This is a genomic window from Sphingobium fuliginis (assembly GCF_004152845.1).
Lineage (GTDB): Bacteria > Pseudomonadota > Alphaproteobacteria > Sphingomonadales > Sphingomonadaceae > Sphingobium > Sphingobium fuliginis.
Genome location: NZ_SEON01000009.1, coordinates 1 through 57,367, shown reverse-complemented (window position 1 = coordinate 57,367; position 57,367 = coordinate 1). Strand labels below are relative to the sequence as shown.

General features: G+C 62.7%; 52 protein-coding genes and 1 tRNA gene (1 of these 53 cut by a window edge). 32 read left to right on the top strand and 21 right to left on the bottom strand.

Features of this window, described 5'->3' with window-relative positions:
• Window positions 1-112 carry the 5' portion of a LacI family DNA-binding transcriptional regulator gene (locus EWH10_RS18640; RefSeq protein WP_083199180.1) on the bottom strand. Its footprint begins 1,001 nt before the window's first position, so 112 of the gene's 1,113 nt are visible here — the first part of the coding sequence; it begins with the start codon at window positions 110-112; its stop codon lies beyond the left edge, outside the window.
• A gap of 120 nt (window positions 113-232) precedes the next feature.
• Here EWH10_RS18640 and EWH10_RS18635 point away from each other — a divergent pair, with 120 nt between their 5' ends.
• From EWH10_RS18635 to EWH10_RS18605, 7 genes are all read left to right on the top strand, one after another.
• Entirely contained in the window at window positions 233-1,141 is a 909-nt protein-coding gene (locus EWH10_RS18635; protein WP_065847367.1) for an alpha/beta hydrolase, read from the top strand.
• A gap of 212 nt (window positions 1,142-1,353) precedes the next feature.
• A complete protein-coding gene (locus EWH10_RS18630) occupies window positions 1,354-3,498 on the top strand; it encodes a TonB-dependent receptor (RefSeq protein WP_165363382.1) in 2,145 nt (714 codons plus the stop codon).
• Window positions 3,499-3,506: 8 nt separating this feature from the next.
• Window positions 3,507-4,772: an MFS transporter gene (locus EWH10_RS18625; RefSeq protein ID WP_083199182.1), complete on the top strand. Its 1,266-nt coding sequence runs from the start codon at window positions 3,507-3,509 to the stop codon at window positions 4,770-4,772.
• Between the two features lie 202 nt (window positions 4,773-4,974).
• Window positions 4,975-5,745 carry a LuxR family transcriptional regulator gene (locus EWH10_RS18620; RefSeq protein ID WP_083199183.1) on the top strand — a complete coding sequence of 257 codons (771 nt, stop codon included), beginning with the start codon at window positions 4,975-4,977 and terminating at the stop codon, window positions 5,743-5,745.
• A gap of 69 nt (window positions 5,746-5,814) precedes the next feature.
• Window positions 5,815-6,420 (top strand): acyl-homoserine-lactone synthase, encoded by a 606-nt coding sequence (locus EWH10_RS18615; RefSeq protein WP_065847373.1) that lies wholly within the window; start codon window positions 5,815-5,817, stop codon window positions 6,418-6,420.
• Entirely contained in the window at window positions 6,417-7,283 is an 867-nt protein-coding gene (locus EWH10_RS18610; RefSeq protein WP_065847375.1) for a phytanoyl-CoA dioxygenase family protein, read from the top strand. Before EWH10_RS18615 ends, EWH10_RS18610 begins: the two co-directional genes overlap by 4 nt.
• 25 nt (window positions 7,284-7,308) lie before the next feature.
• Window positions 7,309-8,082 carry a DUF2285 domain-containing protein gene (locus tag EWH10_RS18605; RefSeq protein WP_083199185.1) on the top strand — a complete coding sequence of 258 codons (774 nt, stop codon included), beginning with the start codon at window positions 7,309-7,311 and terminating at the stop codon, window positions 8,080-8,082.
• Between the two features lie 29 nt (window positions 8,083-8,111).
• On the opposite strand, the gene EWH10_RS18600 is transcribed toward EWH10_RS18605, so the two are convergent.
• Entirely contained in the window at window positions 8,112-8,354 is a 243-nt protein-coding gene (locus EWH10_RS18600; RefSeq protein WP_065847379.1) for a helix-turn-helix transcriptional regulator, read from the bottom strand.
• Window positions 8,355-9,076: 722 nt separating this feature from the next.
• On the opposite strand from EWH10_RS18600, the gene EWH10_RS18590 reads away from it, so the two are divergent.
• Window positions 9,077-10,048, top strand: a complete 972-nt coding sequence (locus EWH10_RS18590; RefSeq protein WP_130030162.1) for an ArdC family protein — start codon at window positions 9,077-9,079, stop codon at window positions 10,046-10,048.
• On the top strand, window positions 10,045-10,434 hold the full coding sequence (locus tag EWH10_RS18585) for a DUF2958 domain-containing protein (protein ID WP_065846837.1): 390 nt from the start codon (window positions 10,045-10,047) through the stop codon (window positions 10,432-10,434). Before EWH10_RS18590 ends, EWH10_RS18585 begins: the two co-directional genes overlap by 4 nt.
• A gap of 179 nt (window positions 10,435-10,613) precedes the next feature.
• On the opposite strand, the gene EWH10_RS18580 is transcribed toward EWH10_RS18585, so the two are convergent.
• Window positions 10,614-10,823 (bottom strand): hypothetical protein, encoded by a 210-nt coding sequence (locus tag EWH10_RS18580; RefSeq protein WP_065846838.1) that lies wholly within the window; start codon window positions 10,821-10,823, stop codon window positions 10,614-10,616.
• A gap of 385 nt (window positions 10,824-11,208) precedes the next feature.
• Between EWH10_RS18580 and EWH10_RS18575 the strand changes: the two genes are divergently transcribed.
• From EWH10_RS18575 to rlxS, 6 genes are all read left to right on the top strand, one after another.
• A complete protein-coding gene (locus tag EWH10_RS18575; protein ID WP_065846840.1) occupies window positions 11,209-11,508 on the top strand; it encodes a DUF736 domain-containing protein in 300 nt (99 codons plus the stop codon).
• Between the two features lie 99 nt (window positions 11,509-11,607).
• The gene (locus EWH10_RS18570; RefSeq protein ID WP_422917701.1) at window positions 11,608-11,892 is read left to right on the top strand and encodes a helix-turn-helix domain-containing protein; all 285 of its coding nucleotides are present in this window, start codon (window positions 11,608-11,610) and stop codon (window positions 11,890-11,892) included.
• The gene (locus EWH10_RS18565) at window positions 11,889-12,470 is read left to right on the top strand and encodes a S26 family signal peptidase (protein WP_065846844.1); all 582 of its coding nucleotides are present in this window, start codon (window positions 11,889-11,891) and stop codon (window positions 12,468-12,470) included. The genes EWH10_RS18570 and EWH10_RS18565 overlap by 4 nt, the downstream gene beginning before the upstream one ends.
• Window positions 12,458-13,069, top strand: coding sequence for a lytic transglycosylase domain-containing protein (locus EWH10_RS18560; RefSeq protein WP_065846846.1), 612 nt, complete (start codon window positions 12,458-12,460; stop codon window positions 13,067-13,069). The genes EWH10_RS18565 and EWH10_RS18560 overlap by 13 nt, the downstream gene beginning before the upstream one ends.
• Window positions 13,070-13,289: 220 nt before the next feature.
• Window positions 13,290-13,661, top strand: coding sequence for a hypothetical protein (locus EWH10_RS18555; RefSeq protein WP_242495901.1), 372 nt, complete (start codon window positions 13,290-13,292; stop codon window positions 13,659-13,661).
• Window positions 13,662-13,858: 197 nt separating this feature from the next.
• A complete protein-coding gene (rlxS, locus tag EWH10_RS18550) occupies window positions 13,859-15,889 on the top strand; it encodes a relaxase/mobilization nuclease RlxS (RefSeq protein ID WP_170825625.1) in 2,031 nt (676 codons plus the stop codon).
• Between the two features lie 73 nt (window positions 15,890-15,962).
• Here rlxS and EWH10_RS22055 read toward each other — a convergent pair whose 3' ends face one another.
• Together EWH10_RS22055 and EWH10_RS18540 are read right to left on the bottom strand one after the other, a co-directional pair.
• On the bottom strand, window positions 15,963-17,612 hold the full coding sequence (locus EWH10_RS22055; protein ID WP_139111466.1) for a class I SAM-dependent methyltransferase: 1,650 nt from the start codon (window positions 17,610-17,612) through the stop codon (window positions 15,963-15,965).
• 68 nt (window positions 17,613-17,680) lie between these two features.
• Window positions 17,681-18,064 (bottom strand): hypothetical protein, encoded by a 384-nt coding sequence (locus tag EWH10_RS18540; RefSeq protein WP_065846850.1) that lies wholly within the window; start codon window positions 18,062-18,064, stop codon window positions 17,681-17,683.
• Window positions 18,065-18,214: 150 nt separating this feature from the next.
• Between EWH10_RS18540 and EWH10_RS18535 the strand changes: the two genes are divergently transcribed.
• The 10 genes from EWH10_RS18535 to EWH10_RS18490 all read left to right on the top strand — a co-directional run bounded on the left by EWH10_RS18535 (window position 18,215) and on the right by EWH10_RS18490 (window position 29,632).
• Entirely contained in the window at window positions 18,215-18,415 is a 201-nt protein-coding gene (locus EWH10_RS18535) for a DUF5818 domain-containing protein (protein ID WP_065846852.1), read from the top strand.
• A complete protein-coding gene (locus tag EWH10_RS22270; protein ID WP_065846855.1) occupies window positions 18,412-18,600 on the top strand; it encodes a DUF6961 family protein in 189 nt (62 codons plus the stop codon). Before EWH10_RS18535 ends, EWH10_RS22270 begins: the two co-directional genes overlap by 4 nt.
• Window positions 18,601-19,042: 442 nt before the next feature.
• Entirely contained in the window at window positions 19,043-19,432 is a 390-nt protein-coding gene (locus EWH10_RS22265; protein ID WP_083199142.1) for an excalibur calcium-binding domain-containing protein, read from the top strand.
• Window positions 19,414-20,028, top strand: coding sequence for a hypothetical protein (locus EWH10_RS18520; protein ID WP_139111467.1), 615 nt, complete (start codon window positions 19,414-19,416; stop codon window positions 20,026-20,028). The genes EWH10_RS22265 and EWH10_RS18520 overlap by 19 nt, the downstream gene beginning before the upstream one ends.
• A 437-nt stretch (window positions 20,029-20,465) precedes the next feature.
• Complete coding sequence (locus EWH10_RS18515) at window positions 20,466-21,848, top strand: hypothetical protein (RefSeq protein WP_065846858.1); 1,383 nt, start codon at window positions 20,466-20,468, stop codon at window positions 21,846-21,848.
• Window positions 21,841-22,686, top strand: a complete 846-nt coding sequence (locus EWH10_RS18510) for a hypothetical protein (RefSeq protein ID WP_065846860.1) — start codon at window positions 21,841-21,843, stop codon at window positions 22,684-22,686. Before EWH10_RS18515 ends, EWH10_RS18510 begins: the two co-directional genes overlap by 8 nt.
• Before the next feature lie 2 nt (window positions 22,687-22,688).
• A complete protein-coding gene (locus tag EWH10_RS18505; protein ID WP_065846862.1) occupies window positions 22,689-24,005 on the top strand; it encodes a hypothetical protein in 1,317 nt (438 codons plus the stop codon).
• Window positions 24,002-24,922, top strand: a complete 921-nt coding sequence (locus tag EWH10_RS18500) for an OmpA family protein (RefSeq protein ID WP_065846864.1) — start codon at window positions 24,002-24,004, stop codon at window positions 24,920-24,922. Before EWH10_RS18505 ends, EWH10_RS18500 begins: the two co-directional genes overlap by 4 nt.
• Window positions 24,923-25,211: 289 nt before the next feature.
• Window positions 25,212-25,754, top strand: coding sequence for a thermonuclease family protein (locus EWH10_RS18495; RefSeq protein WP_229742729.1), 543 nt, complete (start codon window positions 25,212-25,214; stop codon window positions 25,752-25,754).
• Window positions 25,755-26,053: 299 nt separating this feature from the next.
• Window positions 26,054-29,632 (top strand): hypothetical protein, encoded by a 3,579-nt coding sequence (locus EWH10_RS18490; RefSeq protein WP_065846866.1) that lies wholly within the window; start codon window positions 26,054-26,056, stop codon window positions 29,630-29,632.
• Window positions 29,633-29,841: 209 nt separating this feature from the next.
• On the opposite strand, the gene EWH10_RS18485 is transcribed toward EWH10_RS18490, so the two are convergent.
• From EWH10_RS18485 to EWH10_RS18445, 9 genes are all read right to left on the bottom strand, one after another.
• Window positions 29,842-30,366 carry a ubiquitination-like system serine protease family protein gene (locus tag EWH10_RS18485; RefSeq protein ID WP_130030160.1) on the bottom strand — a complete coding sequence of 175 codons (525 nt, stop codon included), beginning with the start codon at window positions 30,364-30,366 and terminating at the stop codon, window positions 29,842-29,844.
• The gene (locus EWH10_RS18480) at window positions 30,363-31,709 is read right to left on the bottom strand and encodes a HesA/MoeB/ThiF family protein (protein WP_065846870.1); all 1,347 of its coding nucleotides are present in this window, start codon (window positions 31,707-31,709) and stop codon (window positions 30,363-30,365) included. The genes EWH10_RS18485 and EWH10_RS18480 overlap by 4 nt, the downstream gene beginning before the upstream one ends.
• A complete protein-coding gene (locus EWH10_RS18475) occupies window positions 31,706-32,089 on the bottom strand; it encodes an E2/UBC family protein (protein WP_065846872.1) in 384 nt (127 codons plus the stop codon). Before EWH10_RS18475 ends, EWH10_RS18480 begins: the two co-directional genes overlap by 4 nt.
• Complete coding sequence (locus EWH10_RS18470; RefSeq protein WP_065846874.1) at window positions 32,089-32,832, bottom strand: multiubiquitin domain-containing protein; 744 nt, start codon at window positions 32,830-32,832, stop codon at window positions 32,089-32,091. Before EWH10_RS18470 ends, EWH10_RS18475 begins: the two co-directional genes overlap by 1 nt.
• 87 nt (window positions 32,833-32,919) lie before the next feature.
• Window positions 32,920-36,324 carry an ATP-dependent helicase gene (locus tag EWH10_RS18465; RefSeq protein ID WP_065846876.1) on the bottom strand — a complete coding sequence of 1,135 codons (3,405 nt, stop codon included), beginning with the start codon at window positions 36,322-36,324 and terminating at the stop codon, window positions 32,920-32,922.
• A gap of 3 nt (window positions 36,325-36,327) precedes the next feature.
• Window positions 36,328-36,915 carry a hypothetical protein gene (locus EWH10_RS18460; protein WP_065846878.1) on the bottom strand — a complete coding sequence of 196 codons (588 nt, stop codon included), beginning with the start codon at window positions 36,913-36,915 and terminating at the stop codon, window positions 36,328-36,330.
• Window positions 36,908-37,618 (bottom strand): RNA polymerase sigma factor, encoded by a 711-nt coding sequence (locus EWH10_RS18455; protein ID WP_083199144.1) that lies wholly within the window; start codon window positions 37,616-37,618, stop codon window positions 36,908-36,910. The genes EWH10_RS18460 and EWH10_RS18455 overlap by 8 nt, the downstream gene beginning before the upstream one ends.
• A gap of 925 nt (window positions 37,619-38,543) precedes the next feature.
• Window positions 38,544-38,618: transfer RNA gene (locus tag EWH10_RS18450), tRNA-Thr, on the bottom strand.
• 260 nt (window positions 38,619-38,878) lie between these two features.
• Window positions 38,879-40,660, bottom strand: coding sequence for an aminopeptidase P family protein (locus EWH10_RS18445; RefSeq protein ID WP_044661227.1), 1,782 nt, complete (start codon window positions 40,658-40,660; stop codon window positions 38,879-38,881).
• A 93-nt stretch (window positions 40,661-40,753) separates the two neighbouring features.
• On the opposite strand from EWH10_RS18445, the gene EWH10_RS18440 reads away from it, so the two are divergent.
• Both EWH10_RS18440 and EWH10_RS18435 read left to right on the top strand, forming a co-directional pair.
• The gene (locus EWH10_RS18440; protein WP_044661228.1) at window positions 40,754-42,829 is read left to right on the top strand and encodes a S9 family peptidase; all 2,076 of its coding nucleotides are present in this window, start codon (window positions 40,754-40,756) and stop codon (window positions 42,827-42,829) included.
• A gap of 106 nt (window positions 42,830-42,935) precedes the next feature.
• Window positions 42,936-43,334, top strand: a complete 399-nt coding sequence (locus EWH10_RS18435; RefSeq protein ID WP_044661229.1) for an acyl-CoA thioesterase — start codon at window positions 42,936-42,938, stop codon at window positions 43,332-43,334.
• A gap of 85 nt (window positions 43,335-43,419) precedes the next feature.
• Here EWH10_RS18435 and EWH10_RS18430 read toward each other — a convergent pair whose 3' ends face one another.
• The 6 genes from EWH10_RS18430 to EWH10_RS18405 form a co-directional block, all read right to left on the bottom strand.
• The gene (locus EWH10_RS18430) at window positions 43,420-44,403 is read right to left on the bottom strand and encodes a TerC family protein (RefSeq protein ID WP_044661230.1); all 984 of its coding nucleotides are present in this window, start codon (window positions 44,401-44,403) and stop codon (window positions 43,420-43,422) included.
• Between the two features lie 392 nt (window positions 44,404-44,795).
• The gene (locus EWH10_RS18425) at window positions 44,796-46,667 is read right to left on the bottom strand and encodes an ABCB family ABC transporter ATP-binding protein/permease (protein WP_044661231.1); all 1,872 of its coding nucleotides are present in this window, start codon (window positions 46,665-46,667) and stop codon (window positions 44,796-44,798) included.
• Between the two features lie 74 nt (window positions 46,668-46,741).
• On the bottom strand, window positions 46,742-47,581 hold the full coding sequence (dapD, locus tag EWH10_RS18420) for a 2,3,4,5-tetrahydropyridine-2,6-dicarboxylate N-succinyltransferase (protein ID WP_044661232.1): 840 nt from the start codon (window positions 47,579-47,581) through the stop codon (window positions 46,742-46,744).
• Window positions 47,578-48,249: a pyrimidine 5'-nucleotidase gene (locus tag EWH10_RS18415; protein WP_025551838.1), complete on the bottom strand. Its 672-nt coding sequence runs from the start codon at window positions 48,247-48,249 to the stop codon at window positions 47,578-47,580. The genes dapD and EWH10_RS18415 overlap by 4 nt, the downstream gene beginning before the upstream one ends.
• Before the next feature lie 103 nt (window positions 48,250-48,352).
• The gene (locus tag EWH10_RS18410) at window positions 48,353-49,231 is read right to left on the bottom strand and encodes an LOG family protein (RefSeq protein WP_044661233.1); all 879 of its coding nucleotides are present in this window, start codon (window positions 49,229-49,231) and stop codon (window positions 48,353-48,355) included.
• Window positions 49,232-49,350: 119 nt separating this feature from the next.
• Entirely contained in the window at window positions 49,351-50,046 is a 696-nt protein-coding gene (locus EWH10_RS18405) for an extensin family protein (RefSeq protein ID WP_044661234.1), read from the bottom strand.
• A 161-nt stretch (window positions 50,047-50,207) separates the two neighbouring features.
• On the opposite strand from EWH10_RS18405, the gene EWH10_RS18400 reads away from it, so the two are divergent.
• The 3 genes from EWH10_RS18400 (at window position 50,208) to EWH10_RS18390 (ending at window position 54,319) form a co-directional block, all read left to right on the top strand.
• Window positions 50,208-51,380 (top strand): phosphoserine transaminase, encoded by a 1,173-nt coding sequence (locus EWH10_RS18400; RefSeq protein ID WP_065846884.1) that lies wholly within the window; start codon window positions 50,208-50,210, stop codon window positions 51,378-51,380.
• 130 nt (window positions 51,381-51,510) lie between these two features.
• Window positions 51,511-53,091: a phosphoglycerate dehydrogenase gene (gene serA, locus EWH10_RS18395; protein WP_025551844.1), complete on the top strand. Its 1,581-nt coding sequence runs from the start codon at window positions 51,511-51,513 to the stop codon at window positions 53,089-53,091.
• A 97-nt stretch (window positions 53,092-53,188) separates the two neighbouring features.
• On the top strand, window positions 53,189-54,319 hold the full coding sequence (locus EWH10_RS18390; RefSeq protein ID WP_044661236.1) for an ATP phosphoribosyltransferase regulatory subunit: 1,131 nt from the start codon (window positions 53,189-53,191) through the stop codon (window positions 54,317-54,319).
• On the opposite strand, the gene EWH10_RS18385 is transcribed toward EWH10_RS18390, so the two are convergent.
• Window positions 54,313-55,116, bottom strand: a complete 804-nt coding sequence (locus EWH10_RS18385) for an alpha/beta hydrolase (protein ID WP_229742739.1) — start codon at window positions 55,114-55,116, stop codon at window positions 54,313-54,315. The two genes, EWH10_RS18390 and EWH10_RS18385, sit on opposite strands and share 7 nt — an antisense overlap.
• 327 nt (window positions 55,117-55,443) lie before the next feature.
• On the opposite strand from EWH10_RS18385, the gene EWH10_RS18380 reads away from it, so the two are divergent.
• Both EWH10_RS18380 and EWH10_RS18375 read left to right on the top strand, forming a co-directional pair.
• The gene (locus EWH10_RS18380; RefSeq protein WP_044661237.1) at window positions 55,444-56,733 is read left to right on the top strand and encodes an adenylosuccinate synthase; all 1,290 of its coding nucleotides are present in this window, start codon (window positions 55,444-55,446) and stop codon (window positions 56,731-56,733) included.
• Between the two features lie 236 nt (window positions 56,734-56,969).
• Window positions 56,970-57,152, top strand: coding sequence for a hypothetical protein (locus EWH10_RS18375; RefSeq protein ID WP_007685461.1), 183 nt, complete (start codon window positions 56,970-56,972; stop codon window positions 57,150-57,152).
• The last annotated feature ends 215 nt before the right edge of the window (window positions 57,153-57,367 follow it).

The window sequence follows — 57,367 nt, the reverse complement described above, 5'->3', positions numbered from 1 at the left end:
TGGTGACGCCGCCAGCGCGCTTACGCCGTGCTCTACCCGTCGTGGTTGCTTCGGAAATCTCGACCTCCAGGCATCTGATCTGCAAGCAGGCTTCACCCTGCCTCTTGGACATGGCTCGATAACAGCGGCACCCGACAGTGTCGATGCAACAAAAACATTAGCGCTAATGTGATTTTGCTGGCAAGGCTTTTGCTGCACTGTTAGATGGTGCGAATCACCAAGGAGATGATGCGTGCCGCTTGACCCACAGTTCGAGGCTTTTGTCCTCCAGGCTCCGTTGACCGAGATCCCGTTGGAGGAATCCCGGCAGTTGATGCGCGAAGCCTCGGCTTCCATGCCCAAAGCGCAAGTTGCTCATGTGGAGGATCGCGTGATCGCGGGTCCGGCAGGAGAGATGCCTGTTCGAATCTATTATCCGGAGAATGCCAAGGGTGCCCCACTCCTCATTTTTATCCATGGGGGAGGATGGACCTTCGGCGATCTAGAGACCCACGACCATGTCTGCCGGAGCCTCGCCGAAGCGGTGGGCGCGGTCGTAGCCGGCTTTGAATATCGCCTCGCGCCTGAGCATAAATATCCGGCCGCGGCCGATGATAGCCAGGCTGCCGTCGAGTGGTTGCTGGACAATTGCGAGGCACTTGGATGCGATCCGCGTCGGGTTATCATTAGCGGGGATAGTGCTGGCGGCAATCTCGCGGCTCTCGTCTCCCAGCGTATACGTGGCCGTGAAGGTACGGCTATTGCGTTCCAGATCCTGATCTACCCGGCCACAGACTTTTCGCGCGAGCGCGATTCCTTCCGGCGCCATGCGGATGCCCCGGGCCTCACCACTGCTGATGTCGCCTGGGCCATGGGCAACTATCTGCGCGACGAGGCCGATGCGGTCGACCCGCAGGCGGCGCCCCATCTTTGCCGTGACCTCTCAGGCCTGCCGCCAGCGTTCGTCCTTACCGCCGAAATTGATCCCCTTTGCGATGATGGGGAGGATTATGCGCGTCGGTTGCTCGAGGCGGGGGTGCCGGTAATGGCGCGACGCTATCTTGGCGCCCCGCATGGGTTCCTGTCCGCTTCCGCCGAACTTCCGGCTGTCCGAGAGGCTTTCGGGGACATCGCGCGAGCGGTTCGCTGGGCGCTCGACTGAGCGCCCGCGGAAGATCGAAAAAACAAGTCAGCTTTAATAAAATTAGCGCTAATATGAGTAGGGGAGATATGATGGGTAGTCTTCGATTTTGGCTTTTGGGGGGAACGGCCGTGGTGCTCTGCGGTTCGATCCCAACCTTCGCCCAGGAAACGGGCGTCGCCACGGGCGGATTGTCCGATATCGTTGTCACCGCGCGAAAGCGCAGTGAAAGCATGCAGAAGGTGCCGGTGGCCGTGAGTGTTGCCAGCGCTGATGCACTGGAGCAGCATCAGATTTTCGAGGCAGCCCAGCTGCCGCAGCTGGCCCCAAGCCTCCAGGTGCAGACCGTCAATAGCCAGGTCGGTGCCAAGAATTTCTCGATCCGCGGTGTCGGTACGGCCGTCTATGGCCCCCAGGTGGAATCGAGCGTCGCCGTCGTCATCGATGATGTCGTGATGAGCCGCCCGTCGATGGGCGTCGTGCAGTTCTTCGACCTCGATCGCGTCGAAGTCCTTCGCGGTCCGCAGGGCATGTTGTTCGGCAAGAATGCGTCTGCAGGCCTTATCAACATCGTCACCGCCAAGCCGAAGATCGGCAAGACGGAATTTCTTGCGCATGCCACCTGGGGCAAGACCAACTCCGTCACTTCCGGGAACGAGGCGACGCTCGAAATGGCGGGCAACGTGCCAGTGTCGTCCAATTCAGCATTGCGCGTCAGCGGGTTCGTCACCCGGCAGGACGGCTTTGCGAAGAATGTCTACCAGTCCGAGAACCTCGGCCTCACCGAATATGGCGCCCGGGCCAAATATCTGGTCGAGGGCGATGTCCTGCAACTCTATGTTGCGGCCGACATCGCGCATGAGGAAGGTCCTGGCGGCAGCGTCCTGATCCGTCGCTTCGCGGCGCCCGGCGGGGTCATCGACACGGCCAGCCGCGCCGACGGCGTCATCCCCTCAAAGGATAATGGCTTGGTTTCGGGCAATGCCCGCACGACCAACAGCTTTGACTTGGGCGGAATCCAGGCAACGCTGGGCTATGACCTGGGCGATGGCTATTCGCTTTCGAATATCACTGCCTATCGCAGCTACAAGGACAGCCTCCAGTTCGACACGGACTCGACCTCGCTTTCGCTGTTCGACCAGAACCAGGGTGGACGGGATTATTGGCAGTTCTCCAATGAACTGCGCCTGACCTCGCCCGGCACCGGTCCCTTCACCTTCCAGGCCGGCCTTTATTATCTCTATGTGAATGCGCGCGAGTTCCTGACCCAGGGGGGCAATCTCGAAACGCTGCTTCCGGCGCCGCCCGCGGGGATGAGCAATCTTGGCGTCGTCCTCGATTTCCAGGCTCGCTCGAAATCGGCCGCGGCCTTTGCCGAAGGCCAGTGGGCGATCACGGACAAGGTCAAGCTCATGGCGGGTGGACGCTTCACCCATGATGAGCTGCGCTTTTACAGTTCGCGGACGAACCCCAATGCCTTCGCCCCGCTTGCCGACCTTGGCGTCGACAATGTGGCAGTGAAGAATGACGACTTCTCCTACCGCCTCGGTCTGCAATATGAGGTCAACAACCAGACCCTGGCCTACGCCACCTATTCTCGCGGTTATAAGGGCCCGACCTTCGACCAGGTAGCCGTCACACCGGTCGACGAGGAAATCGCGAAAAGCTACGAGATCGGCATCAAGTCGACCTTGCTGGACAATCGGCTGCGGCTGAACCTGGCGCTGTTCCGGACCGATTTCTCCGGATACCAGGCGCAGGTTCTGGCAGGCAGCACCCTGGCCTACCGGACCGTCAACGCAGGCGACCTGCGCACCCGGGGCGTCGAACTCGAATTCAGCGCCCTGCCGATTGATGGCCTGACCTTCAATGGCGGTCTTACCTACAATCGGGCGGAATATCGCAACTTCGGGTCGGTTCCCTGTTACCCGGGCCAGCCGACCGGTACGTCGGGCACCAATGTCTGCTTGCCCAACGGGTCCACGAACGTCAGCGGTAACCAGTTGGTCGTTGCGCCCAAGCTGACTGGGACACTCGCGGGACGGTACGAGGCCGCGGTTTCGTCAGATGCCACCATCTACGTCCAGGCGGACGGCTATTATCGTAGCGCATTCCGCTACACGGCGGACCTCGATCCGCAGATGCGTATCGGAGGTTCGGTGATTGTCGGGGCGTCCATCGGCGCCAAGCTGTTCGGTGACAGCGTCGATGCCAGCCTCTTCGTCAGAAACCTGTTCGACAAGCGGATCCCCACCTGGATCACCGCCGATCCAGTCGCCGGTGCCTATGGCGACGCGGCAGGGGGCGGTGACTATTGGCACCAGTTCGGGACCACGTCCTTCCGCACCGTCGGCATCTCGCTGAACTATCGGATGTGAGGCGAAAGATGGGCGAGACAGAAGCAGAAGCCACCATGAGCCTACAACCGCAAACCAGGGAAGCCGGCCCTTTGCAGGGCATCGCCCTGCTCCTGTCGGGGACGCTTCCCGCCATGGGCGTGGTGCTTGTCTCGCCCAACCTGTCGCTGCTCAATGCAGCCTTCGCCGATGTGCCGGGCGGAGCCTATCTCGTGTCGATCGCCATGACGGCGCCTGCCTTGTGCATCGCGCTGTTCTCCCCTTTTGCCGGGTTAATCGTGGATCGCTTCGGCCGCCGGCGTGCCTTGCTGGGAGCACTGCTGCTCTACGGTCTATTCGGCATGGCGCCGCTCGTCCTGGACGGCTTGCCCGCGATCATCGCATCGCGGGCAGGCGTCGGCCTCGTCGAATCCGTCATCATGACGGCCGCTTTCGCCTTGTTCGGCGATTATTTCGAGGGTGAACGCCGCAATCGCTGGCTTGCCTATAATGGCGCCTTCAGCGCCTTCGCCGCGACCCTTCTCTACCTGGCAGGGGGCGCGCTCGGTCAATATGGTTGGCGTGCGCCCTTCGCCGCCTATGGGTTCAGCTTCTTCATCGCTGTTTTCGTGGCGCTGGCAGCTTGGGAACCTGCGGCGCGATCGGCGAGGGACAGCGCCTTAGCAAAGGCCATGCCGAAGATATTGCGCTCAAGGCAGTTCATCGCTGTTTGCGCGCTGGGTTTCCTGTCCTCCATCCTCTTCTTCATCATTCCACTCCAGATGTCGGTCTTCCTCTCGGCACGTGGCGAAGCCTCCACCGTCATGATCGGTGCAATCATTGCTGTGGCCAGCATCGGCAATCCCATCGGTTCCTATCTATTCCGCTTCCTCTCCAGTCGGACGCTGCCGCAGTTATTGGCGCGATCTTATATTGTCGGCGGCGCCGGACTCGTCGGGATGGCCATCTCGCCATCTGTGCTCGCAGTCGGGCTCTGTGCCTTCGTCAATCAACTTGGGTGTGGCTTGCTGACGCCCGCCCTTCAGGCGGCCGCCATGCGAGACCTTCCCCCGCACGCGCGGGGCCGAGGCGGCGGCTTGCTCATTACCTTCATGTTCCTCGGCCAGTTTGTCTGTCCGCTGGTCATCATGACGCTCACCAACATCACGAGCGGTATCGATCTGACCTTCCTGGCCCTGGGGCTGTTCTCGGTCGGGTCCGCCATCCTGGCCGCCCTGCTTCCACGGCTTTCAAACCGGCCGGCTCAGTTGGAGGACCAAGCCCCCTCAGAACCTGCCGTGGTTCCGTTTATCTGACCGAACTGGAGGGGCTGGAAACGCCGCGTGAGCCGCGTTTCCAGCCCTGACCTTTCTCAATCCCCCGCTTCGGTCCGGCTGCAAGGCCGGCCAGACATTGGCTCCATCAGGAATGATGAAATGCCTTCCACCTTTGTCGGGACACATGCTCGCCTGATGCGCTGTCTACAGGCCCGAATGGAGGACGCCCTCTGGGCTCGCCTTGATCGGTGACGCGGGCCAACTGGCAACCTTGGCCGATGATTTGCTTCGCGCGCTGCGGAAGGTCGCGTCGCGCGAGGAACTTGCGGCATTGATGACATGCTTGGCGGGCGAAATCGGCTTTCGGCACTTTGCCCTCATCCATCATGACCCTCTTGCCGGCGAGCGTCCCGACCGGGTCGATATCAGGGACTATCCCGCGGCCATTGTTGACCGCTTGTTCGATCAAGGCCAGCTTCGGCGCGATCCCGTCATTCGGGGCTGCCTCTTTTCTGATGGGGCCTTCCTCTGGTCCGATCTCGACAAGATCATCACCTTCACCCGGCAAGATCGCCATTCCCTCGAATTCGGCGCTGGGCATGGCCTGAACGAGGGAATAACTGTGCCTCATATCCTGCTCGGAGAGTGCATTGGTTCCTGCACATTTGCCGGCGTATCCAATCCAGAACTTGCCTCGCGCTACCTGGGATTCGCCCAGATCACAGGCATCTTTGCCTTCCAGGCGGCACGCCGGATGCTGCTGGCCAGCCCCTTGATCGGACCGGCGCCAAGGCTCCATCCCAGGCCCAGGGATTGTGTCGTGCTCGCTGGCAGGGGCTTTTCGAACAAAGAAATTGCCCGGGAGCTGGGCCTGACGCCACGCACTGTCGACGGCTATCTGACCGAAGCCCGCCGGCTGTTCGACGCCCATGACCGCGCCGAACTGGTGGTAAGTGCCGTATTGGCTGGAGAGATCGGATTGGACGAACTCAAGCCTCGTCAAACCGAGTAAATGCTCGTTCTATCTGCGCTGCAGTCCCGCTGCTTTCCTTGGTCCTGAACCAAGGCAGCGGAGACGACCATGATCCACCTTGTCGAAGATCACCTCTCAGCGGGGCACCAGCAACTGCTTCGGTCCATGTTTGCAGACCGAAAGCGCCTTTTCGTGGATTGCCTCGGCTGGGACGTCCCAGTGATAAATCGAAAGTGCGAGATCGACCAGTTCGATACCGTCGGCACGACCTATATCATATCGGCAAATGAGAACGGCGAGCATGAGGCCTCGATTCGGCTGATTCCCTCTACCCGCCCGCATATGCTCGCCGAGCTGTTCTCGCATTTTTGTCCCGGCGGCGTGCCGGTTGGGCCGACCATCTGGGAAACAACGCGGCTCTGCCTGCCGCAGCGCCATGGGGCGGAGCGCCGCCGGCAGCTCCGCAACATCCTCATCTCCGCCATGGTGGATTTCGCCTTGGCGCGTGGCATCACCTGTCTCACCGGCATTATCCCCGAACCCTTCCGCAAAGAAGTGTTGGCGATGGGCTGGTCTGCCGAGCCACTGGGTCCCGCCATGCATGTTCATGGTAGCCTGGTCGGCGCCTTCGCGGCCCATATTCGTCCTGATACGCCTGCGCGACTGCGCTGGACCGGCATCTATGTCGATACCCAATCCCAGGTGCAGCTATGAGCGCCCGCATCGATCGGACAAGCGGCACGCTTGCCCGCGAGGGCTATTGCGTCATCCGGCAGGCGGTCGCGCCCGAATTGATCGACGGGATCAATCGCAGCCTCGATTCGACCTTCGCTGCGACGCCCATGTGCCAAGGGGATTTCTACGGGCGACGGACAAAGCGATTTGGAGCCTTGATCGCCCGCGAGCCGCTTGTTGCCGATCTGGTCATGCATGCGCGCATAAGGGCCATTGTCGAGACAATGCTTTTGCCATGGTGCGACCGGATCGCCCTCAATCTCACGCAGGCGATCGAGATCCATCCCGGCGCCTTGGCGCAGGTCCCGCACCGTGACCAGGACATGTGGGCGGGTCCCAAGGGAATGCTGGAATATCTGGTCAACGTCATGTGGCCGCTTGACGCCTTCACCCGGGCGAATGGTGGCACCCGGCTTTGGCCCGGGAGCCATGTCGAACCAGACCTTGTCGAAATGGACGAGGCTGATGCGTACGTGCCTGACCTCTGGCCAGGCGACACGCTGCTTTTCCTTGGCTCGACCGTCCATGGCGGGGGTGGCAACCATAGTGTAGCGCCCCGCCGCGGGATCGTCATCAGCTATTGTCTTGGATGGCTCAAACCCTTCGAGTTGCAGTGGCTCGTCTATCCGCCGGCAGTCGCGCGCCATTTCTCGCCCGATCTCGCAGCGCTGGTCGGTTACGCCCAGCATCGACCCAATCTCGGCAATGTCGAAGGACAGTGCCCCTCGATCCTGTTGCGCGGCGATGTGCCCGACCATCTTCCGGCGGTTGATGCGCTCCGCCCAGACCAAGAAGCGGCGGTCGCGGCTTTTGTCAGGGGGCAGCTAGGCGAACAGCGCTAAGGCGTAACATCGCTGGTGAAGCGCGATGTCCGGGATCGCGACATGTGCCTGGCCTTCCGCCGTCTCTCCTTGCCGCCTGTCTGCCGCCGGTCCTGCCGATCTTGCCTGGGAATGGCTTCGGCGGGATCCGGTTTACCGGCAGCTTTCGCCATGCCGGCAAACGCCTGGGCATCAAGTGATCGTGGCTGCAGCGTCGGATGCGAGCATCGCGCGCTGGGGCTGCCTAAACCTGCCGGACGCCGCTCTTCCCTGGAGCGATACATCCATCTTGTGGAGTGCGGACTGTGATCCATCGGTCCTGAAGGTCATGGCCTTGCCATTGTCGGGATCACGAAGTCCGCCCTTCGACCTTGCCCATTGCGGCGCAAGCGCGCGGATCGTGTGCAGGACAGGCGTCGAGCATGTTCTGCTACGCGATGGCGCTGAAACCCTTAGAATTGATGTCGTTAGCGGGTCGCTTCTCAATGGGCCGGTATCGCTGGTCCATGATTTTGAGGATGGCAGTGGGCTGGAGCCGATGGTCGCCGCGCTGCGGCGCTTCTTTCATTTATGGCGGAACGGCCAGTTGCCGGCACGTCCTGTGCCGGCCAGCCACGGCATGGAAAGACAGGCCCTTGCCCTCCATGTCCATGATGCGCTCGCCGAAGGGGCGAGCATCCGGGATGTCGGGATCTCGATCTTTGGACATGAACGTGTTCGGGACGACTGGGTTGGTGGATCGCTCAAGTCGCAATGTCGACGGCTGATCGCCCTGGCTCGCGACATGGCCGCTGGAGGCTATCTCAAGTTGTTGCGTTGACGAGGTCGCTTGGCTGACCGCCTGCAGCCCTATGCTCGGTCACCGCTTAGCGCTTCAGGTGGCAGATCTTTCATCAGCAAGACGTAGGTTTCGACGCCGAGCTCCTTTGCAATCTCATCGAGCCGATCAATGGTCACGCTGTATTTCTGTCGTTCGAGCGCGCTGATGTAGGTCCGATCAACCTTTGCTGCATCTGCCAGCGCCTCCTGTGACAAACCTCTCGCAGCGCGAAGAACACGCAAATTATGGGCAAGGGTTTTCCGGCTCGACATGAGCCATGTTGAGCCCGGTTGCAGCTAATTGCGCCATGGCGTATGGTCTTCAAATTGATGAGTAAACATCACATTTGGAGTTTTTTGTGCTGCGAAATGTAGCGCCGAGTGGCCAGGTTGTCGCCTATGATAGGCAGAACCTCGCAGTTTATGCAGCCTTGCTTGACGCCGATGCGGCCGGCATCGGATGGGTCGAGGGCGCACGCTCTATACTTGGTCTCGACGACAAGGTTGATAGCATGACCGCGCAAGGGTGCTGGGAAAGCCATCTTGCTCGTGCCCGTTGGATTACGGGGGAAGGGCTAAGTTCTGCCCTTCGGGCTTTTGATCAATCGCCGCAGTCAGCATCTCCCCACGACATCAGCTAAGCGGCGCCTCGCGGAATCGCCGCGACCGCGCTCTACGGCTCACTCCATTCGCCGCCGAGCCCCCTTGGGTCTCGGCCTGACGGTCACGATCACTGACGCTTAGCCATGGTCGCCGCGCTTGGCGCGGCGGTGTTGTTCGTGGCCTCTCCCGTTTCGGCGGGTGTAGGCGGCGCTCCCGGCTAGGCCCGTCGCGACCTGGGGCAACCCCGGCGCTTCGCTTGAGGTGCTCCACTTGCGTTTCGCCCTGACGGTGCCCCCGGCCGCTGGAGCCGGGCCTCTTGGTCGCTCGTGCCGCCCACCCCCGCCTTTGCGGGGAGGCCTTGTGCTTTTTTGGGGTGGCGCAGGAGACAGACCATGTGTGAACCTCTCAGCCGTCGCGCCCGTGAAAAGGGGGCTCGCGAAGATCGTCAGGAAGGCAGTCGGACCAGCCTCTACGACGAGGTGACCGCCCGCATCATCACCGAGTTGGAGGCGGGGCGCCTCCCTTGGGTCCAGCCTTGGGGGAAGGATGGCGCAACCAACCCCTGCCTACCGCGCAATGCGCTGACGGCGCGGCCCTATTCTGGCGTCAACGTGCTGATCCTTTGGGGCGCGGTGATCGAGCATGGCTGGCCCTCGCAAAGCTGGCTCACATTTCGTCAGGCGTTCGAGGCAGGCGGTTGTGTTCGCAAGGGCGAACGCGGGCAGACGGTCGTCTATGCCGACCGCTTTACGCCCGAGGCCGAGAAGGAACGCGCCTCGCGAGAGGGGGACGATCCCCGGGCGGTGCCATTCCTCAAGCGCTTCACGGTCTTCAATGTCGCGCAGTGCGAGGGTCTCCGGGCGGGGCTTGTTGATGACCCCACTCCGCTACCCGAGCGCGAGATCGTGCCGGTTGCCGAGGAAGTGATCGCGGCATCGGGCGTTGAGTTTCGCATCGGCGGCGGCATGGCTTTTTATGCGCCGGACCCAGACTTCGTGCAGGTGCCGCCGCAGCCCGCCTTCTTCGAGCAGGTCAATTATTACCGGACCTGCCTCCATGAACTGACCCATGCGACCGGCCATGCCAAGCGGCTGGGGCGTGATTTGCGCAACGAGTTTGGCAGCAAGGACTATGCCCGTGAGGAGCTGATCGCGGAAATGGGATCGGCCTTCCTGTGCGCCGCGCTCGGTATCCAGCCGACCATTCGCCATGCCGACTATATCGGCGTTTGGCTGGCCGTTCTGCGCGAGGACAATCGGGCGATCTTTCGTGCCGCCAGCGCTGCGAGCAAGGCGGCGGACTGGCTGCTCGCCCGGCATCGCGAAGCACTGGCGGCGCGTGAAGAAGGGAGACTGGCCGCATGATCGATCTTCCCCACGAACTGCGCTTTGCACTGCGTGCAAACGACGTTTCGCGTCGGGCCTGCGAAGCCAAGGGCGACCGGTTCGATTCACCGCCCGTCATCAAGCTGTTCAATCCAATTGGGGCCGCGACTTGGCTCGCGACTGAACTGGCAGAGGATGGCGACGCCCTGTTCGGTCTTGCCGACCTTGGCTTTGGTTGCCCGGAGATGGGTTATTTCAGCTTGTCGGAGCTTTCCGCCATCCGCCTGCCCTATGGCCTTTTCATTGAGCGCGACACGGGTTTCAAAAGCGAGTTGTTTCTCTCGGAATGGGCCAATTGGTCGCGCCGCGCGGGGTCCATTCTCTGGGCTGAAACCTTGTTACGTCGTGCCGCCCAATCCGGCTGAGAGAAACCTAAACGCGGGACTGCCTGCGAAGTGGATGCGGGCAGTGAGGAAGCCCTCGTACGACGGCTACGAGGCGTGCGAGCGGGGAAACCCGCTCGCTTCCTTGCCTGAAAATCCGGGCGCGCGCCGCCGCCGTTCCGGGCGTCGGCGCGGTTCAGTCGAGCATCGAAACGCAGCGATCAGCGTTTCCGGATGACGATCTTGATACCGCCGCAGAGTGAACAAGCGTCTTTTTGCCGCTCAAACCCTCCTGTGCCGGCGAGCTCGCGCGTCTTGTGGTTCGCATGCTGTCGGACCGAAAGGCCAAGTCGCTCGCTGATGCAGTCGTCGCAAATCGGGTCGGGCGACAGCCGTTCAATTAACCCGCGAACCTGATCCAATACTGTCATTGCCACCCCCTTTGTTGAGCCGTCTAGCTCATGTCAGCAGAGCGGCCAATCAAGCAGGCGGGGTATTCGAATTTGCTGCGATGCGACGTTCTCACCATCACTATGACTGTACCGAATCGTCCGCCTACACCCCAGTTTCTGCTGGTGATGTTGCCCCAGCGGCTCCGATTGATCGCGGTCTGCCGCAAGCCTTCCTTTGCCGTGCAACGGCTTCGCCAAGTTTCTTCCCCGGCGCGGTGCCCGCGCCTTCCTCGCGAGACAAGAAGCTTGGCTCGGGCCATCCTCCGCTTCGCTCCGGCCTAAAGATGCACGTCGAAAGACTTGCAGCCTGACAACCGCATCGAGGCCGCATGGGGCGGCATCGAACCATTGAATGGAGGTTAATATGGCACAAATCGGCAGCTTCATCCGCGGCGAGAACGGCATCTACACAGGCGAAATCCGTACCCTGACCCTGCGCGTCAAGGCCACCATCCGGCCCGTCGAGCGTGAGAATGACAAGGCGCCCGACCATCGCGTGAATGCCGGCGGCGTCGAGTTCGGGGCGGGTTGGACCAAGGCCGCACGCGAGACCGGGGCCGAATATCTGAGCCTCAAGCTCGACGATCCGTCCTTCCCAGCGCCGATCTATGCAACCCTGACCCAAGGAGACGAAGGCGAGCACAAGCTCATCTGGTCCCGCTGATCCGGCGGCCCCGCGTCAATTGGCGCGGGGCCTATCCGGCTGGGGTGTCGAATTTCACATCCTCGTTTCCGACACTCTTCACCGGGTGTCGGCCCTTGCATGCCTGGTGTCGCGGCCCGCGCTTCTGCGGCCGCCTCGTATCGGGATGACGGGCACATGGACGACGATGAAATCCAGCGAGCCAACCGCGCCAAGCGGGGCTCTCCCTTCCTCAATACCGACCAGGCCGCGGCCTATCTGAAGATATCGGCCCGCACGTTGAAGCGGCTTCGGCGCGCGGGAAAGGGGCCGGTATTTCGTCGTCATAGCCGCTTCGTCCAATATCATATCGACGACCTGGAGAACTGGTCGAGTGACCATGCCGGCCGGGAATTTGAACGATGAACCGGCGTCGAACCAGCGTGGGCGAGGCACCGCTTCTTGCCTGGGGCGAGGCCTTGCGGGCACAATCTGTACGGCGAGGGCGGCTCGGTCGCGGTATCGCTGCCACAGGCATCGGTGCGCTCATCATGCTGGCATCGGTAGCGCTGCCGCCTACGCCGCGCCTGGTCTGGAATGTCAGCGCCAGTGCACCGATCGGCCTCTATTGGGTCCGGCCCGGTGCCGAGATTGACCCTGGCGACATGGTGATCGCGCGGCTTCCCCGGGGCGTCCGGCAGATAGCTGCACAGCGCCGTTATCTGCCGATGAACGTGCCTCTGGTGAAGCGTGTGGTGGCTGTCGCCGGCGATGAGGTCTGCGCATTTGGGAGCGAAATCTTCCTCAATCGGCGACGGATCGCGACGCGCAGCACGCGCGACGGCGCGGGGCGCATCATGCCGCGCTGGTCGGGCTGCATCCGCCTGCGCGGGCGGCAGCTTTTCCTTTTGATGGATGCGTCGGCATCTTTCGACGGTCGCTATTTTGGCGTCACAGAGGGAGGCCTGGTGCTCGGCAAGGCGCAACAGTTGTGGGCACGCTGAGGCTGATGTTGGCGATTGGAGGACTGTTCTTTGCAGAGCCGGCAACCGCCCAGACCGTTGCCCAATGGCGGCCATTCATCAGTGAGGCATCGAGCCGATTCGGCGTACCCCTCGCGTGGATCGAGCGGGTCATGCAAGCCGAGAGTAGAGGCCGGACACATCTCGCCGGGCGCCCGATCCGCTCGTCGGCCGGTGCCATGGGGCTTATGCAACTGATGCCTGGCACATGGATCGAGATGCGCGCACGTCTCGGGCTTGGGGATGATCCAGATGATCCCCGCGACAATATCCTGGCAGGGACTTGCTACCTGCGGTTGATGTATGATCGCTTCGGCTATCCCGGGCTTTTCGCAGCCTATAATGCGGGCCCTGGACGCTATGTCGAGCACCTCACTGGGCGCCGACCGCTACCAACAGAGACTGTCGGCTACATAGCGAGCGTTGCGTATTCGGCGCCGATTTCGACCGGTATCGCCGCCCGGCCAAGGCCGCCACTGTCGATCTTTGTCGTGCGCAAGGATGGTGGCGCGGCCCAATTGGATGGGCAGGCGGCCCCGCCTTCATCGCCGCTTTTTATTGCCTTGTCGCAGGAGAAATGAGGTGATGATGCGCTCAACCGAGAGGAAGGAAGCTCGTCTCGACAGACCCAGCATGACGGGTGGCGAAGCGGCTATCAAGGCCCGTGGGTGCCCCCCAATTTTCTGCGAAAATCGGTTCCCCCCACGTCCGCTTCGCGGCGCTACGCTCCGCTCCGCGGCCCTGACAGCCCCTCCGCCACCCGTCTCCCAGACGCCGTTCTCGATAGTGAGGACGGTAGCATTGGAGATCAGCATGGGCATGGTTCAGGGCATCGGAACGGCGTCAAATCGTATATCGGACACGCTGGTTGCCGGACTGGAATTGGAGTTTGGACGCGGTGTCGGGGAGGCCTTGGTGCGCCGTTTCCTGGATGCCGAGGAGGTCGATTTTCACTGGGATGCAAGGGCCCTGGAGCGCTGGATCGGCGCCTATCAGAGCGCCGACGACGAGGATTTTGAACTCGACCGGATAGCGATCTGCGGGCAGCTGAATGGGGAATGGTTCTGCGCCACCATGCTCGTGGATGGCGATGCGCAGGCCCATGGGATGACTGGATGTCGCCAGTACGGGTCGAAAATGCAGGCGCGCAAGGCGATGTCCGATGCGCACTGACGCACCGGAAATTTGCGGAGAGAGGCGACGGCGCAAGGCGTTCGTCTCTCCCCTTTTTTTGAGCCGGGATGGAAGCAGAGGGAGAAGAAAGGGGAAACAAGATAAAGGCAGTGTCTCGCGAGCCCTGCCAAGCCTTTGTCTGCACATCCTTTTTTCACGAGACAAGCAATCGCGACCGCGAGACAGTCAGGGCAAGAATGGCGAAAATCAGCCATCTTCTCCCCGAAATCGCGAGACTGGGGTATGTTGTAATGCCTGACGATGATTTCACCCCCAGGCTCGGCAGCCAGCGCGGTAAAGATGGCAAGAAGGTCGTCAAATATGGCGGGCGCATCCTTGCCGCCTCGCGTCTTGCGGGCATCAAGACTGGAGCGAAAGGCGGACAACGCTCGCGGCGGTTCGACGGCAGTCGGATAGGGCGCGGCGCGAGCATGGGGCGATTGCTGTCGAGCCGCGACCGGCTCGCGGGCTTTCGCGGGCGCCGTGCCGTGGTGAAGGCGAGCCTGATCCGCTTGGCTGGCAAGGGCGGCCAGGCCGCCCGCGCGCACATGCGCTACATTCAGCGCGACGGGGTGACGCGCGAGGGCTTGCCGGGCGAACTTTACGGCCCGGAAACCGACCGTGCAGATGGCGGCGATTTCCTGAAGCGGACCGCCGGCGACCGCCATCAGTTTCGCTTCATCGTCTCCGCCGAAGACGGCGCGGAATATCCCGATCTCAAGCCCTATGTCCGGCGACTGATGACCCAGGTCGAGCAGGACCTCGGCACGAAGCTCGATTGGGTCGCGGTCGACCACTTCAACACCGAACGTCCGCATACCCACATCGTGCTGCGCGGGGTCGATGATCAGGGCGACAATCTGGTCATCGCGCGGGAGTATATTTCGCACGGGCTTAGAGAGCGCGCGTCCGAGCTTGTGACGCTCGACCTCGGCCCTCGTACCGACCATGAGATCGAGGCGCGCCTGCGCCATGATGTCGACCAGGAACGGCTGACCGCGATCGACCGCCGGCTGGTCCGCCGCATGGACGCCGACCGAACGGTGTCACCGGCAGACAACGATTCCTTCCAGCAGTCGGTCGCGGCCGGACGGCTGCGCAAGCTCAAGGCGATGGGCCTGGCCGACGATGTTGGTGGCGGACGCTACAGGCTCGCCGACGGGCTGGAGGACACGCTTCGCCAAATGGGTGAGCGCGGCGACATCATCCGCCTCATGCAGCGTGAACTGACCGCCCGCAGGCTTGACCGTGCCGGCGTCGAGCAGGTCGTGGCAAATGACCTTCGAGAACCGATCGTCGGCCGGGTGATTCAGCGTGGCTTTTCCGATGAGCATCGCGATCGACATTACCTCATGGTCGACGGAGTCGATGGCCGGGTCCATTATGTCGATATCGGCCGAGGGGATGCCACGCCATCGGTTCCCGAAGGATCGACGGTACGGGTCGCGCCGTCGCGGATCGAGGCGACCCAGGCTGATCGCACCGTCGATGCGGTCGCTCGCGCCAATGGTGGGCGCTACTCGATCGACCTGCACTTGGCCCACGATCCGGGCGCCACCGAGGCGTTTGCAACCAGTCATGTCCGGCGGCTCGAGGCGATGCGGCGCGCGGGCACTGGGCCCCAGCGCCTGGCGGATGGAAGCTGGACGATCACCGATGACCATCTTGCTCGCGCCGATGCTTATGCGAGAGCCCAGCAGCGCGACCGGCCAGTCACGCTGGAGTTCCTGTCGCGGTCCCCGGTCGACGAACTGACAGGCAAGGAATCGCCGACCTGGCTCGATCGGGAGCTTGCCGAGGGTGGTCATGGCACCGTGCGCGATGTGGGATATGGGCGGGAGGTACGGACCGCGCTCGCGGCGCGGCGGCAGTGGCTGATCGAGCAGCAATTGGCGGACGGCGAGCAGTCCGGGTTCCGATATCGGGACGGTGCGCTGGACGCGCTGCGCCAGCGTGAATTGCAGCACACCGGCGAGCGGCTCGGCGACGATATCGGGAAACGGTTTGAACCGGCCCAGATCGGCGAGCGGATCGAGGGAAAGATCGCCCGGCGCATTGATCTGGAAAGTGGGAGTTTCGCTGTTGTTGAGCGATCACGGGACTTCACGTTGGTGCCGTGGCGCGACGTGCTCGAACGAAACATCGGCAAAGCCGCTTCGGGCATCATGCGTACGGATGGGATCAGTTGGCAATTCGGGCGCGGTAGAGCGGGGCCGACCATCTCCTAAAGCATGAGGATGTACTCCTCAGCAACATGTCAGGTCTCTTCTGGTCAATTCGCCAAAGGCATTGAGGCAGCAATCAGGCCGACCAATGCCATTCCGGCACGCGCTGTTCCTGCAAGAGCCTCAGGCGCCGCCAATCAAAGGCAGTGAAAATGTCGCCCAGATCCTCCCCTTGGAGGACAGGCAGTGCGGCTGCTGCTTCGCGCAGGAATCGGTGGCGCAGGGCCGCATCGTCGAGGTAGGCATCATGCCACCATGTGATAATCCGCTCGCGGCTCTCCGCGAACATGGCAGCAGAGGGTAACCGATCGCGCTTTTCGTGGCGGTTTATCCGAGAATCGCAGGGCGCAAGATTCCAAAGATCGCCACATGGCCATGCCGACCAAGGCAGGCAGTGATCCACATCCAATTTGGCTTCGCTCAGTCTCCGGGCGGTCCAGACACAGGATAGCCCCGGCCCTCCAGCCACGAGCTTCTGCGCCGCAAACCGAGCGGTTGTCGTGCTGCGCACGGGTTCGCGCCATTCGAGTGCAGCCTCGGCACTGCCGGCTGGGACCGCGAACCCGATATGATCAGCATATCGGCGAATGAGCCTTGCCCATTCCGTCACGAGCATCGGCTCGATCCATGGGCCGAAGCGAGAAAGCGCACGCCACATATTGCCAGGGACGGTGAGGGTTCCCCATGATCGCAGTTGATCAACACCAAGTTCCAGACCCTGCTGGCGCCCGTATCGCCCACGCTGCACAGCGAAGACAGGCTGCTCTGAATTGGGAAAGCGCGTAAAATGGGCGGGCATTGCAGTGATGGTGCGCGCTGTCTCGGTAATCGCTGCCGCGATCGCACCGCCGCGCTCTGCGTCAAAGACCGAGCCCACACGCAGGTCGGAAGCATCCGTGCCATCAGCGAGAAGCGCCCGGAACCCCGCTTTGGCAAAGCTCAACCCGTCAGGACCGCTGTTGCGCGGAGCCTGGGGCATGCCCAGGCGAATCAGAGGCAAATAGAGGCGAACCCAGGTCAGTGCCACGAGGCCGAGAGGAAGGTCGACAGCATCATCCAGTTCCCGCGACGGCGTGGCGGCCGCTGGCGTCTGCTCTGCGATCCGGGCCACTGCCCGCAATAGGCCGAGCTTGTAGGTTGATGACTTTTCGTCGCCCAGCACAATGCCGCGGATCAGAGGCAGCGCACTGGTGCCATCATCAGGCAGACGCAGACAGACAGTGGTCCAGCTGACGCCTTCGCGTCCTTGTAGATCGTGAGACGCATGGACCTTGAGGATCTCCATGCCATAGGTTCGTGCCAGGCCTTCGATCTCGCCACTCGAGGTAGAGAACATCGGCCGGTCTTCAGGCGCCGGCCCGGACCGTAAAGTGAGGACCATAACGCCACCCGCACGGAGCAGGGTAACCAATTTTCGAAAGGCGCGCGCCCGGTCTGTTGGCACGACATGCTGCCAAACGGCTGACAGCACGATCAGATCGAACGCCAAGCCGAGCCGATGCACCTGGTCCAGACTGGGCAGCTGGTCGTCGAGCCAACGAATGTCTGGGCTATGACGCGCGCGGCCCTCCAGGCGAAATCCGTCAGCAGGCTCTACAGCGACGACATCATATCCCTGCGCCTTCAGCCAGGCAGCATCTCGTCCAGATCCGGCCCCTACATCGAGCGCCAATCCCTTTTTGGGCAACAGGCCATGGGCCTGCACAAAGGCAGCGCCGCCAGGCAACGCCTCATATCGCGCAGCCAGATCTGCCGCTGCCGCATCATAAGCTGCGATCGTGCGGGCGTAAGAGGTCAGTGCAGGTCACCCATGAAGCGGGCCCGGTGCCGCGCGACATATTCAGGCCGGGGCCGGAATTTAGGATTGGTAGGCAAGTGAATAGGCATGCCGGAAGGCGGGAAGAGGCGGCTGAGCTCGGACGGCACCTTATTATGCGACACGAACTGGCTGATCCGCGCATAATAGAGGCCAGGTGCGGCCGGGTCGGCGTCAATTCGGTCGACATGACCTGCTGCGACATAGGCTTTGCGACCACCACCTGATCCCGTCTCGCGGTAAATGATCCAGTCGCCGATACAGGCTTGCGCGGCCCGCAGGTAAATGCGTGGGAAGTGATAACGCTCAGCAATGAGATCGTCATAGCGCGACGCCCCGCTGATCTCGAAGACACCCTTCACAGTCTCATTGCCCGCACCTCATTCCAAAGCGAACTACAATGCAGCCCAGCCAAATGCCAGCCCTAGTCCGGTTGCTTATGGCAGTTGAGCACAGGGAATGGTCATAGTGATATGGACCTCCGGCGCCGAACAGGATTATGATCACGCTCGATGCCACGGGGAAGCGAACATGATCTGACTGGGATCCTGCTCGAAAACGGATTCTACCCCATCCTGCGTATGCCAGGCGGTGGCGAATGGCGGTTAGACATCACCAAGCGCCACGAACATCTTTTCGGCACACGCGTGAGGGTTGTCGGCGTCCGCGATGGCTTCGATTTGCTCGCCGTGCAGAAAATCGAACCCGCATGACGCGAGACGAAGAGCTTTGGGGCATGGCCCTTATGATGCTGCGGCAGCATAGCGATAAAGCGCCATCCGAAGTCGCCGGCCGGATCGCGAGATTGGCACATCATGGCGAGGATGGTGGCGTTGCCCTATGGCAGGCGGTGGCTCATCGGCTCGATGATCTGATCGCGGGCCGGCATGCTGCCTGACTTCGTATAGCCACCATCATGTTACCGGGCGGCGCCACTGCTGCATGAAAGCCGTACAAGGCAGCAATCTCTTTCCCAAGATGAAAGACCTGCATCTTCGATCCAAGCCTGTTTGACTTATTGTCAACTTTGCTGTCGATTGATCTTGCTATGGGGAGGGGGACGAGATGCATCGACGCGCGTTTTTGGCTGGCATTTTTGCGCTAGCAATCACTGGACTTGAAAGCGATGGCGAAGCCAAGCGCCGCAGTCGCAAGGCCCGGCACCGGACCCGCAGCGGCGCGTCCACGCCTTTATTTGGCCGCGGCACGACAGATGATGGCGAATGCCCATGTAACGGCGGCAAAGTCTGCGTCGGTCCAAGAGGAGGACGTTATTGCATCACGCGCAGTGGCAACAAGCGATACGGCGTATAAAGGATTGCGTGGCATAGGGCAGATCCATGCGGGGAAAGAAAAATGACAACCTGATCGGTTTCATCGCCATTGGTGCCTTTCTGTTTGCGCTCGGCCGATGTTCCGCAGAAGGCCCTAAGCCCGTCACTGACCCCGCCCCCGTAGCGTTGATGTCATCCGATGCTGTTGCTTCTCAAGGCAACTCTTCGGATACGCCTGTCGAGGCACCGCCCGAGCCCGCACCCGAGCAGGCAGCTTTAGTCTCAAGCAGGGCCTTGGAAGAACTAGGGTCGCGCAATGAGGGACCAAGCTGTGGAAGCAAGCATTTATGCCGCCAAATGAACAGCTGCGAGGAAGCCTATCATTATCTCAACGAGTGCGGGGTTGGTCGGTTGGATGGTGATGGCGATGGAGTGCCTTGCGAGAGCATCTGCTGAGCGGTCGGCGCTCTCATATTAAATTGGATCTGACGACTATGCCATCATTTGCAATGATCGCCGCGGTTGCTCTGCTCGCTGCTATGCAGGACAGCACCGCACGAGTAGATTCAAACCTTACGCCATATTGGTCAGGTGATGAGGGCTGGCGCGTTTTCGCCTATCCCGACGAGGAGATGTGCGACCTGGGATTTCCAACGGCTTCCGGCGAATATGTCACCATTGGGTATAAGCCGCGCATCGGCACCAGCGTCATGATCACCAACAAGCACGCCACATCGCTACGGGCGGGCGAGGTGAAGTCGCTGGTGCTTGTCTTTGGCAGAGAACCTGGACGGCCTTTTACCAGCAAACATGTGATGCCCTTCGAGGTCCATGAGGTGGATGCACAGCGTATTCTCAGCGCATCCCCCACTTACAAAGATTTCCTGGCCGATTTTGCCAGGTCCGGCTTCATGGCGGTGCTGACTCCGCAGGGCGCACTGGTCTCCGCTATCGAACTCGATGGCTCGTCGCGCGCAGCAGAACAGTTGCGAGCTTGTGCTTATGTGGCGGCAGAACTGGATCCGCAGGATCCATTCTTACCGAAGCCATGACGCTGCATTAGTCATCCAGCAGATGCCATCCGTGCTCGGCTGGTGATCCAAGCTTCGGCATGAATTTTGGCCCTTAATCACGACCCATGAGACGTTCAGGCGCGAATTTTAGCTACCCAGATTGCCGACCGTTCGGTTTGTGGCGGCTGTCGACCAAAAAATGCCCTTCACCCGGTAAGCCGTCAACGGCAGCTCCTGCTGGAAGCTGCTGATCTCGAAATTCAAGAAGAGCATTTTAACTGGATTCAAGCAAGCAGAGCCTAGTCGGTGTAAGGAAAGGATCAACTCAATCATCTGAGAGACGAGGCGAGATCGCGTCAATACGAAACCCTGCCTGCCGACCATTCAACTATCAAAATTACATGAGCCCGACAAATGTCGCTTGGAATCCCGTCGTTTCCCCGGCTAGTGGTCAAGTCATGGGGGCATGGTCTAAAATGCGTGGATTTTTCGATCGGGGTGAGCAGTTGCGCGCGCCGATGGATGACCCGTTCATTCAGTTGGATAGGGACGTACTGTCAAGCGAACTACGCCTACGCGAGCGTGGTAAAGAACAAGGAGCGCTCGAACTTCCCGACACGTCGATGCAGGCGCCCGATGTTGTCGAGGCTGAAGTCGAGGCGAGAATCCGCGATCATTTTAAGCGGGCTCAGATCGATGCCGCCAACAGTATCCGTACGTACGATTCCCGCCTGAGCGGGCTAGCGCTAATCGCCAACCTCAGTTCGATCAGGACCCAAGCGAGCATCGCGGTGGGCGAGTTCAAGACCGAAGTCGTAAATCGACGTGGGAAGCTGACCCCGAGCCGGGATGCGATTCGGGACAGCTACGAGGAATTGCGTGATTTCCGCAAGGATAACAGGTTACGGCGTCCTGCCCATGACGTGCCCCCGACTAGCGCGACCGTCGGCTCGATGATGGTCTTCTGGCTGCTAGAGACGATCGCCAACTCCATGTTCCTCCGGCTTGGCGACAGCATGGGGTGGCTGGGCGGCGTGATCGCGGCCGCCGTAGTCGGCGCGATTAACGTGGGCTTCGCCGCCTTCGTAGGACGACAGGTCTGGCCGAAGATAAACCATCGCGAGGCTGGCGTGCGGATGCTGGGTTGGATCGGCAGTGCCGCCTGGCTCGTCCTGACCGTCGGTTGGAACCTGATGGCGGGTCACTATCGTGATGCGAAGTCGCTCGGTGTGGCCAATCCGGAGGCAGCGGCGCTCGGCATGCTCGGTTCCGGGCTGGAGAGCATCTATTCCTACGGTCTCCTTCTGGCTGGGCTTATATTCGCGTTCGGGGCCGCGATCGCCGCCTACAAAATGGATGATCCATATCCTGGCTATGGCCCCGTCTGGCGCCGTCATGCCAAGCGCTGCGAGGATTATGTCGCAGACGTGAAGGCGGCGACCGATGAACTGCTGGACATTCGTGACGACGCCATAGGGGAGGCGACAGATATCCGTATGGAGCTAAGTCGACAGTTGACCCAGCGCCAACAGATCATGTCGGCGCGCGACGCGTTCCGCCGCCGCTATGAGGAATACGCTGAACAGCTCGAATCCACCGCGAACGCGCTGCTGCAAGAATATCGGGCCGCGAACCGGGCCGCCCGCTCGACTGTGGCTCCGTCTCGCTTCAACCAACCCTGGAAGTTGTCGCACGAGCCGCTGCCGATCGCCCCGGGAGAGGACATCCCTCGTTCTGCGATCGACGCCGCCGAGCAGGACCTTGAGGCAACCGTGTCCCAGATCTCAAGTGCCTTTGACGATGCGATTGATAGCTTCGAGCCGCTGGACGAACTGAAGAGAAGGATAGCAGATGGCTAGGGATCGCAATCGCGGTCGTTCGCGCGACCGTCGTGGCTCCGCCGCCGCGCAGCGGGCTTCGTCCGAAAACCGCAAGGCGTCCATGAAGATTGCGTTGGTCGTGGCCGTCGTGCTTTTGGTTGGTGGAATCTATTTCTGGGCGGCGTCATCACGTCGGACGCTTGACGATCAGCTCTGTCCTACGACGCCGGACAGCATCACCGTGCTGTTGGTTGATGTCACCGATCCCATGAACATGGCGCAGCGTCAGGATTTCGAGAATCAGCTCACAAAGCTGAAGAACTCGATACCCCGCTACGGCAAGCTGGTCGTCGCGAAGGTCGATGCGACAGCGGACAGGTTACTCGCTCCGGTGATTACGCGATGTAATCCGGGGACGGCGGATGACGTCAGTTCGGCGACCGGTGATCCTGCGTCGGTCCAGAAACAATGGGACGAGGGCTTCGACGTCCCTCTGACCGCAGCCTTCACGCGTCTCGGCGGCGCGACAGGTGCAAACCAATCACCGATCCTGGAGAGCATCCAGTCGGTGGCGCTGACCGAACTCCAGAAGCCGGGGCAGGAGACGCTGCCGAAGCGTTTGATCGTGGCATCCGACCTTCTTCAGAACACGGCCGACGTGACCTTCTATCGTGGGCTTCCTGAACCCAAGTCCTTTACCGATGGTGCCGTTTTCAGACGCATACGGACCGATCTCCGCGGCGTCGAGGTGGAACTCTGGATGCTGGAGCGGTCGGACGCTGCCACGACGCAGCCGCGTTCGCTGGCCGATCTTTGGGAGCGCATCATAGGAGCCGAGGGTGGCGATGTGCGACGTATCTACAATGTGAGTGGGTGACGATGAACGAGGGGGCAGAATTTCAGCGGGATGTACTCGAGGATCGGAGCTGGATCGATAGGTGGGGCTTCCTGCTGTTCGCCTTCGGCGGCGGTGCCGCGATTCTCGTTGCCAAGTCGATCGGGTTAGCCGCTATTCCAGTGGCAGCGTTCGCGGCAGCGGCTATGGTCGCGTACGCCTACATCGTGCAAGCGTCGGGTACCGGGAAGCTGCGTGCCGATCAGGCTGGCGACAACTGCTACTATCTTGGACTGATCTACACGCTGATCAGCCTGGCCTATGCCATCTTCTTTTTCGACCCCGCCACGACGGCCACCACCGTCGTGCAAGGGTTCGGGATCGCGCTCGCCACGACGATCATGGGTCTGGTGCTTCGCGTCTTCTTCAATCAGACTCGGGTTGATCTGGTGCAGACCGAAGACACTGCGCGCATCGAGCTTGCCGACGCGGCGGGCCGGCTGAAGTCCGAGCTCCAGGCAATCACGGTCAGCATGAGCGACTACGGTCGGGAAACCCGGCAGGCGCTGGAGGAACTGCGTGGCCAGGTGGTTGAAGCGCTTGGTGCCGTGCAGGGGGATGCCGCCAAGTCGATGAGCGAAACCGCTGCGACGGCAAGCGAAGCGATCAGGTCCGTTGCAACGTCGGCCACGGATGCGCTGTCGACCATGTCCACGGCGGCGACGGCGACCGTCACGCAGCAGGCGAACGAGGCGGTGGCACGGTCACGGCGTCTTTCAACGGCCACCGATAAGGTCATCACTGGAATTGAGAAACACTCCGAGGCGATGTCCGGAATCGAGCGTTCGACCAAGGCCATCGGGGCGAGCTTGATCACCTTGGAAGGTGTGGCGGAAAGCACGCAGAAGAATCTGGGCGAACTGTCTGCTCGCACAGAGGAACTGGCTGGCACCCAGACGTCATTGGTCCAGGCCGGAGGTGATCTCCGACAGGCTGTCGCGGACATGGCCGCGCAGGTGAAAAGTTTCGACGAGACGGCGACCCGCTTCGACACCAACGTCAACATGCGCCTTGAGGAGGTCAAAGGGGTACCGGCGAACACCGCCAAGCGGACCGCCGAGGCATTCGCGAAGGCGGCCGAGGCGATGGAGGAGCAGTTCGCCACCATCGCCCGCGCGCAGGAGAATTTCGTCGAGGATCTCTCGCGGCGCGCCGAGGAAAGCGCTGCGATGCTCGACCGGCACAACGCCGCGCTGGAGCAGGATTTGGGTCGCTCCCGTGAGAACGTCGGCAAGGTCCACACCGCACTCGTCGAGATGACGGGTTCGCTGGTCAACCGTGTTCAGGCCACTGAAGCGTGAGCGATCCGCAGCTCGATCTAAGGCAGGATAAGTCCTATCGCCGCGGACTGGTCTTGGGCCTCACCATGGCCGAGATCATGATCCTTCTGCTCTTTGTCCTGCTCATGGCATTGGCCGCAGCGCTCCAAAATCGCGACGAGCGTATTCAAGCGCTGGATAGCGGCGGAGCGTCCCGGCTCGTGGAAGAGCTCCAACGCGCATACCCCCAGGCGAAGAATTCTGAAGAATACTTCAAGGAACTGACGCGTGCGATCGAAGCCCGCCGTCAGATTGAGGCAGCTGGTGCCAAGGACGGAGCCGAGAACCTGATGGCCGATGCGGAAGTTGGGCGACAGGTGCGCGAGGCTGCCGCCGCCAGCGGGGTGAAAGATTCCGAGAAGTTCGTGAAGGAGATCGTCGCCGCTTCATCTAAGGGTCGAAAGGGGCAGTGGCCGCCGTTTTTCAGCCTGAGCGAGGCGGGTGGCTACTTCTTCGACAGCGGCAAGGCAACACTACGTCCGGAGTTTGACCGGAACCTGCGAGGGGAGGTCATTCCCATGTTAGCTAAGAGCGTGGTCGACTACGATGTCGATGTGGTCGAGGTGATCGGCCATACCGATGAGGTGCCGATGTCCGGGAACAGCAATCTGGATTCCTCCCTCATCGCTGCCTCTGTCGGACGCTCTCCGATCTCCGGGCTGCGTTCCACCGACAACGCGGGTCTAGCCATGGCGCGTGCCGTGGCAGTAGTCCATGTGCTGCGGTCTGATCCGCGCCTGCGAAACGTGGCGATCCTACCGCTTTCGGGTGCGCAGATGATCGTGCCAGTCGATCGGGTGGCTGACGGTTCGGCACGAGGTGACGATCAGCGTCGGCGGCGCATCGAGATTCGGATGCGACGTTCGACGCAACAAGCCTCGCCGTCGATTCGCCGCTGATGGACCAGCTCGATCAGAATCTCACCGCGCTAAAGGCGGCGGTCGCAGCTAGGGAACGACGGGCCGAAAGGGCTCGTACACATGTTCCGCAGCCATTATCGGTTTCGAATGAAACCGGTATGCCCGCGCCGACGGCATCGACGGGCGAATTGCCGCGTGGATGGTTCGCGCGCATCTTTGGCGGTTGATTGGGGTGGGGCGCCGTGGAGGCGGCCGGCGTCGCGGACGACGGTCGGAAGGGAGGCGGTCTGAAGCTGGACGGATCGGGCCGGTCGAAAGGATCCTGCTGGTGGCGGTATCTCTGGTTTTCGTCGCGGTATTCGCCGTGACTTTCAGCTACACCGACATCATCCGCCCCAAGGCCGTCGAACGGCCGGTCGATCAGGCAGGGTTGGCGGTCGTGCCCGATAGGACGGCGCAAATGGCATCAAGCGCAGCCCCCCCTCTTCCGGCGCTCCAGTCGGGCGAACCCGAAGTGGCATTCTCGTCGGGTAATTTTTCCATCTGCCGCACCGGTGGCGGGGTGAACTGTGTCGTGGATGGTGACACGGCTTGGATCACTGGCGTCAAAGTTCGCATTGCCGACATCGACGCGCCCGAGACGCATCCGCCCCGTTGTGAAGAGGAAGCCAGATTGGGCGAGCGGGCCACTGAGCGTTTGGCCGAACTGATGAACACGGGCCCATTTGAGGTGGTCGTGAACGGTCGGGCGCAGGACCGGTACGGGCGGCAGCTGCGGGTATTGATGAGAGACGGTCGTTCTTTAGGTCAACAACTCATCGATGAGGGGCTGGCCCGGCGTTGGGACGGTGCGCGCCGACCTTGGTGCTGAATTTGACATGCCACAGGCGTCTTCCGACCAAACTAGGGTCGCGTTCCGTGTGAAGCACAGGATAACCGCTGAGGCCGCGAGCGGCCGTATATACATCGCGCAAAGTTGCTGTACGGCTTCCGCTCATCGGGCAATTTGCGCCCTCTCGATCAGGGCCGTGTTGTCCTTCAGGTTTGCTCACGGGATTCAAGCGTCAAAATTCTGTTCGAGCGCTACATTAATGGGCGCCGATTCGCGTTTGCAAAAGGGCGTGTGCGAGCGAGTGTCGCAATGACTTCTCATTCTCTATATCGTTCGCGATGAAAGACATGCGCAATCCAAGAACCAATTTGTACGATGCGAGGTCGGCGTTGCGCGCGCGCTTGCGTCCGCTCGAACCCGAGCCCAACCCGGTAGCCTTGAATGCCGAGCTCACGCTGAGCGACACGGAAATGCTCCTGCTGCTTGAGCATATAGTGCTGGACTATGCAGCGGACGAAGAGGCGTCGCGCACCCGGTACGCCGCAGCCATTGCCGGCGTTGCCGACGCCCCGACCTTTGATGTGCTTCGCCAAGATGGCTGGTTCCAGATTCTGCTGGGGCGCGTCGTCACCCCAATCAATATATCTGTCGCGGCAAGCCACGCGACATCGGTCTCGCCGGGGTTGCCCGCTTTGATCAGCCAGCGATTTGCGGTGGACCATGACTTTTCGGCTGTTCCTCGCGGCGTCAAGGCTGTCGATGACGCGATCGCCGGGCTCACAACTCAGTACCTTCGCTTTCTCGACATCGAATGCAGGACGCCGGAATGGGTGGCCGCACGGCTCTGGGAACGGCGGCCCACGATGGGCGATGCCTTGCGTTGGTGGCTCGATCGCTGGGATTTGCTTGGACAACCGCTGTTCTCTCCAACCGAGGCCTGGGAGGGCAACGAGGCGCAGGCATTTGTCCACCTTGTCTTGGACCGGCTCGAGGCCGAACCTGCGTTGGTCGGTTGGCCCGACATCCGGCAGGCCGTTGCCGATCAGTCGATGCGCATGGCGCGGCAGGTGGGGCTCGGCTCGCTCGATCTTATACCCGCTATTCCCGATACCGTGATCGGGCGGGCGCGCTGGCTTGGTGATCCGTTGCTGGGCGAAGTCCCGCGAATGCGCGCCGAAACATTCGAAGAGGTGCGTCTTTTGATCGACCTGATCACTGGCGACATCGAGAGGCGGCGCTACTCCGCAGCTCCGGACGACCAGTTCGTGCGCCTGACTGGCATCGCGCTTGAGCGTCCGGACCTGAAGTACGTGCTCATACATCGAGCGTTGCGCCATGCGCTGCTCGTCGCCGAATTCCTTGTACAGCCCGCCACCTGCGCGCTGGGCTGCTGGCTTCTCACGCTTCGATCACTCGGCCAGATGTCTACGGCTGAAGATCCGCAAGCAAGGGAATATGCGCTCGCTGCGCTTCAGCAATCCCTCGCCCTGCTCCAGCGTTTCCTGGAAGAGGAAACGACGGGCGGTGTCCCAGCTGAGGCCGCCGCGTTGCTGGAGGCCGCGTTTGACACCACTGGGCGGCCGCGGCGGCTGGGTTCGTTGATCGAGGCCGAGACGATGGTACTTGGTGCGCTACAGCAGCTTGGGGCGAGAGCCGTGCCCATTGTTGAAGCCCTCGCGGGGGCCGCCGCCCCTGACTCGCTCGACGCCCCGAGCTTTGTCGCCGGGCTCGAACTGGTTGCGGCCGCGACGCTTGAGGATGCCATCGCCCCCAACCCGCTTCCTGACATGTATATCTGCGCGGTGCGGACCGGCGATCGCCAATTATCGGCCGACCGCGTCTCGTCCGAACGAGCTGCGGCCCTGTTCCGCTTAGCAAAGCGCTGCGGCGTCCCGTTCTTAATGAAATTCCTTTATCCGTTCGACTGGCGCAGCGCGCTAGCCGCGCTTGACGACGAAAAGTTTGAAGAGCGGCAAAAGATCGTTCGCTCAATTGAGGCTGCTACCCGTTATCTGGCGGCCGCGGTCAGCGGTTTGGCCGGAGAGACGCACAGCGAGTTGGTCGATGCACTCGCTGCGCATGTCTCCGCCGGATCCGAGGACGACTGGGCGAACGGCAAGGTTTGGGCCTTTGCTAGCCGAAGGCTGAGGCTGCCCTGGTTGAGCGCGGCCGAGGTAACCATGGGGAGCTTGCTCGGCGACGCGCTGTTTGCACTCGACAAACCCAGCCGGGAAAAGCTGCTGATCGCTTGCCTCGAGCTTCGCGAGCCGGCAGTTCTCGCCAATCTCTACAGCGCGGCGCCGCGCGACTGCCGGGCCCGAATCTTGGCGCGCATCGACGCGATCGGCACCGATCGGGCAATCTCCATCTATTCGCTGGACACCATCAATCTCCGCATCGATGCCTTGCTCGACGCCGGTCTGACCGCCGCCGCGGAACGCCATATCAAGGACACGCGCGACGCGACGACCATGGGTAAGGTAACCGAGCGCCCCCGTATCGAATTCAACCATGACATGCGCCTTCTATTTCAGAAAGGCGATTGGCAGGCGATCGCAGCGGCGAAGGTCCCCGCTGGTCTTCCGCAGATCGAGCGCAAGATCTGCGGTCGCATCCTGACGAGCTTCCAGGCGATAGCTTTGCTCCAAGATGTCAACGCCAACCCGCATGCGGCGGTCGCCCGGCTGGAGCGCTTGGCAACGGACAACCCGGCGGAGCTTGGTCACCAAGTCAATCTCTTTGCCGCGAAGGCGTCGGCAAGACTAGGGCCTGCCAGCTTTCCCAACCTAGTCCTCAGCGAAAAGAGAGCGGCGCGCCAGCTAATCGCCGAGATCGAGACTTGGATGGCGACGACCGTTGGTGTGACTCCACGTGACCGCGATATCTGCGCCTCCAACTTGGCGCCGCTGGATCTCTCTATCGGCGATCCGAGGCGCGCGCTCGAGCGGTTGCAGAGCTTGCCTGCCGATACTGAAAGTGCGCCACGCATGGCTTATATGGCAATCGCCCAAGCCCGGCTCGACCGTGGCAACGATGCGCATATCATACTGGACCGAGCCTTCGAGCTGTTTGGCGACAATGCGTTGCTGGTGGCGGCCCGCGCCCATTTGGTCGGCGATCAGTCGGCCGGCGGCCTGGGGGCGACCGATAGGTTGATCTTCACGCCCGCTCCCGAGGAAATGCGGCATCTGCGAGATGCGATGGCGCGCTTTAGGAACGCCCCGTCGCGTGACAAGGCGGCGGTCCTGCGCGAGGGGCCTGAAGCGCTCCCCGCGCTGGTGATCGACTATGTCGACAATGCGCTCGCGGGGGTCTCTAACCTCGCGCCCTTGCTGAAACGCGGTACGCTTCGCGACGATGAAGATGATATCACTGCGATCCTCAAGCAGTTGCTCAACGGCGCGCTGCACTTTCTCGGTTTCTCGACGCCCGACCAATGCAAAGGCGGCTATACGCCGAATGGCAATTACGGCGAACGCGACCTGATAATAGTCGACGGCAATACCGAACTCGCGATCATGGAAGCAGTGATCGCAGATGGTAGCGTGCCCAAAGAGGAACTGGTCAAGCATTTCCGCAAAATGCTGGGCTATGGCGATTGCCCGCTGTACGTCCACCTGACCTATGCTTGGCTCAACGATACGACGCGGCTGATTAAGGTCCTGCAAAGCATCGCAACAGACGAAGCGCCATCGGACCATGCCTTTGAGGGTATGGAAGTGCGCACGCGCGCGGGCAATGAACCTGACGGCTTCACCGTCCGCTACCGGGTTCGTGGACAGGTCATCCAAGTTGTCTTTCGCGTGCTCGATCTCGGGCAGGAACGCCTGCGGCACGCTGCCGCCAGTTCGGCCCAGCCTGCAAATGTTCCGAGCCGCAAACCGCGAGCGAAAAAGACCTCGCCAGTAGGATTATAGCCACCGGGAGTCAGCGTAGCCGCTATGTCCACCAGACAGGCCGATAGCCCCTGAGGTCACGCGTGTCGAGGAATAGGCTGGATTCTGCACGCTATCAGGCGGTCATTCGCATGATCCGAAGTAACGTCACTCCTGGCGAAGTGCGCGGGCCCCGTATCTCCGCCCGCACACAATCTCTCCGAGCAGATTTCGCCGCTTATTTTACATAATCACATCGCCCGTACAAACATCCACCCCCCGTTGATCTTTTGCGACCGGGCCAATCCGCGCCCGACGAGACGGCCAGCCACACGATTAACGTCCCAAACGAGTTCGTCTATGGCGTCGGCAAGCTCGACGGCGCTGCGCAGTTCGACCTCATCCATTGCACCGAGAACCGCATCCTCGATGGCGGGATTATAGGTTGGCTCGCGGTTTCCTCGCTCGAACCGATCGCACCAAAGGATGTGGCCGCGCCACACGATGAAGTGGCTCTCGCATCCGCCTTCGCGCCAGACTGACGGGAAGAGCGTGAGCCCTTCGCCGCGCATATCAAAGCGCCAGGCCTTGTCAGCGCGACTATCCAGGTTGATGACCAGCGTTTCGCCGCATCCGTCCGGGCAGGCCATGATGATGGATCTTGGCCTGACACGCACGACCATCGAGGCGTCGCCGGGCGCGGTTAGTGATGTCTCGGCCTGATCACGGTATTCTGCGGGTTCAAGCATACGGACCATGCGTGCGGGTTCCGTCATTTGTCGCTCCTATGGAAGTTGGTAGGCCGCACGGGGAGGTTCCATGTTGAGCCCTTGGTCAAAGCGCCCATGGATGAGCACACCACACAGTCGGATTGCACCGGGACGGCCATTTCCTTCACTCGTCCGCGAATACCATCGTATATTTGATAGCGCGGCTTGACCGGAACTGGCGTGACGGCCCCGAGCAACATGGTCATCGCAAGCGAGCTCACGGTCGAATTGATCGACAGGACGGCAGGCTGGGGTTCGCGCTCACCATGGACATAGGGATCTGCTGCTCGCTGCTCGGGGGTCAGCATCTCCCGCCGGATCGCCTCGCCATCGAGGGCACCCGAGCAAGTCAGGCAGGGAAGACCCGTGGCGAGCATCTGCACCCGCCCAGTGATGTGGCTGACGGCCTCATTCGCGACGGTGATGCTGACCCCCATGTCGATCACGGGCACAAGATACTGGTAGGCAGCTTGGTTGACGACCGCCCGGCTCGCGTGGGAATCGGTGCATAGAAGCACGAAGTCGAATGTCGCGATGAGATTCGCTACCTCCTCATCGACGATGTCCGCCCGGTGCGGAAGCACCGTTGCTTCGGGATTGATGGCTCGGATCATCCTAGCCGCAACCTCGACTTTCGGCTGCCTGACATCAGCGGGGATCGATCCGACAAGTCGGTTAAGGTTGGTCTCCTCTACCAGGTCAGGGTCGATCACCGTTATCCACGACGCACCGAGATGAGCAAGCTGCTGGCACACCAGAGACCCCGTTCCACCAGCGCCGATCACGCCGAAGCGTAGACGACGCAGCAGCCGCTGCCCCGGTGCCCCGAATGCCCGGACCTGCCGATCATCGCGTTCCTGGTCGGTCACACCTTGCATGGGCGAAAGAAGCTTGAGGACTTGTCCCACCTCCCATACTTCCACCTCTTCTTCCCTTCCAAGACGACGAGCGCGGCAGCCGTGCGGCCCGATCACCAACGCGACATGCGGCATCGGAGCCGCGCGCCGGCCAAGATATGAACCCAATTCGGTTTCACCCGCGTCGTCGATCGGCGAAAAACGAGGATGTCCCGGACTGTCGGGATGGGTATGGATGCCGATGACGGACATACCGGTGACCCGGCTACGGTGCGCCACCTCGATGAGGAAGGACGGTTTGAGGACCGCAGATACGCAGGTGCGGTCCTCATACGCATCCACCGGCACCGGGCTGGCATCGGCAACGATCCATGTATCACTATGCGCATCGTAATGGGCATAGCCGATGGCGCAGCTCTCCAGATCGCTGGCGTCGAGCAGCGTCGATGCCAAGTCGGAATAGAGAGGTGCAGGGAAGCGGACGCGGCTCATTGGATTTGCCTCATGCGATCGATCACCACGTTCATCCATGTCGACAGGGTGTCGCGGTTGGGATTCCAGGGGCCCGTCAGATGCCATGAAAACCACAGTGCTGGCTCGACGGTCTCGGGGATCGGGGTGGGTGCCGAGTTCTGCGGCGGGCCACCGTGAGCGAGGCGCAACTCAGGATCCGCCCAGAAGCAGTCGAGTTGCGCGAACGGATAGCCGGACGGAACGATGAAGTGGATGGTGGCCGAAGTCTTCGACCACCCCTCCGGCAGGCGAACCCCCGGCACGGTGACGAGCGTGGTGCCGCTCGGCAACTGCCGGGTCTGAACGTCGCCGAAGCGCTCCCGCAGCTGCTCCAGCTGCATGGCAAGAATGCCGGACATCAGCCGAAGTTCGCCTTCGGGACCGACGAGAAGCGGCGGACACCGTGCTTCGGGACGAGGCTCACGGACTCGTCATCAGGGATGATGCGATCCGGATCGTCGCCTTCACCCTCCAGCGAGAGGTCATGCTGCGGATCCCATTCCGAAACCATCGCCTTGATCTGGGCGCCGGTCAGCTTTTTCTTGTCGGTCTCATAGGGTTTGCCGTTGACGAAGAAGGTATAGGTGACCTTGTTGGGCGCCGTGATGAACTTCTCGACGCCGTCTCCATTGAGATCCGCCTCGGTGGCCGGTTCGATCAGCTTGTCCTTCCCACCGCGGACCTCCAGGAACACGGCTTCGTCGTCACCGATGTCGGCGAGCGCACGCAGCGCTGCTTCGGGGATCGACGAGCGGCCCCATACGATGCGGGCTTCATTGAGCTTGATGCGGTAGAGGGGGTCGGTGCTGAACGCGATGAAGCGGTAAGCGCCACGGTCACGCAGATCGACTTCCTCGTCCGCCCGGACATCCTCGAAGTCGCCTTCGGGAGTGATGAGGAAGAGGGAATTGCCGTCGATGTCCTTGATGCCAGCCTTCTTCAGGATCTGGCGGCCGAGCGGAACGGGATCGTCCAGGATGAGCGAGTTGAAGTCGATGCTGTCGAGGGCGAACGAGACACGGTAGCGTCCGGGGCGCAGGGGGCGGTCCTCCTGCACGGCGAGGGCGACATCGTCGATGTCGGGGGTTTCGATAAGGGGCATGGTTTATTGTATTCCTGCGGACCTAGGCATGATTGCGTCGGTCTCACAGGGTCAATCTCGCCAGCATCAGCCGACCGGTAATTTGCGTCAGAGATTTTTTTCCAGGCTGCCGTCAACCACCGGACCGCAGGTGAAGAAGGCAGGGCAGAACGGGCAGATGCGATCCGACCGATCGGGTGCGAAGCTCCCTTTGCCCATGGCCGTGAACATCTCGACCAGCTTCTCACCCCTTATGCCGAGCTGTTTCGGATTGAAGGCGACCGGCGTTGATAATTCGTCGTCCCCGAGGTGAACGATCTCGGCACTGCATCCCGGCAGAGCGGAAGATGCTGCGATCTGAAAGGCGGCATCCGCAAGACTCTTTCCGGTCGACGACGAGGTGTGTCCTGTTCTGACCATGCGGACAGCATGCCGTCCGCCAGCCATGGCCACGACATCGTCCGCCTCTGCCGTGATCGTGTTCGTTCCGATAGTCGCCTTGAGGTCCACGGCGCTCATCCGAGTCGTGCCCGCCCTCATCCTCACGAACCGCTGCAGAAGCGTCGCTGCCACGTCGCGGTGCTTCCGATACTCCTCACCGGCCAACGGCCCTTCGGACCAGCGCTGCTCCAGTAGCCCCTCCATATCGCCGAGTGAGGTCGAGGAGGGCTGCGTAGAGGCGATCTCCGTCACGACGTCACGCACCAGGTCGTGCATCCTCGTCATGGTCGTGGGTGTACGTCGTCCGCCCACCCCAAGGACATGGGTGTAGAGGAAGCGACGGGGGCAGCGCTCATAAAGGTTCAGTTGGGCAATCGTGATCCTGATAGCAGAACCCAGGGTGATCGGCAGCGGCAGATCGTCTGGATCAGGACACTGGTTGGTGTTGTCCTTCGCCTTCCGCATGGCGCTGATGCCCAGCTTGCCGATGAAGGCCGATGGATCACGTCGCGCCTTTGCTGATGTCTGCCTTGCCGAATAGAGCAGGAGCCGGTCGCGTGCGCGGGAGGTGGCTACATAGAACAAGCATTCCTGCTCGATAGCGTGATCGGCGGCACCTATCTCCATCGTGCCACCCTTACCGCCCTCGATCATGCCATCGGGCACAGGGCAGGCAGGCTTTCGCCACGAGTTCGGCATGCTGTTCTTGTTCAGCCCCATCACGTGAACGACGGGAAATTCGAGCCCCTTGCTCCCATGGATGGTCATGAGCCGGACCGCGTCTATGCCTTGCGCCGCCTGGGGCAGTTGGCGAAGGTCCCGCTCATCGGCGAGCTGGATTAGTCGCCTGATGCCATCGAGAGTGCGTTGAATTGGCAGCCCCGGTCCTGGACGCTCAGCCCGCAGAAAGCCCATCAGCTGCCAGACTGCGACGCCCATCGATCGGCTGGCCACATCGTCCGCTGAAGCTAGAGATGCTGCGGCGCGCGTACGGTCCAGAAGGACCTGCGCAAGCACAGTCCAGGGCTTCGAGCCACTATCGAAGCCGGCGACCATGGCCCTAGCCTTATTCACCGCCGCCATATCGGCCGCATCGAGCATTGGGATCGACGGTGAGACGCCGGTCCACGTGAGTGGGTCAGCTTCGGTCAGCCGAAGATGGCCAACCATTGCCGCGGCACCCTTCAGGCTGATGCCTGTTGCCAAATCCGGCAGCGAGGGGTTGCGAACGAGGCCCATTGCGCGCCGGTCAACGAGCAGTGACAGGACGGACAGCAGGTCCTTCACCTCGGGCCGCTCGAAGAGGTTTCCCAGATAGAGGACCGGTATACCGCGACGCTCCAGTTCACGTCCCATGCGATTGAGCCGATCGTTGCCGGAGCAGAGCACGGCCTGGTCCCGGAAGGCCACGTCCTGGGAGCAGCGCAGGATCTCATCGGCTAAGGCTGCCGCCTCATCGTCGTTGTCGCCGAAGCTCACGTGTTCAGGCGATATTCCGCTGGACGGTCGATGAGCGTCGAGCTTTGCATCGGTGGTGCCGGCCTGCATGGTGGCGCCGAAACGGGAGAAGGCCCCGACGATCTCTGGTGTCGACCGATAGTTGAGCCGGAGACGACTGCCGGTGCCGCCGGGGAAGTCCTCGCTTCTGAACCGCGACATGTTGAAAGAGGAGGCGCCACGGAATCGGTAGATGGCCTGCCGTGCATCGCCGACGGCCCAGAGGTTCTGTCCACCGTCCGTCAGATGCTGGAGGAGCCGCACGCTGCTTCGGTTTACGTCCTGATACTCGTCGACGAGGATGTGGCTGTAGGTACAGCGCAGGATGGAGATGACATCGGGCGCGGAGTCGAGGAGTTTCACGGGCAGGGCCACTAGGTCGCCGAAGTCGACCGCGCACTCGCCGCGCTTCAGTTCTTCGTATCTTCGGTAGACGAGCGCCACTTCAGCACAGCTCTCTGCCGCTTGGCGTGTGGCCGGATCGGTCGCCCTGTCCAGCATATCTTTTGCAAGGGCGGCGTAGCGATCGGCATCGGCTACTTCGTCCTTGGCGCGCGAAATCGCCGTGAACATGTCCTTGAGAGGGCGGTCGGGATTCATGAATTCCCGATGGTGCACCAGATCGAGAGCGAGATATTCTCGTTCCATGATGGTAATCGCCTCGCTGCGATCCATCATCCTGGGTTCCTTGGGGAAGTCCAGCCGACTGTGATACCGGCGCACAAGGTCGAGACCGAATGCATGGAACGTGCCGATCCACATTGCCGGGGCCGCCTCGGGACGGAGATCAGCGATGCGTTCGGTCAGCTCTCCAGCGGCCTTGTTCGAGAATGTCAGGATGAGGATCTTGCGCGGATCAATGCCTTCGTCGACGAGGCCGGCCACCCGTCCGACCAGCGTCTGGGTCTTGCCCGTCCCCGGACCGGCTTCCAGAAGATAGGGTATGCCACGGTGTGCCGCAGCGTCGCGCTGCTCGCTGTTGAGGGGCTTGGGCGGCTTGGCCTCAACTTCCTCTGATTCAAGCTCAATCTGCGGGAGGAGCAGGGCGTCAAGAAGCTGAAGTGCCACGACATCGTATGGAGCGCCGATCTTTTCGGCGATCTGCGAGGCCGTCATCCCTTCCAGATGGAGCGACCGCACCCATCCGCGCGGCAGTAGGAGTTCGCGACCGAAGAGGTCCATCTGGATCTCACGGCGCTGCCGCCGACTATAATCGACGACACGATCCTCACCGACCGGTGCCGCCTCGGACGGTCGCGTCGGATCAACGTCGTGCGCCACATGCTCGACGCGGTCATCGCCAAGTGTGGCGTGACCGAGTTCGTGACCCACGAGGAAGGCCTTGTAGAAAGTCGAGCCCGCATCCTCGTGTCGGATGGCCCTGTAGGTCGGGTCGAACTGGGCCCGACCACCGTCGAGGACGGCGCTACCTGGCTCGACCGGCTCGATGTCGAGTCCCAGATCGGCTGCGACGACTGCGACTACCGCTTCCGGATTCCACGGGTCTGCGCCCTTCGAAACCACCTTCTTATGAAGCGCCGCGGCACGCTGCCGCGCGAGTTCGACAGCGTCCATGGATCAGTCTCGCGATGCAAGAAGCCGCTGGAGTTGCTCGTCCGGAACCTTGTTCTGCTTGAGCAAATCCTCGAACGAGATCTTCTCCTGCTCGGCAGCCGGGGCCTTGTCGGCCTTGTACCTGACTCCGAGCTCGAGGCGGGGCGGCCCCGCCATGAAGCGGCGCAGGTTGTCAGCAGTGGTCCGCAGTTCCTGCGCGAGGGCGTCGATGAACGATCCGGGCACGCTGACTATGTCGACTAGTCTGGAGCTGAAGCCCCTGATGACACCACTGGGCACACCGAGCGACTGGCGTATAGCCACGAGTTCGACGGGCTTGATGCTTGCGAAGGGATCGACGACAGGCTCGGACGCCTGGGAACTTGAAGCCACCCGGAAGGCTGCGAGGGAGGCTTCGACCCATGCTTCGTCGGTCGGCGCTGTCATCTCCTCGGTCGCATGCTGAAGTCGCAGCTCGAGAGACAGGTCGATCAGTTGGTCGGCAAGATCGGGATATGCTTTAAGATAGCGCTCCAATGTCGCGCTATCTCGCCGTGGCTCGACCGCGAACGCGAGGAGGATATCCTCGGCGGCGTCATGGCTGTCAGTCATTGTGGTCTCCAATCGACAGAGCCTCGCGTAACATTCGGTGAGCCTCATCGCGTCGATTCCGAACGGTCTTCTCGGATTTGACGCCGATCATCTTTCGGATCGTCATGACACTATCGTCGGACGAATCGATGGGCATTTCCGTCATGGTCAGCTCGATAACTCTGCGGTGCTTGTCTGGTAGGTTCCTTATCGCTGCAATGAGGCGCGACCGGTAAATTGGGTCTTCGGAAAGCAGTTCCTTTTTGATGTCGAAACTCCCAACGGCGCGTTCGACGGCGAGTGATGGCTCGTTAGTTTCATCGTCGGCCGCGATCGGCTCGTTGCGGGCGGAATCTCTCCTAGCTCGGTACATATATGTTGTGCGGAGCCCAGCGATGGCGTCGGCAAACATGACCTCATAATAGTCTAGCCAAGATCCAGGGCTGGATCGGTCTTCAACCAAATTACCGATGAATTTGCCAGTGATATGATCTCGCGCGGCTGCGGCATGGACGTTCTCCGACCCATTGGCCCGCTCGCCGACGACGCGAGGCAAGGAGGCATCGATGCGGCGCATCAGCTCCCTGAAAAGTTCGTCGAAATATCGCTCGTCATTATTGGCACGCGTCTCCCGTATCAGATAGACAATGCATTCCGACTTCAGATAATGCGGTGACGACCTGTCGCGAATCTTGAGGGCGGCGACAATCTTCTCACGCGGCAATGCGACGAGCCTCTTTAGATCCTCTTCGACGTCTACGCGGCGCGTGTATGGCGCGCCATTGGATCGACATTTGGTAAGCGGTCTTACGTTTCCAAGCCCCAATGTCACCCCCCCTGCTGACACCTGCCATCACCGTAACAGCTGTAGCGCCCTCAAAATCTTGCGTCGATGGAGTTCCCAGTTGTCCTTAGACTTCGTGCCCCCACGATCGGGTTATATAGGTCGATGATGACCACCCTCCAAGCAGGGGATTTCCCGGGAAGGTCCGTGATGTCGGCGCAATGCGCCCTTTCAGCTTCTAACCGGTGCTCCAAGAGTGGCCTTAACGTCCGCTTTTCCAGTTCCGCTCTCGAAAGCGGACTGAGCAAATCATCCCAAGCCCAAATGCGAATTGCCAAGCGCCAGGTCTCAATCATTCTCGACCATATACGTCTAACCGTCTCTACCAATCCAGATCATGCTGTTGATGCCTATGGCGAGTTGTCAAGTGTATGATTTGATCAATAAATTAAATGCTTGGACGACGCTTGAGAAAGCTCTTCTGGACATCTTCGCGCAAATTGACAAAAGCGTCGCCGGAGAAGCGCTTCGCCGTAAAATAGCTGCGACTTAGCGTGAACAAACGTCGAACTAAAAATGAACGAATTTTGATGGCATTTTTCATGGTATCGTCAAATGTCAAGCGGAATAAATACACTTTTATTCAAATACTTGAAGTTCTAGTTCGATGCCGTCCCCGGCACCATTTCCCCTATATTCCATAGGCCTATGACCGTCGGGAATGACGGTATATATTTGGCTGGCTGGCGGTATATCGTCCACTGCCATCCGGGTGATGGCTCCGCGACGATACTTGCGCACCCGTTCAAGCCAGGCGCTTATTTCGGCTTTGGGAAAATCTGCATCACAGACAGATCAGGAAAAATGGTGCTGCCGGCGAGGATTGAACTCGCGACCTCAGCCTTACCAAGGATGCGCTCTACCACTGAGCTACGGCAGCACTATTTTCAGTTCCATCCGGCTTATCGCGTCGGCGGAGCCGGGCCTATGGCTGCCTCCTCGCGCCATGTCAAGGCGGCTTGCGGCAGAAGATGCAATTTGATTATGGGCGGGCCATGACAAACGGTCAGGACGAACGGAAAGAGCGCTTGGCGCAGGCGTTGCGGGACAATCTGCGTCGCCGCAAGGCACAATCCCGCGAATCGCGCGACGCGGAAACCCCCCGACACCCCGACGGCGCCAAGGGGTAATTCCGATCCATTATAGCGGGGCGCAGGCCGCCTTCAGCCATTCGAGCGCGCCGCCCTCCAACTGCGGGCCGACGATCTCCAGCACCCGGGCGTGATAGGCATCCAGCCATGCGCGCTCCTCGTCCGTCAGCAACTCCGTCGCGATCGCGTTCCGGTCGATGGGCGCGAAGGTCAGCGTTTCGAAGCCCAGCATCTCCCGCTCCGCTCCCGGCACGTCGCGGGGTTCGACCAGCACCAGATTCTCGATGCGGATGCCATATTCGCCGGTCTTGTAATAGCCCGGCTCGTTGGAAAGGATCATCCCCGCCTGAAGCGCTTCGTCCCCGCCGCCGAAGGTCGCGATCCGCTGCGGCCCTTCGTGCACCGACAGGAAGCTGCCGACGCCATGCCCGGTGCCATGGGCATAATCCAGCCCTTCCGCCCAAAGGAACTGACGCGCCAGCACGTCGAGCTGCCCGCCCCGCGTCCCCTTGGGAAACTGCGCGCGGGCAAGGGCGACATGCCCCTTCAGCACCAGCGTGAAGCGGCGCTTCATCTCCTGCGTCGGTGTGCCGATGGCGACGGTGCGGGTCACGTCGGTCGTGCCGTCGCGATATTGCCCGCCCGAATCGACCAGATAGAAGCTGCCCGTCTCGATCGGCCGGTTCGTCTTCTCCTCCACCCTGTAATGCACCACCGCGCCATTGGGGCCCGCTCCGGAAATGGTGTCGAAGGACAGGTCCTCCAGCAGCCCGGTCTCCTTGCGGAACGTCTCCAGCTTCGCCGCCGCGCCCAGTTCGTCGACGCCGCCCTTGGGCGCCTCGGTCGCGATCCAGTGCAGGAAACGGCTGAGCGCCGCGCCGTCCCGCGCCTGCGCCGCCTTGTGCCCGGCGATCTCGACCGGGTTCTTCACCGCCTTGGGCAGCACCGCCGGATCGCGCAACGCCAGCACATGCGCGCCGCCGGCCTCCAGGCCCGTGAAGATCGCCGCCACCGCCCGTTCGGGATCGGCGGCGACCGTCTTGCCCGCAAAGCCCGCCAGCGCATCCGCGAACGCCTTGCGGTCATGCACCCGCACCGCATTGCCCAGATGCTTCACCACCGCTTCGTCGATCTTCTCCGGCGCGACATAGAGGTCCGCGGTCGCATCGGCATGGACGATGGCATAGGCGAGCGCGACCGGCGTCCGCTCCACATCCTTGCCCCGGATGTTGAAGGTCCAGGCCAGCGAATCGAGTGCGGACAGCACCGCCGCATCGGCATGCTTCGCCACCAGCCAGTCGGCCATGGCCTGCCGCTTCTCCGCCGCCGACTGCCCGGCATAGCGGTCCTCATGCACTACCAGCTTGGCGTCGCTGGGCGCGGGGCGGTCGGGCCATATGGCGTCGACCGGATTGGTGTCCACCGCCACCAGTTCCGCGCCGCGTTCGGCCAAAGCCTCGCTCGCGGCCTTCACCCAGGCGCGCGTATGCAGCCAGGGATCATAGCCGATCCGTCCGCCGACCGGCGCATGCTCGCCCAGCCACGCCGCGACGGAGGTTTGCGGCACGCTCTCATATTGCCAGTGCGCGCCATCCACCTGCTCGCGCACCTGCAAGGTATAGCGGCCGTCCACGAAGATCGCGGCCTCCTCCGGCAGCACCACCGCGCTGCCCGCAGACCCCTGGAAACCGGTCAGCCAGGCCAGCCGCTGCGCATAGGCGCCGACATATTCGCTCATATGCTCATCGGTCAGCGGCACGACAAAGCCATGCAATTCATCGCGCACCAGTTGGGCGCGCAGGGCTTTCAGCCGGTCTTCATAGCTAGACATCAAATTTCCCTTGGACTTGCCGGCCCTCTTGCGCAGGGCCTATGGCCGCCAACATAAGCAGACCAGCACAGTTTCGCCAGATCAGGACATTGAATGACCGTTCCCGCCCAAGTCCCTGCCGCCGCCCGCCGCCCGTACAGCTTCACCCGTCACGGCATCACCGTGCAGGACCCCTATGCCTGGCTGCGCGATCCCGGCTATCCGGAGGTGAAGGACAGGGACGTGCTCTCCTATCTGGAGGAGGAGAATGGCTTCTTCGAGGCCGCGATGCAGCCGCACAAGGCGCTGACCGACCGCCTGTTCGAGGAGATGAAGGGCCGCATCAAGGAAGATGACAGCTCGGTCCCGCAGAAGGACGGCGACTATATCTACTGGCGCGCGTTCGAGGTCGGCGCCCAATATCGCAAATGGTATCGCAGACCCGTGGCCGCCCGGGACGACGGCGCCGAGGATCAGCTCATCCTGGACGAACCCGCGCTGGCGGAGGGGCATGACTATTTCCGCCTGGGCGCCCTGTCGGTCAGCCCGGACGGCCGCTACCTCGCCTATGCCATCGACAATAATGGCTCCGAACGGTTCGAGGCGCGGATCAAGGACCTCTTCACCGGCGAAATCCTGCCGGAGGTGATCCCCGATACCCTATCCTCGCTGGTCTGGACGAGCGACAGCAGGGGCCTGCTCTACGGCATCGCCAATGAACAATGGCGCACCGACAATGCCCGCCTCCACTGGCTGGGCCAGCCGGTGGAAAGCGACGTCGAACTCTTCCATGAGGATGATGAGGGCTTCCGCGTCTCGGTCGGCCTCACCTCATCCGAAAAATGGATCGTGATCGCGACCGGCGACCATGTGACCAGCGAGGTCTGGCTGCTCCCCGCCGACAATCCCACCGCCCAGCCGCTGCTCGTCGCCCCGCGCAAGGTGGGCCGCGAATATGAGGTGGATGAGCATGAGGGCACGCTCTACATCCGCACCAACGACACGCATCCCAATTTCCGGTTGGTGAAGGCGTCGCTGGAAAATCCCGGCGACTGGGCCGAAGTGATCGCCCCGGACGCGCATTTCTACCTGACCGACTTCACGCTGTTCAAGGGCTTCTACGTCACGGAGGGGCGGCAGGACGGCCTCGACCAGATCGAACTGCGCGACTATCCGACCCACAGCGCCAGGCGCATTCCCTTCCCGGAGGCGAGCTATTCGGCGTCGCTGGACGATAATCCCGAATATGACGTGACGAAGCTGCGCATCGGCTATGAATCGATGGTCACGCCCGACACCATCTACGACTATCACCTCGCCACCGGTGAGCTGGAAGTGCTGAAGGTGCAGGAGATTCCCTCCGGCTATGATGCGACCCGCTACGCGACCGAGCGTCTCATGATCCCGGCCCGCGACGGCACGCCGATCCCGGTGTCGATCGTCTATCCCAGGGATCTGCCCCGCGACGGCAGCGCGCCGCTGCACCTCTATGGCTATGGCGCCTATGGCATTGCGATGGAGCCGGGCTTTTCCACCAGCCGCCTGTCGCTGCTGGACCGGGGCTTCGCCTTTGCGCTCGCCCATATCCGGGGCGGCGACGACCTTGGCCAGCAATGGTATCTGGACGGGAAGCTCGACAAGCGCACCAACACCTTCACCGATTTCGTGGACGTGGCGAAGGGGCTGATCGAGCGTGGCTACACCTCGAAGGGACGGATCAGCATTTCCGGCGGATCGGCGGGCGGCGAACTGATGGGGGCAGTCATCAATTCGGACCCCGACCTGTGGGGCGCGGTGGTGGCCCATGTGCCCTTCGTGGACGTGCTCAACACCATGCTGGACGAAACGCTGCCGCTGACGCCGGGCGAATGGCCCGAATGGGGCAATCCGATCGAGGACAAGGTGGCGTTCGAGACGATCCTGTCCTACGATCCCTACAGCAATGTCAGCGCCCAGGCCTATCCGCCGCTGATGGTGACGGCGGGGCTCAACGACCCGCGCGTGACCTATTGGGAACCGGCCAAATGGGTGGCGAAGCTGCGCGCCACCAAGACGGACGGCAACATCCTGCTGCTCAAGACCAATATGGGCGCGGGCCATGGCGGCAAGTCGGGCCGCTTCGAAAGCCTCCACGAAACGGCGGAGGAATTCGCCTTCATCCTCTGGCAACTGGGCATAGACGAGGCATGAAGGCGCCCGCCTCTCCTCCGTTCGCCCTGAGCTTGTCGAAGGGGCTCTCTTTTCTCGAAGAAGGAAGGGGCTTCGGCAGGCTCAGCCCGAACGGAGGGAGAGGATAATGTCCTCCACCTACACCACCCAATTCACCGCAGGCCCGGAGCATATCGACATACTCGGCCATGTGAACAACGCTGTCTGGGTCCAGTGGATGGAGCAGGTCGCCACCGAGCATTGGACCCGCGACGCCGCGCCGGAGCATCTCGACGCCTATGTCTGGGTCGTGACCCGGCATGAGATCGACTATCGCGGCAATGTTCGGGAAGGCGAAACCGTCACCGCCCGCACGTGGATTCCCGAAGGCCCGCGTGGCGCCCGTTTCGACCGGCACATGGAATTCACCGGCCCGGACGGCAAGGTGAAGGTCGCGGCCAAGTCCACCTGGGCGATCATCGACCGTGAAACGGGCCGCATCCTCCGGGTTCCCCCCGAAGTCGCGGCTCGCTTCCTCACCTCCTGACCGCCCCTAACCCATGTCCGTCATCCCCGCGCAGGCGGGGATCCATCTCCCGGCATAAGGTCTGGACGCAAGGCCGAGGTGTCGCTTACGCCACCCGCCTTCCCTCTTCCCGCGTCTTCCACAGCGACCAGCCCACCCCCGCGCCGATCAGCGCAAAGGTCACGCCCAGGCTCAGCGCCGGAGGGAACTTCCCTTCATCCAGCAGGAAATCCGCCACGAAGATCTTCGCTCCGATGAACACCAGGATCGTGGCCAGCGCATATTTCAGATAGTGGAAGCGGTGCACCATCGCCGCCAGCGCGAAATAGAGCGCCCGCAGGCCCAATATCGCCATCACGTTCGACGTGTAGACGATGAAGGTGTCCGTCGTGATCGCGAAGATCGCGGGCACGCTGTCCACCGCGAACACCAGGTCCGCGAAATTGATCACCACCAGCGCCAGCAGCAGGGGCGTCGCCGCCGTCACCGCCCGGCCGGTCTTCGGATCGGTCATGCGCGCCAGGAAATGCTCGCCATGCAGCTCCGGCGTCACCCGCATATGGCGGGAAATGAAGCGGATCGCCGGATTGTTGCCGACGTCCATCGGCTTGTCCCCGGTGAACATCATCCTGATGCCGGTGAAGATCAGGAAGGCGGCGAACAGGTACAGCACCCAATAGGCCTGATGCAGCAGCATCGCCCCGCCCGCGATCATCAGCCCGCGCAGCACGATCACGCCGATGATGCCCCAGAGCAGCGCCCGATACTGATATTTCGCCGGAATCGCGAAAGTGGAGAAGATCAGGCTGATGACGAAGACATTGTCGATGGACAGCGCCTTCTCGATGAAGAAGCCGGTGAAATATTGCATGCCCGGCTCAGGCCCGCGGACGAACCAGACCCAGAGGCCGAATGCGCAGGCGATGCTGATGTAGAAGACGGAAAGTTTCAGGCTCTCCCTGATGCCGATTTCCTTATTCTCCTTGTGCAGGAAACCAAGGTCGAAGGCGGTCAGCGCCACGACGATGGCGAAAAAGGCGAGCCAGAACCAGGCGGGCGTCCCCAGCCAGTCCGTGACGAGAAATTCCATGGGATATGCTCCTCTCGTTCAACGACAAAGGTCGATCGGAGAAATCCGCTGCCATGAATCGGGGAGGGGGTGAGCCAGACCGCCATGCGCATCGGATAGTCCGATGCGGTCCGACATCACGCGCTGGGAAAAGCGCGCCAGAGGGGCCCGGTCCGCGAGAGGGGAGGATAAAGGGTGAGGCGGCAAAAATCAACCGGCCTGAGGTGTTCCGGCGGGTTTTGGCCAATCCAAGACCTTCCCCTCCCGCAGGCGGGAGGGGTTAGGGGTGGGTGCGAGCGTAGCGAGCTTCCAGCTTAGCCGTTGAAAATTCACGCAGATGCCGCGCCAGCCCACCCCCTAGCCCCCTCCCGCCTGCGGGAGGGGGAATGTCCTGATTCCACCCCAATCAGCCGTCACCCTCTCCCGCCAAGCCCTTCCACCACCTCGAACACATCTTCGATCTTCGGCTCGATCCCCGGCTCAACCGGCATATCGTCCCGCTCGGTCGCCTGCCGCGCCCACATCGCCGCATAAAGCCCGTCCGCCCGCACCAGATCGCCATGCCGCCCGCGCTCGACCACGCAGCCCTTCTCCATGACGATGATCTCATCGGCATCGACCACGGTGGAAAGCCGGTGCGCGACGATCAGCGTCGTGCGCTTGCGCGCAATGCTGCGCAGCACGTCCTGAATCTCCGTCTCGGTCCGGCTGTCGAGCGCGCTGGTCGCCTCGTCCAGCACCAGCACCGGCGGGTCCTTCAGCAACGTCCGCGCAATCGCCACCCGCTGCTTTTCGCCGCCGGACAGCTTCAATCCCCGCTCGCCCACCCGCGTCTCATAGCCCTGCGGCAGGCCCATGATGAAATCATGGATCGATGCAGCCTTTGCCGCCGCCTCGATCTCTTCCTGCGTCGCGCCCTCGCGCCCATAGCCGATATTATAGCCGACCGTATCGTTGAACAGCACCATGTCCTGCGGCACGATGCCGATCGCTGAACGCAGGGACTGCTGCGTCACCGCGGCAATATCCTGCCCGTCGATGCTGATCTGCCCGCCCTGTATGTCGTAGAAACGGAACAGCAGCCGCGCGATGGTGGACTTGCCCGCGCCCGAAGGCCCCACAATCGCCAATGTCTTGCCGGCGGGCACGGTGAAGCTCACCCCGTGCAATATCTCCCGCTCCGGATCATAGCCGAAATGCACATGGTCGAAGCGCACCTCGCCCGCCTCCACATGCAGCATCGGCGCGCCGGGCGCGTCGCCGATCTCCGCCTGCGTGTCGATCAGCCTGTACATCGCCTCCATGTCGATCAGCCCTTGGCGGATGGTGCGATACACCATGCCCAACAGGTCGAGCGGCCGGAAAAGCTGGCTCAGCAGCGTGTTCACCAGCACCACGTCGCCGGTCGAGAACTGCCCGTGGCTCCACCCCCAGACGGTGTAGCCCATCGCCCCCGCCATCATCAGGTTGGTGATCAGCGACTGGCCGATGTTCAGCCAGGCAAGGCTGTTTTCCGACTTCACCGCCGCGTCGGCGTACCGCCGCATCGCCTTGCCGTAACGGGTGGCTTCGCGCTCCTCCGCGCCGAAATATTTGACCGTCTCGAAATTCAGCAGGCTATCGACGGCATGGGCGACCGCATTGGTGTCCATGTCCACCATGTCGCGGCGAAGCTGGTTGCGCCATTCGGTGATGGTCCGGGTGAACCAGATATAGAGCGCCACCATGACCAGCGTCGCCGCGACCAGCCCGGCTCCGAACTTCACGAAGAAGATCACGCACACCGCCGCCAGTTCCAGCACCGTCGGCGCGATGTTGAAGAGGAGGAAATAGAGCATCGTATCGATGCTCTTGGTGCCGCGCTCGACGATCTTGGTGACGGCCCCGGTACGCCGGTCGAGATGGAAGCGCAGCGACAGCCGGTGCAGGTGGACGAACACATCGTCGGCCAGCCGCCGTCCGGCTTCCTGCCCGACCCGCTCGAAAATGGCGTTACGCAGATTGTCGAACAGCACGCTGCCGAAGCGCGCGCCCGCATAGGCGACGACCAAGGCGATGGCGAGGCCCGCGCCGGATTCCATTCCCGGCGCCATGCGGTCGATCGCGCCCTTATAGGCGAAGGGCATGGCAAGGCTGACGACCTTCGCCACCAGCACCAGCGCCATGGCGATGGCGACGCGCCGCCGCAGGGCCGGGGCGTCGGCCGGCCAGAGATAGGGAAAGAAGCGCCGCATCGTCGCCCAGACGGGCGGAAGGGGGCTATTGTCGGGCGTGGATGGCGGCATGGGGGTTATGTAATGGGGAAGCCTTCACCTCACAATAAGCCCCTCCCCTTCAGGGGAGGGGAGTGAGGCAGCCTTCAATCCCGCAGCAGCTCGTTGATCCCGGTCTTCGACCGCGTCTGCGCGTCGACCCGTTTCACGATCACCGCGCAATAAAGGCTCGGCCCCGGCGTCCCGTCGGGCAGGGGCTTGCCGGGCAGCGAGCCGGGCACGACCACCGAATAGGGCGGCACTTCGCCGATGAACACTTCGCCCGTGGCGCGGTCGATGATCTTGGTGGACATGCCGATGAACACGCCCATCGACAGCACCGAACCCTTGCCGACGCGCACGCCCTCCACGACTTCGGACCGGGCGCCGATGAAGCAGTCGTCCTCGATGATCACCGGATCGGCCTGCAACGGCTCCAGCACGCCGCCGATGCCGACGCCGCCCGACAGATGGACATTCTTGCCGATCTGCGCGCAGCTTCCCACCGTCACCCAGGTATCGACCATCGTGCCCTCATCGACGAAGGCGCCGATGTTCACGAAACTCGGCATCAGGATCACATTCCTGGCGATATGCGCGCCCGCGCGGGCGAACGACCCCGGCACCGCGCGGAAACCGGCGGCGCGGAAGGCGGCCTCGTCCCAGCCCGCGAACTTGCTCGGCACCTTGTCCCACCAATGGCCCGCGCCCGGCCCGTTGTCGATCATGACATTGTCGTTGAGGCGGAAGGACAGCAGCACCGCCTTCTTCGCCCATTGATTGACCTGCCAGCCTTCAGCGACCGGCTCCGCCACGCGCAGTTCGCCCTTGTCCAGCAGGGCAAGCGCCCTGTCCACCGCCTGACGGACCTCGCCCTGCGTCTGCAGATTGACATTGGCCCGGTCCTCCCAGGCGGCGTCGATGGTAGCGATCAGTTCGTTGCTCATGGCTGCTCCCCAAAAATATCCGCCAGAAACGGCGTCAGATGGTCGGTTTCGAAGTCGATGAAGTCGGGATGATGCTCGTGATTGCCCGCCTCGGACCCGTTATTGACCCAGATGGTGGTCATGCCGATCGCCTTGGCCGGGCGCAGGTTGCGGGCCATATCCTCGAAAAAGGCGGCGCGGCCCGGCTCCACATGGTGCATCCGGCACAGTTCGGCATAGCCCGACGGATCGGGCTTGGGCACATATTGGCAGGCATGGATGTCGTGGATCAGCTCAAATGCGCCGGTCAGGCCCAGCTTGTCGAGCACCCGCGTCGCATAGGCGCCGTCGCCATTGGTGAAGATCAGCCGCCGCCCCGGCAGCGCCGCGATATGGGCGTTCAGCGCCTCGTCCACCTCCAGCCGGTCCATGGAAATGTCGTGGACATAGTCCAGAAAGGCGTGCGGCTCGATCCCATGATGGTGCATCAGGCCGGACAGGGTGGTGCCATGCTCCAGGAAATAGCGCTTCTGCGTTTCCTTCGCGACGACCGGATCGCAGCCGAGCAGGCCCTGGATGAACTCCCCCATCTTCACGTCGATCAGCGCGAAAAGGTCCGCCTTCGCCGGGTAGAGCGTGTTGTCCAGATCGAAGATCCAGGTGTCGACATGGGCGAGATCGGCGCGCATGGCCGGGCCCTAGTCCCGTGCGGCGGGCAGGGCAAGGGCCATGGCCTACTTCCCGACAGCCAATCCCGACCACGCTCCTGCGCGCGCAGGAGCGCGACGCGCATCACCCGCAGCCCGGCGCTTCCGAATCCTGGTAAAAGCTCTGCACCGCTTTCCACGCTTCCTCGGCCGTTTCCACCCAGGTCAGCAGGTTGAGGTCCGACGGAGAGATCACGCCTTCGTCCGCCAGCGCCTCGAAATCCACCACGCGCGTCCAGAATTGGCGCCCGAACAGCAGGATCGGGATCGGTTTCATCTTGCCGGTCTGGATCAGCGTCAGCAGTTCGAACATCTCGTCGAACGTGCCGAAGCCGCCGGGGAACACCGCCAGCGCCCGCGCCCGCAGCAGGAAATGCATCTTGCGCAGCGCGAAATAGTGGAACTGGAAGCTCAGCTCCGGCGTGACGAAGCGGTTGGGCGCCTGTTCATGGGGCAGCACGATGTTCATGCCGATGGTGGCGGCGCCCACATCGTCGGCGCCGCGATTGGCCGCCTCCATGATCGAGGGGCCGCCGCCCGAGCAGACGACGAAATGGCGGCATCCCGCCTCGTTCACCGGATATTGCGCCGCGATCCGGGCCAGCTTGCGCGCCTCGTCATAATAGCGCGCCTTTTTGCCCAGATTTTCCGCGATCCGCCGCTGTTCGGGCGTGGTCGCGGCGTCGATGCGCGCCTGCGCCTGCTCCGGTTCGGGAATGCGCGCCGATCCGTAGAAGACGAAGGTCGATTCGATCTTCGCCTCGTCCATCAGCAATTGGGGTTTCAGCAATTCCAGCTGGAACCGCACCGGCCGCAAATCCTCCCGCAGCAGGAATTCGGTGTCCTGAAAGGCCAGGCGGTAGGCAGCGCTGCTGGTCTGCGGTGTTTCCACCCCCTTGCGGGCGTCGGCGGCTTCCTGACGGGCGGGGCGGAATTTGCGTTCTTCGATTTCTTTTCTGGTCATTTTCACCAAGGTAGGCGGCCAAGGCGGCAAAGCCAAGGCGGTTAAGATTAAATGCCGTTAAGTTCGGCCCGCTTCTTCCGCCCGCCCAGCGGCAAAAGCCGCCGCGTTCCCGTTTCCGCTTAGCGGCAAAAGCCGCCGCGGCCGCCCATGTCGAAGTGAAAATGGTCGTGATGGGCGGCGTTGTAATCGGGGCTCAGCACCGTGCGGAACCGCTTGCAGGCGCTGGCGTGGATGATCTCCAGAAACTGGCGGACGCGCCGGTCGCCGTTCCAGTCGTTCTGGATGGTGATGCGCCGCCCGTCGCTCAGCACGAATCCCGACACGTCGACCGCATTGCTGTGGGCATGTTCGCTCAGCTTGCCGCTGCCCGCGATCGGCCGGCAATTATAGGTGCCGAACGTCTCGATCTTCTCTACCTCCGCCCCCAGGATCAACCGGGCGGCAGGCTGCACGCCGAAGCGGGCCCAGGCCGCGAAATTGGCCGCCAGATTGCAGGTCATCGCCCCTAGATTGGTCGCGGGCACGCCGATGTCGAGCAGCTTGACGCTGCCATAGGCGCTGCACCCGCCGCCGAAATTCTGGTCTGGAAGGGGCGTGAAGAGGACGGATTGCGATTGCAGCTTCGCCATGCACTGCCGCACTTCCATGGGCGGCGGGGCGGCCGGCCGGGCGGTCTTCGCGGGCCTTGCCGGGCGTTCCACCCGGCCGCGCGGGACGAGGTCGCCGCCGCAGCCTGCCAGCGTCAGCGCGGCAGCCGCTGCGGCCGCCAGCGCCAGGCCGCGAAAAATCGCTTTCCCCCTAACCCGCTCGATCATGACGGGACCATTTACCACGTCCGGCTGGCCCAAGGGTTAACGGCATGCTCGGTTCATCGCGTCCAGACATTCAACTTGACTCTTTGGCCGGAGACTTTAGGGCGGCCAGCGGGCCACGCGGTCCCAACGCCGCGCGTGCTCTCTGTAAGGAGACGCATTACATGACTGACCTGACTGCCGTTGACGCCACCCTTGCGCCTGCTGAAAAGCCCGCCAACCGTCCGGCCAAGAAACCCGAGCGCCCCTATTTCTCTTCCGGTCCCTGCGCCAAGCCTCCGGGCTGGAGCGCCGACAAGCTGAGCGCCGACTCCCTCGGCCGCTCGCACCGCGCCAAGATCGGCAAGACCCGCCTCGCTTATTGCATCGACCTGATGCGCGAGCTGCTGAACCTGCCCGAAACCCACCGCATCGGCATCGTGCCGGGTTCCGACACCGGCGCCTTCGAAATGGCGATGTGGACGATGCTGGGCGCCCGTCCGGTGACGACGCTGGCCTGGGAAAGCTTCGGCGAGGGCTGGGTGACGGACGCCGCCAAGCAGCTCAAGCTCGATCCGACGATCATCCGCGCCGACTATGGCCAATTGCCCGACCTGAACGGTGTGAACTTCGCCCATGACGTGCTGTTCACCTGGAACGGCACCACCTCCGGCGTGCGCGTGCCGAACGCCGACTGGATTCCGGCCGACCGCGAAGGCCTGACCTTCGCCGACGCCACCAGCGCGGTCTTCGCCTATGAGATCGACTGGACCAAGATCGACGTCGCCACCTTCTCCTGGCAGAAGGTGCTGGGCGGCGAGGGCGGCCATGGCGTGCTGATCCTCGGTCCCCGCGCGGTCGAGCGCCTGGAAACCCACACCCCCGCCTGGCCGCTGCCGAAGGTGTTCCGCCTGGTCTCGAAGGGCAAGCTGGCCGAGGGCGTGTTCAAGGGCGAGACGATCAACACCCCCTCCATGCTGGCGGTCGAGGATGCGATCTTCGCGCTGGAATGGGGCAAGTCGATCGGCGGCCTCACGGGGCTGATCGCGCGCAGCAACGCCAATGCGGCGGCGCTGAACAGGATCGTCGAGGAACGCGACTGGCTTGGCCATCTCGCCGCCGATCCCGCCTCCCGCTCGACCACCAGCGTCTGCCTGACCGTCGAGGGCGCCGACGAAGCCTTCATCAAGAGCTTCGCGGCCCTGCTGGAGAAGGAAGGCGCCGCCTACGACGTCGCGGGCTATCGCGACGCCCCGGCGGGCCTGCGCATCTGGTGCGGCGCGACGGTCGAGACCGCCGACATCGAAGCGCTGGGGCCTTGGCTCGACTGGGCCTACGCCACCGTCAAGGCTGCTTGATCTCTATTTGAAGCCGTCATTCCCGCGCAAGGCGGGAACCCATCTCCTGAACGTCCCGCTTGAGGCTTCTTATGGGAGATGGGTCCCCGCTTCCGCGGGGATGACGGGCATATTTCCAAAGGAAACACAGATGCCCAAGGTACTCATCAGCGACAAGATGGACCCCCGCGCCGCCGCGATCTTCCGGGAGCGCGGCGTGGAAGTCGACGAAATCACCGGTAAGACCCCGGACGAGCTGAAGGCGATCATAGGCCAATATGACGGCCTCGCCATCCGCAGCTCGACCAAGGTGACGAAGGACATTCTCGACCACGCCACCAATCTGAAGGTCATCGGCCGCGCCGGCATCGGCGTCGACAATGTCGACATCCCGGCCGCCTCGTCCAAGGGCGTGATCGTCATGAACACGCCGTTCGGCAATTCCATTACCACCGCCGAACACGCCATCGCGCTGATGTTCGCACTGGCCCGCCAGTTGCCCGAAGCCAATGCCCAGACGCAGCAGGGCCTGTGGCCGAAGAACGGCTTTATGGGCGTGGAAGTCACCGGCAAGACGCTGGGCCTGATCGGCGCGGGCAATATCGGCTCCATCGTCGCCAGCCGCGCCCTGGGCCTCAAGATGAAGGTCGTCGCCTTCGACCCCTTCCTGACCCCGGAACGCGCCGTCGAGATGGGCGTGGAAAAGGCCGATCTGGACACGCTGCTGGCGAAGGCGGACTTCATTACCCTGCACACGCCGCTGACCGACCAGACCCGCAACATCCTGAGCAAGGAAAATCTGGCCAAGACGAAGAAGGGCGTGCGCATCATCAACTGCGCGCGCGGCGGCCTGATCGACGAAGCCGCGCTCAAGGAAGCGCTGGATTCGGGCCATGTCGCTGGCGCCGCGCTCGACGTGTTCGTGACCGAGCCGGCGAAGGAATCGCCGCTGTTCGGCACGCCGAACTTCATCTGCACCCCGCATCTGGGCGCGTCGACCGACGAAGCGCAGGTCAATGTCGCGCTCCAGGTGGCGGAACAGCTCAGCGACTATCTGCTCGACGGCGGCATCACCAATGCGCTGAACGTGCCCAGCCTGTCGGCGGAGGAAGCGCCGAAGCTCAAGCCCTATATGGCGCTGGCTGAAGAACTGGGCAGCCTTGTGGGCCAGCTTGAGGGCGACCGCATCCAGAGCGTCTCGGTCGAGGTCGAGGGCCATGCCGCCGAACTCAACCAGAAGCCGATCACGGCCGCGGTGCTGGCCGGGCTGATGCGCGTCTATTCGGACACGGTGAACATGGTCAACGCGCCCTTCCTGGCGAAGGAACGCGGCCTCGACGTGCGCGAAGTGCGCCATGACCGTGAGGGCGACTATCAGACGCTGGTGCGCGTGACCGTGAAGACCGAAGGCGGCGACAAATCCGTCGCCGGCACGCTGTTCGGCAATGCGCAGGCGCGCCTGGTCGAACTGTTCGGGATCAAGGTCGAGGCGGATCTTGCGGGGCACATGCTCTACATCGTCAACCAGGACGCGCCGGGCTTCATCGGCCGCCTGGGCTCCACTCTGGGCGAGGCGAACGTCAACATCGGCACCTTCCACCTTGGCCGCCGCAACCAGGGCGGTGAAGCCGTGCTGCTGCTGTCGGTCGACGGCGTGGTCAATGAAACCGTCCTCAACGACATCTGCAAGCTGGCAGGCGTCAAGACGGTGAAGCTCCTCCGCTTCGCCTGACACCGGTTCGGGCCTGACACCGGTTCGGGCCTGGCACGGTTCGGGCCTGATATGGTTCGGGCTGGCCTTGCGCGCATAATCCGCTAAAGGCCAGCCCATGACCACGATCCCGCCCGGCCTTCTTCCCGAAGGACTTTCCGACCGCCTGCCGCCGCAGGCAGAGGCTTCCGCGCGTCTTGCGCGCCGCGTGCTCGATACCGTCGCCGCCCATGGCTATGAGCGGGTGATGCCGCCGATCGCGGAGTTCGAGGATTCGCTGGTCGGCCGCCTGAAATCGATGAAGGCGCAGGATCTTGTCCGCGCCATCGATCCCGTATCCCAGCGCAGCCTGGCGCTGCGTCCGGACATGACCGCGCAGGTGGGCCGCATCGCCGCCACCCGGCTGGCTGCCGCACCGCGTCCGCTGCGCCTGTCCTATGCCGGGCCGGTGATCCGCCTGCGCGCGAATCAGCTTCGGCCGGAACGGGAGCGCTTCCAGGTCGGCGCCGAACTCATCGGCAGCGACAGCGTCGCCGCGGCCGTGGAGATCGTGAACGTCGCCATCGAAGCGCTGCAGGCGGCGGGCGTCACCGGCATCACCATCGACTTCACCTTGCCGGACCTGATCGACACGCTGGCCGCCGGTCCGCTGCCTCTCGCCCCGGAAGAGATAGAAGCCGTCCGCGCCGAGCTGGACGCCAAGGATGCGGGCGCGCTCGCGGCGATCAGCCCGGCCGCCGCCGCCTATCTGCCGCTGATAGAGGGCACCGGCCCCTTCCACGCGGCGATGGAGCGTCTGGAAGCGCTCAACGCGGAACTGGGCGGCGCCATCGACAGCCGGATCGCCGGCCTGCGCGCCATTGCCAGGCCCATCGGCTGGGACATCACCCTGACGCTCGATCCCACCGAGCGGCATGGCTTCGAATATCAGAACTGGTTCGGCTTCTCGATCTTCGCGGACGGCTTCACCGGAGAGATCGGCCGGGGCGGCAGCTATGCGATCATCCGCGCCGACGGGTCGGAGGAACCGGCCATGGGCTTCTCCCTCTATCCCGATCCGTTGATCGATGCCGGCTTCGGCGGCCAATCCCCCAAGCGCCTGTTCCTGCCGCTGCACCATGACGCCGCGCGCGCGGCGCAGTTGCGCGCCGAAGGCTGGCAGACCATCGCCGCGCTGACAGGGGAGGAGAATGGCGAAACGCTGCGCTGCTCCCACTGGCTCGACGGCGCAGAACCCCGGCCTTACTGACCGAAGCGGCGGCTCAGATATTGGTCGACGATGGCGGTTCCGGGATAACCGGGATCGCCCATCGCCCGGTTGATCTGCATATGCCCGCGCAGGCCCCGGCCCGCCAGCGCAGTCATCTCCACCGGCGTTCCCGCCTTGCGCAGCGCCGCCGCCAGCGCCTCCGACTGCGCCGTGCCGTCCGCGCGGTCGACATGCAGGATCAGGAAGCCGGGCGCATTGGGTTGCCCGGCGCGCAATGTCGGCGACAGCGCCTTCTGCCGCGCCGGATCGGTGCCGAAGGCCTGTTCATAGGTGCCCGCCATGAAACGCCCGCCCTCCGCCATTTGCCTGCCGACATCATAGGCCGCGCCGTCCAGCAGGATCACCCCACGCACGGCATCCGGCCTCAGCCCCGCCTTGGCGAAATAGCGCATGTCCGTCCCCACCAATGCGGCCAGATGCGCACCCGCGCTATGCCCCATCAGCACGATCCGGTCCGCATCGAAGCCCAGGTCCATTGCCTTCGCTCGCAGGAAGGCCAGCGCGTCGGCCACGTCCTGCGCCTGTTGTTCCACCGTCGCGTCCGGCACCAGCCTGTAGTCGACGGAGGCGAAGGCATAGCCAAGCCCATGATAATGTTCGGCCTTGGCGGCTCCGGTGGCATTGTCCTTGCTCCCGCGTTTCCACCCGCCGCCGTGCACGAAGACGACCAGTGGCGCCTTTTGCGATTGGGCGGGCCAATAGTCCAGAACCTGCAGGCCATCCCTGCCATAGGCCATGGTCTGTCCGCCCGGCGCATTCTGCTGCCCCTCCGCCATCCGCGCCCGCCAGCGTTCGCGCAGGCCCTGCGCCTCGCTGCCCGATGCGACCAGCATCAGGGCCAGCATCGCTCCCGTCGTCAATTGCCGCATTCAGCCGCCCTTTCGCGTTCCCGAGCGGAAGCTTGCCAGACCGGCCGGCCGCGTAAAGCCATCCCGCTGTATCAAAGTGTAACCCCTTCGCCTTGACGCGCCCGCCATGCCCCGCTAACGCGCGCCCCGCACAGGACGGCCATCATCAACCGGGGCGTCCACCCTATCCCACCGGCATGCCGAGTCCCGTCGAAGGGCATGGCCGGTCCGCGCGGCGGGCGGAGGACTGTAACTGTGGCAAATGTGACCGTGATCGGCGCCCAATGGGGCGACGAAGGCAAGGGCAAGATCGTCGACTGGCTGTCGGAACGCGCCGACGTCGTCGCCCGGTTCCAGGGCGGCCACAATGCCGGCCACACGCTGGTCGTGGGCGAGAAGGTGTACAAGCTCTCCCTGCTCCCCTCCGGCATCGTGCGCGGCACGCTGTCGGTGATCGGCAATGGCGTGGTGCTGGACCCCTGGCACTTCCGCGACGAGGTCGCGAAGCTGAAGGGGCAGGGCGTGGAGATCACGCCCGACAATCTCCAGATCGCGGAAACCTGCCCGCTGATCCTGCCTTTCCACCGCGACCTGGACGGCCTGCGGGAGGATGCTTCGGGCGCGGGCAAGATCGGCACCACCCGCCGCGGCATCGGCCCGGCCTATGAGGACAAGGTCGGCCGCCGCGCCATCCGCGTCTGCGACCTCGCCCATCTGGACGATCTGGGCCCGCAACTCGACCGCCTCACCGCGCATCACGACGCGCTGCGCGCCGGGTTCAACGAAGCGCCGATCGACCGCGACGCCCTGATGGCGGAGCTGCGCGACATCGCCGGCTTCATCCTGCCCTTCGTCAAGCCCGTCTGGCTGACGCTGAACAAGGCGAAGGCGGAAGGCAGGCGCATCCTGTTCGAAGGGGCGCAGGGCACGCTGCTCGACATCGACCATGGCACCTATCCCTTCGTCACCTCGTCCAACACCGTGGCGGGCACGGCGGCGAGCGGCACCGGCCTTGGCCCATCGGGCGCGGGCTTCGTGCTGGGCATCGTCAAGGCCTATACCACCCGCGTCGGCTCCGGTCCTTTCCCGACCGAGCAGGAAAATGACGTCGGCCAGCGTCTGGGAGAGCGCGGCCATGAATTCGGCACCGTCACCGGCCGCAAGCGCCGCTGCGGCTGGTTCGACGCCGTGCTGGTGCGCCAGTCGGTCGCCGTATCGGGCGTCACCGGCATCGCCCTTACCAAGCTGGACGTGCTGGACGGTTTCGAAGAACTGAAGATCTGCGTCGGCTACAGGATCGGGGACCAGAGCTTCGACTATCTGCCCGCCCATGCGCAGGACCAGGCCAAGGCGGAACCGGTCTATGAGACGATCGAAGGCTGGCAGGACACGACGGCAGGCGCCCGGAGCTGGGCCGAACTGCCCGCGCAGGCGATCAAATATATCCGCCGGATCGAGGAATTGATCGGCTGCCCGGTCACGCTCGTCTCCACCAGCCCCGAGCGCGAGGACACCATCCTCGTCCGCGATCCCTTCGCGGATTGACGTCTTTTGCGGTTTCAGCGAGGCTGAAACCGTTCGGTTCCGGCTCGCTCCCCCACCCGGCCACCTAAGGGCAGTATCACATGGGTGGCCAGGTGGGGGAGCGGGCCGGAGCGGTCACCTAGAGCGTTTTCCAAGCAGATGGAATCATCTGCTGACTCGGAAAACGCGACAAAACAAAAACTTAGAGCAGTCGAGCCGACGCAATCGGATCGGAATCTGCTCTAGAAGGAAATCCGATGGCCGGCGACCGCTTCGAGCGTCACAAGCAACCCTGGACGGCGGACGAGCTGCAAAAGCTCCACACGCTGGCGAAGAAGGGCATGGCGCTGAAAGCCATCGCCAAGGCCCTGACCCGCAGCGAGGAATCCGTGAAGGCCCGCGCCAAGCAGGATGGGCTGAACATCGCGAAGTTGCGTTAATTCAGCCAAGGACGATGCCGTGTTCCCGCAAGCGCGGGGGCACGGCACGCCTTATGGCGGCAACGGGCCCGATTCAACGCAGCGCGCCCTAGGCAGTAGTGACATTTTAGGGATTCACGACGGTTTGGATTTGTGATTCAAGGCTGGCTTTTGGAGGCTGGCGTGGAAGGCGAAGTGCTGCGGGATGATCAGTGGGAGCGGCTGCGGGAGTTCGT

Bases quoted from the DNA above. Each gene is read 5' to 3' on its own strand.
- EWH10_RS18585 (WP_065846837.1), top strand. From the start codon at position 10,045: ATGATCGATCTTCCCCACGAACTGCGCTTTGCACTGCGTGCAAACGAC.
- EWH10_RS18605 (WP_083199185.1), top strand. From the start codon at position 7,309: ATGTCCGGGATCGCGACATGTGCCTGGCCTTCCGCCGTCTCTCCTTGC.
- EWH10_RS18505 (WP_065846862.1), top strand. From the start codon at position 22,689: ATGAACGAGGGGGCAGAATTTCAGCGGGATGTACTCGAGGATCGGAGC.
- dapD (WP_044661232.1), bottom strand. From the start codon at position 47,581: ATGAGCAACGAACTGATCGCTACCATCGACGCCGCCTGGGAGGACCGG.
- EWH10_RS18475 (WP_065846872.1), bottom strand. From the start codon at position 32,089: ATGTCCGGCATTCTTGCCATGCAGCTGGAGCAGCTGCGGGAGCGCTTC.
- EWH10_RS18535 (WP_065846852.1), top strand. From the start codon at position 18,215: ATGCCACGGGGAAGCGAACATGATCTGACTGGGATCCTGCTCGAAAAC.
- EWH10_RS18590 (WP_130030162.1), top strand. From the start codon at position 9,077: ATGTGTGAACCTCTCAGCCGTCGCGCCCGTGAAAAGGGGGCTCGCGAA.
- EWH10_RS18490 (WP_065846866.1), top strand. From the start codon at position 26,054: ATGAAAGACATGCGCAATCCAAGAACCAATTTGTACGATGCGAGGTCG.
- EWH10_RS18625 (WP_083199182.1), top strand. From the start codon at position 3,507: ATGGGCGAGACAGAAGCAGAAGCCACCATGAGCCTACAACCGCAAACC.
- EWH10_RS18610 (WP_065847375.1), top strand. From the start codon at position 6,417: ATGAGCGCCCGCATCGATCGGACAAGCGGCACGCTTGCCCGCGAGGGC.
- EWH10_RS18580 (WP_065846838.1), bottom strand. From the start codon at position 10,823: ATGACAGTATTGGATCAGGTTCGCGGGTTAATTGAACGGCTGTCGCCC.
- EWH10_RS18445 (WP_044661227.1), bottom strand. From the start codon at position 40,660: ATGTCTAGCTATGAAGACCGGCTGAAAGCCCTGCGCGCCCAACTGGTG.
- EWH10_RS22270 (WP_065846855.1), top strand. From the start codon at position 18,412: ATGACGCGAGACGAAGAGCTTTGGGGCATGGCCCTTATGATGCTGCGG.
- EWH10_RS18485 (WP_130030160.1), bottom strand. From the start codon at position 30,366: ATGACGGAACCCGCACGCATGGTCCGTATGCTTGAACCCGCAGAATAC.
- EWH10_RS18400 (WP_065846884.1), top strand. From the start codon at position 50,208: ATGACTGACCTGACTGCCGTTGACGCCACCCTTGCGCCTGCTGAAAAG.
- EWH10_RS18430 (WP_044661230.1), bottom strand. From the start codon at position 44,403: ATGGAATTTCTCGTCACGGACTGGCTGGGGACGCCCGCCTGGTTCTGG.
- EWH10_RS18565 (WP_065846844.1), top strand. From the start codon at position 11,889: ATGAACCGGCGTCGAACCAGCGTGGGCGAGGCACCGCTTCTTGCCTGG.
- serA (WP_025551844.1), top strand. From the start codon at position 51,511: ATGCCCAAGGTACTCATCAGCGACAAGATGGACCCCCGCGCCGCCGCG.
- EWH10_RS18510 (WP_065846860.1), top strand. From the start codon at position 21,841: ATGGCTAGGGATCGCAATCGCGGTCGTTCGCGCGACCGTCGTGGCTCC.
- EWH10_RS18425 (WP_044661231.1), bottom strand. From the start codon at position 46,667: ATGCCGCCATCCACGCCCGACAATAGCCCCCTTCCGCCCGTCTGGGCG.
- EWH10_RS18570 (WP_422917701.1), top strand. From the start codon at position 11,608: ATGCCTGGTGTCGCGGCCCGCGCTTCTGCGGCCGCCTCGTATCGGGAT.
- EWH10_RS18515 (WP_065846858.1), top strand. From the start codon at position 20,466: ATGCGTGGATTTTTCGATCGGGGTGAGCAGTTGCGCGCGCCGATGGAT.
- EWH10_RS18440 (WP_044661228.1), top strand. From the start codon at position 40,754: ATGACCGTTCCCGCCCAAGTCCCTGCCGCCGCCCGCCGCCCGTACAGC.
- EWH10_RS18470 (WP_065846874.1), bottom strand. From the start codon at position 32,832: ATGCCCCTTATCGAAACCCCCGACATCGACGATGTCGCCCTCGCCGTG.
- EWH10_RS18615 (WP_065847373.1), top strand. From the start codon at position 5,815: ATGATCCACCTTGTCGAAGATCACCTCTCAGCGGGGCACCAGCAACTG.
- EWH10_RS22265 (WP_083199142.1), top strand. From the start codon at position 19,043: ATGCGGGGAAAGAAAAATGACAACCTGATCGGTTTCATCGCCATTGGT.
- EWH10_RS18410 (WP_044661233.1), bottom strand. From the start codon at position 49,231: ATGACCAGAAAAGAAATCGAAGAACGCAAATTCCGCCCCGCCCGTCAG.
- EWH10_RS18390 (WP_044661236.1), top strand. From the start codon at position 53,189: ATGACCACGATCCCGCCCGGCCTTCTTCCCGAAGGACTTTCCGACCGC.
- rlxS (WP_170825625.1), top strand. From the start codon at position 13,859: ATGGCGAAAATCAGCCATCTTCTCCCCGAAATCGCGAGACTGGGGTAT.
- EWH10_RS18465 (WP_065846876.1), bottom strand. From the start codon at position 36,324: ATGGACGCTGTCGAACTCGCGCGGCAGCGTGCCGCGGCGCTTCATAAG.
- EWH10_RS18630 (WP_165363382.1), top strand. From the start codon at position 1,354: ATGCAGAAGGTGCCGGTGGCCGTGAGTGTTGCCAGCGCTGATGCACTG.
- EWH10_RS18575 (WP_065846840.1), top strand. From the start codon at position 11,209: ATGGCACAAATCGGCAGCTTCATCCGCGGCGAGAACGGCATCTACACA.
- EWH10_RS18415 (WP_025551838.1), bottom strand. From the start codon at position 48,249: ATGCGCGCCGATCTCGCCCATGTCGACACCTGGATCTTCGATCTGGAC.
- EWH10_RS18460 (WP_065846878.1), bottom strand. From the start codon at position 36,915: ATGACTGACAGCCATGACGCCGCCGAGGATATCCTCCTCGCGTTCGCG.
- EWH10_RS18480 (WP_065846870.1), bottom strand. From the start codon at position 31,709: ATGAGCCGCGTCCGCTTCCCTGCACCTCTCTATTCCGACTTGGCATCG.
- EWH10_RS18600 (WP_065847379.1), bottom strand. From the start codon at position 8,354: ATGTCGAGCCGGAAAACCCTTGCCCATAATTTGCGTGTTCTTCGCGCT.
- EWH10_RS18435 (WP_044661229.1), top strand. From the start codon at position 42,936: ATGTCCTCCACCTACACCACCCAATTCACCGCAGGCCCGGAGCATATC.
- EWH10_RS18405 (WP_044661234.1), bottom strand. From the start codon at position 50,046: ATGATCGAGCGGGTTAGGGGGAAAGCGATTTTTCGCGGCCTGGCGCTG.
- EWH10_RS18385 (WP_229742739.1), bottom strand. From the start codon at position 55,116: ATGGCGGAGGGGCAGCAGAATGCGCCGGGCGGACAGACCATGGCCTAT.
- EWH10_RS18375 (WP_007685461.1), top strand. From the start codon at position 56,970: ATGGCCGGCGACCGCTTCGAGCGTCACAAGCAACCCTGGACGGCGGAC.